The organism is Photobacterium sp. DNB22_13_2 (assembly GCF_052873915.1).
Genome location: NZ_JBNNXU010000006.1, coordinates 57,672 through 115,145, shown reverse-complemented (window position 1 = coordinate 115,145; position 57,474 = coordinate 57,672). Strand labels below are relative to the sequence as shown.

Here is a 57,474-nt window from a genome sequence, read left to right as displayed (position 1 = left end):
TCACAATCCAAAACTTAAAAGAGGGTGTTGAAGTCTCTTTTAAAGTCATGAACCGTCAAACAGAGGCAGTGTATGTTGAAAGCGGTGATTGTTGAGGACGAATATTTAGCTCAAGAAGAGCTGAAATATCTAATCTCTCAATACAGTGGTATCGAGGTCGTAGCGGTATTTGATGATGGTCTACAAGCCTTTAAATACCTTCAAAGTCATATTGTTGATGTGCTTTTTTTAGATATTAATGTGCCATCTATTGACGGCATGATGCTAGCTAAAAATCTACATAATACGAAGAAAGCACCCAAGATGGTGTTCACCACGGCGTATAAAGATCACGCGTTAGATGCCTTTGATATTGAAGCCGTTGATTATTTGTTGAAGCCACTCAATGTGAATCGTGTGCAGCGAGTATTGGAAAAGCTTGAGCGACATGTGTTGCCTCAGACTCCAGTGCAAAATGTACCATCAACGCTGTCAGCCGCCACGATTCCGCTTCAGCAGCAAAACTGTATTTGCATTGTTAATCTTGAGGATATTCACTATGCGGTAGCGAAAGATAAAATAACAGAAGTCTATACTAAAGAGAGCCAGTATATTGCTCCCTACACCATTAGCGAGTTGATGCAGCGACTCCCTGAAGATGTGTTTTTCCGATGCCACCGTTCTTATTGTTTAAATCTCAGTAAAGTTACTCAGATTACACCAGGTATGAACAGTACTTATATTGTTAATGTGCAGCATGGCTGTGCGGATATTCCTGTTAGTCGTAGTAATATCAAGTTATTTCGTACCAAGATGAAATTGTGAACCCATGCTTATAGTTGGTGCATTCCCCCCAACTTTATCAGCTCAAGGTAGCATTGAGTCTGTTTTTTCGTTGTACATGTCATTTTACGACAAATGAACATTGATTGTTAAAGTTGCTAGTTTGATAACAATAATTGGCCTTTTCAATAGACGGAATTTTAATTGAAGATAACATCCCCCCCCGTCGATAATTTCCCTTGTAATATTTAGTGGTATGACAATTAAAAATTTTAAACGATGTGTAGTTTTAGGTATTGCCTCTGTACTGTTAAGTGGGTGTGTGGGCAGTAATGTTGCGACTACTAAGTTAATGGAATATAACGTGAAAGCGGTAGATAACCGTTACGCTCGTGGTGGGTTGAATATGGCAATGTCTCCCTTGTATGCGGTAACGGTAGGGGCGGATTACTTGGTACTTAACTCTTTGGAGTTTTGGACTGGTGAAAATCCGATTAGTGGACAGGGACATATTTTTGATACTGAAACAGATACATGGCTAGACGTAAACAGCAGTATTGATGAATCGTTACATTCAGCTCCTATTAAAATAAGTGTATCAGAATAAGAATTATATCTAATTACTTGGGTTGCATTCATTCTGAAATAATAAAAGTAGTACTCTTAGGTATTTGCCCTTACTTATAAAGTAGGGGCTTTTTTTTACTTGTCCTCAACAAGCGTTAGACAGGCTTTTTAGGTATTGTGATGGTGTCAGGTTTAGGTGTTTCTTCATTGCGCGTGAAAAATTTGATGGGTCGGAATAATGCAGCGTCTCAGCGACGGACTGTACACTCGAGCCTTGGCGGAGTAACACCATAGATTTCTCTATCTTCTTTTGGTTCAGGTAGTCCCTGAAGGTGGTGTTATTCTGTATGAAGAGCCTTTGTAATGTTCGCTCTGACACACCGAATAACTGAGCAACAAAATCAATACTAAAGCTTTCGTCTTGCCAGAATGTATCGACAATTCCCTTCACTCTGGCCATCGAGCATCCTGGCCTTTCAGTAGGGTGGCGTTTTAAAGGTTCCATCCGATCAAGTTTGAAGTCCACGGGTATATAGTTACAGCTAGTACTATAAAACACTTGCTTATTGGTTGTTTGTCCCAAAATCTTGGCCTTTGGGGGGCTTTGATGGTGAAAGGCTAAATACTTCGGCTGCCAAGCAGTACCCAGCTGTGCTTTCAGTAGATTAATAATTAAAAAAGTGGTGAACTCATTGGCATGCTCATAGCTTTTATTCGAGGCTTTTAACGAACTCTGGTGGCATATCCGAAGTTCCTCTTTGCTGAATTCAAACCATAGCTTGAAGTGGGAGCCTTGCAAGTGCTGGAAAGATAGCATCGTATTTAGAAAGTTTGTCATCCCTTCGCTACTCACCAATTGCTGCTGGAACTCTGGATGGAGTGCCTGATTACCAATAGATTGGGCTGCATGATAGCCGATGTCGTTGTGACCGATAGCTCTGGAGGCTGAGTCAACAATCAGCCCGACAACATGCGAAGGTAGGTATAGTGTTGGTGTAGATAGGGTTTTCCTATCAAGACGAAAGCGCTTGAGTAGCAGTGACGGATCATGGCCATAGTCATCAAGAATTTGGATGAAGGGAGCGCTGAGCGCTGCGCGGCAAACGGGTAATGAACTCATGATCCAACAGCGTTGTGAATGATGCTGGCACTTTATTCGATCAGACCTTGAATATAGCTGAATGGTGCATGGATATTCATGATGAGTGTGCGTGTAGTCGTGATGGACTGAATGAGATCTTTTTCTATTTCGTCTTTTTCTGATAGAGGCCGTCTTACAGATATACAAACTTTCAAAGAGAATTCGAAATGCTTAAAGTCGTCAGCTATAAAATTTGCTCATTCGTCTAACGTGTAACCGCAGCCTTGGCCGCCCGTGACATCCCTTACGAGATTGAATACATCAACCTAAAGGATAAGCCTCAGTGGTTTTAGGATATTTCGCCAAACGGTCAAGTGCCATTGTTAATTACCGAATCAGGAACCGTGTTATTCGATTCTGATGCCATTATTGAATACATTGAAGATCAATACGGCGCTCTGGAGCAGGGGGTGAGCAACGAACAGCGTGGCAACAGGCAATTATGGCGTCTTGGTTGGTGGAAGCATCTGTCGTTGATGACTTTGAGCTGTACTTCTACAATTTTTACCTGTCTGATACGTACCTGAAATAGGTGTAGAGTTAGAAAGTAAGGCTGCGTGTGCCACAAGCAGTTGTTGCGGCTAATATTTAGTTATATCTTAAATTAAATTTCTAAAGGTTATGGTTCTTGCCATAACCTTTTTGCGTTGGAGAAAAGCTATGTCAGAGAATGCGTTGCCAGAGAGCGTACTTCGCATTGAAGATGTATGGCAGCAATATCAGGCAAGCCTGAAGCGTTTTTTACAGTCGAATGTTTCATGTCCTGATGATGTGGATGATTTGTTGCAGGAGATTCTTATCAAGACTTATCAGCAGATTAATACTGTTAAGGATAAGAACAAACTGAAATCTTGGTTGTTTCAATTAGCCAATAACACCATCATCGATTTCTATCGTAAGCGTGCCCGCAGCAAAGGCGTTACGGAGGATGAGCTTTGGTATGTTGAGGGGAGTGAAACAATTCATCATCAACTTTCCCACTGTATTATGCCGTTTATCCAAGCATTGCCTGAAGAAGACGCCCAGCTCCTCAGTGCGATTGAGCTCAATGGAACATCACAGAAAGAGTATGCTGAACAGCATGGGATGAAGTATTCAACCTTGAAATCTAGAGTCCAAAAAAGCCGCGAGAAACTAAATCGTTTATTCAATGAGTGTTGTGAAATGAAAGTCGATAGTCGTGGAAATATTATGGATTTCGAAAAAAAGGAAAAGTGTAAAAAGTGCTAGGAGAGGCCAGCAAGAACCTAGGGACTTGATTTATATTATGAATATTCCAGAAAATATTATTGAAATGATTGCTCAATCAAGTGGTGCCAACAATGTTGCAAAAGTTGAGCAAATACAAAGTTTATGGAGCGGCTATGGTGAATTGGTCAGATTGCACTTAGACGGTGGGGAGGTACCTTCAGTTATTGTTAAGTACATTCTTTTGCCACAATCGACAGCCTCTTCAGATGCTCATCCTCGGGGCTGGAATACGTCGAGGTCACACCAACGCAAGTTGGATTCCTATCAAGTTGAAGTGAATTGGTATCGTGACTATGCCAACAAATGTTTAGCTCCAGTGCCAAAGAGTTTGATGGTGGAGCAGCAAGATAATGAAATCCTGCTAGTACTGGAGGACTTAGCCGCGCTGGGATACAACGAGGTTCACAAGCATGTCGAGAGACCTGCTATTTTGGCCTGTTTGCGCTGGTTGGCCCAGTTTCATGCCCAGTATATGGTCCATGCTCAGTTTATGTCTTGCCGCCAAGCGGTAAAGCCGCAAGGGTTATGGCCAACAGGGACATATTGGCATTTAGCTACTCGGCCCGATGAACTGGCCGTGCTTGACGATTTGCGATTGAAAGCGGCTGCCGAGCAGATAGATGCCACCTTGGCGCAGTGTCAGTACCAAACCTTAGTGCATGGTGATGCCAAATTGGCTAACTTTTGCTTTACGAGTGAAGGTACTGCTGTGGCAGCTGTCGATTTCCAATATGTCGGTGGCGGTTGTGGCATGAAGGATCTCTGCTTGCTTCTTAGCAGTGTGTTGGACTTTAACGAAAGCGATAGCCAGATCCAAGCTTACCTTGATGAGTATTTTGCTACATTGAAGCAGTTCTTGTCTGAGTATCACCCCGATATTGATGGTGACAATGTCGAACAGCAATGGCGACCGTTATACAGCGTTGCTTGGGCGGACTTCCAGCGATTTGTGAAAGGTTGGTGTTCTGATCATTGGAAGATCAACCCCTATACCGAGCAACTTACTGACACAGCGTTACGATGGTTGGCAAAAGAAGGGCTGGCAAAACAAAGGTTGGCAAATTCAACTAAACCATAACGCTTTGGCCGGAAAGGGCGGTATTTGAATTATCTAGGTTAACAATTCTAGATTATTTCCTCACTATGAGCTTGGAAGCTTATGTTGTATACCCAAGTTACTTGGGTATACACGCATGAGATTGTTCCCCCCGCGTTTCTCCACAATAACTGCGCGAAATGGAGTTCTTAATGGTTACCCAAGCATCGACAAAGCGATTAAAGCATTTTTACGCCTCTGATCTTAGAGGACTCGGGCAACTAGCAACTCAAGCGACAGTGAGTGCAACACGGATCGCTGAAGGTGTGCATCAGTCAGTCTGGCGTACGCTGGGGATGCCAAGTGGATCTGCCCCCGACAAAACCCGCGGCCTCACAGGTTTTGTGTATAAGAATATTTATACGGTGACCGAACTAGTGGGGAGTGGGGTCGATAAAATATTAGAAAAACAGCAGCCTTGGCTTGAGTCACTCGACGAAGATAAAACCGAAACAGTGGCGCGCATTTCAGTCCTGTCAGCCCTAAATGGTGTGATGGGCGATCAGTTGGTGGAAAAGAACAATCAATTTGCGATCCCGATGACGTTTTATTATCAACAATCACCTTTAGCAATTGATGCGGATTTACCAGCTTTCACGATCCCACAGGCGAAAAACAAAGTGCTGCTGATGATCCATGGTTTATGCATGAATGATCGATTATGGCAGGGAGAACATGATGGGATCGAGGTCGATCATGGTCAGCAGTTAGCAGCCTCTCTGGGCTATACCCCAGTTTACCTTCGTTATAATACGGGTTTGCACACATCACAGAATGGCAGGCAGTTGTCTGAGCTAATCGAGCAATTTGTTAAACAGTGGCCAACGCCGATAGAAGAGCTGTCCATTGTCGCCCATAGCATGGGTGGCTTAGTGGCAAGAAGTGCGGTTCACTATGGCCAGAAGCAGACAATGCAGTGGCTCGATAAACTGAAAAAAATGGTGTTTCTGGGAACGCCTCATCAAGGGGCCCCTTTAGAGCGGATAGGCAATAAGTTCGGTGTGATCCTCAGTAAAACACCGTATACCGCTCCTTTTAACCTACTCAGTAATCTTCGCAGTGCAGGAATCACCGATCTTCGCTATGGCAATGTGATTGATGAAGATTGGCAAGGAGCCGATCGCTTTCATAACCTGCCCGATGAGCGGTGTGGAGTACCATTACCGCAAGGCATTGGCTGTTTTGCGATAGCTGCCACAACCGCAAGTGAGAGGAGCTTGTTAGCTGAACGATTAATCGGTGATGGTCTTGTACCATTAAACAGTGCGTTGGGATGCCATTCGGTCAATGAGCGTCATCTCATGTTTGCTGAGGCCGACCAGAAAGTGCTTTATGAGATGAAGCACAATGATTTGTTGAGTGATCCGCAGGTCACTCAACAGCTTGAACTCTGGTTGCGCTAATCTATTCTTATTGCCCGCCAGCAGGATGATGGGCAATCCAATGTTTGGCGATATCTGTGCGCGTTGTTACCCAGATATCGTCAAACTTGCTGATATAGTCGAGAAACTTCTTGAGTGCCTGAATGCGGCCCGGTTTACCAAGGATCCGACAATGCATACCAATCGACATCATTTTCGGTGATATTTCGCCTTCTTCGTACAAGCAGTCAAACGTATCTTTCAGGTATTGGAAAAACTCTTCGCCGTGGCTAAAGCCAAAGGGGGAGGAGAAACGCATATCATTGACATCCAAAGTATAAGGTACCACCAAGTGTGGTTTGCTGCCGGATGCAGTATCAAGCGAAGTCCAGAACGGCAGGTCATCGCCGTAGTAGTCTGAGTCGAATAAAATGGAAGGGTGTTCGGCCAGCAACTGACGAGTATGTTTCGAGTCGCGGCCGGTATACCACCCCACCACCGGTTTTCCCAGTAAGTCCTCAATACGGGTAAGTGCCTGTGCCATGTGTTCACGCTCTTCGTCAACCGGCATATGCTGGTGGTGGATCCACTTCAAACCGTGACATACCACATCATAGCCATTATCGATAATGGCTTGGGTAACAGCTGGGTTGCGCTCGAGGGCGGTGGTGATGGCAAATATGGTCAAGGGTAACTGGCGCTTTTCGAATTCGTTAAATATACGCCATACACCGCTACGAGAACCGTATTCATATAAGGATTCAATACTCATATGACGGTCAGAATAGGCTTCAGCACCGGCTATTTCTGAAAGGAAGGTTTCAGAATGGGTATCTCCATGGAGGATACAGTTCTCTCCTCCTTCCTCGAAGTTCAGTACAAATTGTACCGCCAGTTTGGCGTTATTGGGCCAATTGGCATGAGGTGGTTTTCCGGCGTATCCTGCCATATCTCGGGGTTTAAGGGTGGCATTACGCGACAATAGTGCATCATCATTGCTCATCGTTACTTCTCCTTGCCTGTTGTGGCAGACCAATGCTGGTAGCGTCCAGTGAAATGCTTGGCGGGTGGTGGAGCATAGGTTGCAATCTTTGATGTAGATAAGGATAGCCGATGAAGTGACTCCACTAAGCTGACAGCAGCTGTCACCCCATCAATGACAGGTACCCCGAGCTCGCTCTGCAGATCAGAGACCAGATCTGACATGCCTGCGCAACCGAGGACAATCGCTTCCGCGCCGTCATCACGAAGACTCTCCCGACATGCTGCGGCTAGTTGTTGGAAAGTGGCTTGATCGGTTTGCTCCAGTGCCAATACGGGCAATTCAATAGCGCGGATCGCACAGCAGCGATCGGCTAACCCATAGCGGTGCAACAGGTGTTCAGCGGTGGGAATGGTACGTGAAAGGGTTGTGACTACCGAGAAACGGTTAGCCAAAAGGCTGGCGGTGTGAAACGCTGCCTGGGCAATCCCAATCACCGGTGCCTCGGTAAGCTCTTTGGCGGCATCAAGGGCTGGGTCGCCAAAGCAGGCGACAATATAACCGTCGGGTTTGCTATCTTCTTGCTCACAATCACGGATCACTTCGAGTAAACCGCTTGAGGCGAAGACTTCGTCGCGGGCACATTCAATGGTCTCCGGACCGTGCAGGGGTGAACAGGCGGTAATACGTGTACTTGGTAGGGCAATATGTTCAGCGCAGAGGGCTATTTTGTCGGTCATGCCCTTGCAGGTGTTGGGGTTGATAAGCTGGATCCGCATCCTTGGGCTCCTAATAAAGGTGAATAAGTCGTGTATGTAATTAACGGGGTGTTTAATGAAAAAGTGATTCGAAATCAACGGCTTTATTATTGCCTTCGAAATCAAGGCTGTTCTGAATCACTCTGAGATGATGTGACATCCACGTCATCACTGCGTTTTCATTACCGCTATCGAGTAATGCGATGAATTCGGCATGGCTGCCACAATCACAGCCAACACTGTGTTTCGAACCAAATACGGCAATGATTAACGATGATCTAAATGCCAACTGTTCAACAAACTGGGTCAAGGTATGATTGTTGGCGATTTTCGCTAGTTCAATATGAAACAGCGCGGTGTATTTTATCGCTGCGGCAAAATCATTGTCGGCTTTGGCTTTATCTTCGAGCGCAATAATAGCGCTCAGGTTTTCTGCATCTGTGGCTTGCCAATTAGCGAGAATAGTGGGCAATAAATTCGTTTCAATCAGAATACGGCTTTCAAAGACTTCCTGTGCCTCTGTTGCCGACGGTGTTCTGACTTCCGCCCCTTTATTCGGCTGGATAGTAATAAAGCTTTCTATCGCCAGCTGCTGGAGGACTTTTCGAATTGCGGTTCGGCTTACGTTAAAACGTTCCGCCAGTTTATCTTCTGGTAACCGAACGCCTGGCTCTAATTGCTGAGCTACAATCGCATCACGAATTTTTAGGTAAATAGCATCATACTGAATCATGGTGGTATATCCATTCAACTCATTAAGTACAATATAACATTAGACTGTATACAATTAGCTTAATTGAATTTCCCCAATAAAAGCAATAAACAAATAATAAAATGCGACTTAACAAATATTACGCGCTAATAGGGAGCACTCATGCATCATAATGATGCATTAAAAACGTTATATAGCAGTCTGTTGAATCTAAAATCCCCATTCTTTGGCTTTCTAAACATTGGCACGATGATTGTATACATAAATTGTATACAGTTTTAGGAAGGAGATTTTTATGGATAAGGATATTATAGGCGTAACTGTTAGCCCCAGGTTAATCAATGATGATTTGGCTCCTGAAAAAAAGCAGACATGGGGTTGGTATAGCATTTTTGCTTTTTGGATGTCAGATGTTCACTCTGTTGGAGGATATGTCTTTGCAGCCAGCTTATTTGCATTAGGGTTAGCCAGTTGGCAAGTGTTTGTCTGCTTAATTCTGGGTATTACGATTGTTCTTTATTTCGCTAACTTAATGGGCAAGCCCGGGCAAAAAGCGGGCGTTCCTTTTCCTGTTGTTTGTCGTATGGCATTTGGTGTTTTAGGCGCTAATATTCCGGCTGTCATTCGAGGTCTTATTGCTGTTGTTTGGTATGGTATCCAAACCTTCTTGGCCTCGAGCGCATTTATTGTTTTGGTCCTATATTTTGCACCGGAATATGGACGATATACTGAAGGTTCATTTTTAGGCCTTTCCTCATTGGGTTGGTTTGGCTTTATATTCATGTGGGTCACCCAGGCTATGGTCTTTATGTTTGGTATGGGGGCCATCCGAAAGTTGATTGATTGGTCAGGCCCTGCTATCTACTTGGCAATGACGTTGCTTACGGGGTGGATGGTTTACAAGGCTGGTTGGCAGAATATCGACTTCAATCTAAGTGAGTCATCACTAACCGGTTGGGAGGCGTTTACCCAGATGGCTGTGGCCACAGCACTGGTCGCGGGCTATTTTGCTGGTCCTACACTGAACTTCAGTGACTTTTCCCGTTACTGCACGTCTTATAAAGCACTAAAATTAGGCAACTTCCTCGGTTTGCCATTAAATTTTGTTTTGTTCTCATTGTTTAGTGTCATTATTGTTGCTGCTTCGGTTCCGGTGTTTGGTGAAATAATCACTGACCCTATTGAAACGGTGAATCGCCTTGATAATGGTTTAGTCATTATTCTGGGGGCGTTTACCTTTATTCTTGCGACCATTGGTATCAACATTGTGGCTAACTTTGTTGCACCTGCATTTGATTTTTCAAATGTTTCACCGCAAAAAATTAGCTTCAAAACGGGTGGTTTTATTGCTGCGGTTGGTTCGGTTCTCATTACCCCTTGGAATTTATTCAATAACCCCGAAGTTATCCATTATACCGTTGATGTATTGGCTGCGGTTATTGGTCCACTTTACGGCATTATCATTATTGATTATTTCAAAATCAGAAAGCAGGAAATTGATATTTCAGCGCTGTATACCGAAGATAAAACTAGTCAGTATTGGTATCAGGGTGGCGTGAATAAAAAAGCGGTGTACGCATTAATCCCATCGACTTGTGCCGCGTTGTTTTCCTCATTTGTTGTCGTTGAATTAGCTCACTTCTCATTATTTATTGGCGGTATTCTGGGTGCGTTGAGTTATTGGTTTCTGATGAGTTATGAGTGGCAGTTGAATGTTAAGAAACGTACACGTACCAGCTTGAATGAAGCATAGAAATTAATAATTAAATCAAGATAAAACAAATCATCGCAAATGATGTTAGTTGGTATGTGAAAATTACAAGTATATATAAACGTAAAAAGGAAATTACGATGTTCAATAAAGTGTTAATCAGTTTTCTTAGCCTGATATTGTGTTTCAGCTCTTTTATTGTCAATGCGACACAGCTTGAAGATATAAAGAAAAGTGGGGTATTGAAAGTGGCGGTCCCTCAAGATTTCCCGCCGTTTGGCTTTGTCAGCACCGATATGAGTTTGCAGGGGTACGATATTGATATGGCGGAGTACATAGCCAAATCGATGGGGGTTCGTTTGGAGTTGGTGGCAGTAACCAGTGCCAATCGGGTTCCTTACTTGCAAACCCGCAAAGTGGATTTGATTATCTCTAGCCTTGGTAAAAATTCGGAGCGCCAGCGTGCGATTGATTTCAGTGAAGCCTATGCGCCGTTTTTCCTCGGTGTGTTTGGCAAGGAAGGTGTTGATGTCAGTTCGGTTGAAGAACTGTCTGGACAAGTCATTGGGGTAACCCGCGGCTCGGTTGAAGATATTGAATTAAGCAAAGTGGCGCAGAAGGATGTGACTATCCGCCGTTTTGAAGATAACAACACCACAATCTCCGCTTATGTCTCTGGCCAGGTTGACTTGATTGCCACTGGCAACGTTATTGCCAGTGAGATCGCGACCAAGTTTCCTAAGCGTCACCCCGAAACCAAGTTTGCCATTAAAAATTCGCCATGTTTCATCGGTGTCCGCAAGGGACAGGAAGCACTACTGAGCGAAGTGAACGGTCTGATCCAACAAGCCCACTTAGAAGGCAAGCTCAATGATATGTCGGTGAACTGGCTGAAATCACCACTGCCTGCTGATTTAGCATCTTAAGAGGTGGCAATGGATTACCAACTCGATTTTTCCGGTTTATCGCCATATTACGGTGACTTGATTCAGGGCATTTGGCTGACGGTCCAGTTGGCTGTTGCCACCACCGTATTGGGTGTCGGTGTCGGTATTCTCGGCGCGGCGGTACGTATCCGCCCCGCCGGGCTACTCAAAGGTGTGGTCGGTGCTTACGTGGAGGTGGTACGCAATACCCCTTTCATTGTTCAGCTGTTTTTTATTTTCTTTGGCTTGCCGGCTATTGGTTTGAAGTTGTCTGCATGGGAAGCAGGCGTGATCGCGATGGTGGTAAACCTTGGTGCTTACAGCACTGAAATAATCCGGGCTGGTATTGAAGCGATACCAAAAGGGCAATGGGAAGCGGCTAAAACGCTTGGCCTTAAGCCTGCTCAAGTGTTTGTTCGGGTGATATTGCCACAGGCGTTCCATCGCATTTCCCCCGCTTTGATCAGTCAGTGCATCATCGTGATGCTCGGCTCATCGGTATTGTCGCAAATCTCCGTGGAAGAGCTGACGTTTACCGCCAACTTTATTCAGTCACGTAATTTTTTGAGCTTTGAATCGTACTTGGTCTCGGCGGCCATCTATCTTGGCTTGGCTTTGGTGATGCGCTGGGTGCTGGTGCAGGTGAGCAATAAATTGTTCAAAACCCATGTAATGGGGAGGGTCGCCTAATGGTTGAATTCACGGATTGGGATATCTTCCGCAACCTTGCGCTTGCCGCTCGTTGGACTGTGCTGTTGTCTATCATCGCCTTTATTGGTGGGGGAGTGGTTGCAGGGATCTTGCTGCTGCTGAGGATGACCAAGAATGTCCTGCTGGTGGGATTGGTTCGGGTATATACCGAAGTCTTTCAGGGGACGCCGTTACTGATGCAGTTGTTCTTGGCTTTCTTCGGCTTGTCTTTGCTGGGTATTGATCTTGGCGCATGGACGGCAGCCAGCTTGGCATTGACTTTGTTCACCAGTGCATATCTGTGTGAAATCTGGCGCGGTTGCCTCGATTCACTGCCGAAAGGGCAATGGGAGGCAAGCCGAACTTTGGGGCTCAATTATTTTCAGACCATGCGTTATGTGATCGTGCCTCAATCGATTCGTGTGGCAACGGCACCGACCATTGGGTTTTCGGTACAGGTGGTAAAAAACACCGCTCTGGCTTCAATCATTGGTTTTGTTGAACTCACAAAGGCGGGAACCATGCTTAACAATGCCACTTTTGAGCCGTTCAAGGTGTTTGCTCTTGTTGCCCTGTTTTATTTCGCTATTTGTTACCCCCTCACTCGTTATAGCAAGTATTTAGAAAGGAAGTTTAATGTCGCTGGTTAGTATCGATCAAGTACATAAATTCTATGGTAAGAACCATGTCCTCAAGGGTGTGGATCTCAAGGTAAATGCCGGTGAAGTTGTGTCGATTATCGGCAAGTCTGGCTCGGGAAAGAGCACGTTACTGCGCTGCGTTAATGGGCTTGAGCAGTATGAGGAAGGGGCGATTGTGGTCGCCAATCAAGCCGTTACTGACGATGAGTATCAATTGCGTCAGCTGAGCCGAAAAGTGGGGATGATCTTTCAAGGATTTAATTTGTTTCCCCATATGACGGCAGGCGAAAACGTCATGTTGGCTCCCAAGTTGGTATTGGGTAAAGGTCCAGAAGAGTGTCGAGAGCTGGCTATGGCGATGCTGGAAAAAGTCGGGATGGCTGAGAAGTTCGATCAGTACCCAACCAGTATGTCTGGCGGCCAGCAGCAGCGGGTTGCGATAGCCCGATCATTGGCCATGACGCCAAGTGTATTGCTGTGTGATGAGATCACCTCGGCGCTCGATCCTGAGCTGGTCGGGGAGGTACTGAAAGTTCTCGAGGATTTGGCAAAAGATGGCATGACCTTGATTCTGGTTACCCACGAGATGAACTTTGCTCGCGATGTTGGCGACAGGGTGGTGTTTATGCACCAAGGCAAAGTATGGGAAACCGGCGCCAGCGAAGCGGTATTCGCCAATCCGAAAACCCCTGAGCTTCAGCAATTTTTATCGTCTGTTTTATAGGGGGCATGATGGATCAAAGTGTGTATTGCAGCCAAGGCCCCAGTGTACTGCCGTCGCTTTCTTCGCGTGGTGTATTACAAGGCTATGAGTTTGTCTTTAAAGATCTGTTTGATGTCGAGGGGTATATCACAGGCGCTGGTAACCCAGCGTGGCTGGCGACACATCAGCCTGCCAAGCAGACATCACCGTTGATTTTAAGCCTGTTGGCCAACGGTGCCAAGTGTGTCGGTAGGGTACAGACTGATGAACTGGCTTATAGCCTCAATGGGCAGAATGTTCACTATGGAACGCCTTTTAACCCGGTTGCGCCGCAGTGTTTGCCTGGTGGTTCATCGAGTGGCTCGGCGGTTGCGGTTGCCAGAGGCGATGCCCATTTTGCGATAGGTACAGATACCGGTGGCTCAATACGGGTACCAGCCAGTTATTGTGGTTTGTTTGGTTGGCGTCCGACTCACGGTGCTTTGTCACTGGATCATGCCTTCTCACTGGCTCCCTGCTTTGATACTGCAGGTGTGTTGGCGCGTGATATGGCCGTGCTGGAAAAAGTCGCCCACATACTGATCCCCGAAGAAGACTGCCGGGATCCTATGGATGAACAGACCGTTTTGGGTATGGCGGTAGACCGTGGGTTGTTCGATCTTGTTGATCAGACGGTGGCAGCAGAGATCCAACCGATTTTGAAGAAGCTAGAAGATGGTTTTCGCGATCAATGCTATGTCAGTGTCTTAGCCAAATGTGGTGTGACGACCAGTGAACTTGCTGAGTGCTTTCGGGTGATTCAGGGTCGCAGCATTATCGATGAGCATCGTGACTGGCTGTCGGCTCATAAAAATACATTGGGAAGCAGCATTGCCGAGCGGGTCGATATGGCATTCGCGATTACTGATGAGCAATACAGCAAGGCACTTGTGCAACAAGAACAATTCAAACAGCGACTGCTACCTGTAATGGCAAGTCTTGGTGGTTGGTTGTTGATCCCTACCACTCCCGGTCTGCCTCCGCTTCGCAATGCTTCGCCAGAAAGCTTGGTGATGTATCGTCAGATGTTATTGGGCTTTACCGCAATTGCCGGTCTGTGTGGATTGCCGCAGTTGCACCTACCTCTGAGTCGCCTTGATGGTAAACCGTTTGGTGTGTCATTGCTCGGTCTACCAGGTTCAGATTTGGCGCTCATAAATCAAGGGAAAAGAGTGATGTCTTGCCTGAGTCGTCAGCATAATAACAAGGAGTGGGTATGAACCAGCAATCTGTGAGTTTTACCGCTCCTCATTACAAGGCCGCTGAAGCGGGACAAGCCGTGTTGGAAGCTGGTGGTACAGCCTGTGAAGCCATGGTTGCAGCCGCAGCAGCAGTGGCTGTTTACTACCCACACATGAATGGGTTGGGCGGCGACAGTTTTTGGTTGATTGCAAAAGCTAACCAAGCGCCTATTGCCATTGATGGTTGTGGTCGCAGTGCAATGAACATTGATAACGAATACTGCCAACAGGTAGCACAAAACGGTTTGCCGACGTTCGGGGCGGGTTCGACCTTGACCATGGCTGGGACAGTTTCAGGCTGGCAAAAAGCATTGGAATATGACAGCTCCGGTAAGTCACTGCTAGATTTGTTCCAAGTGGCTATTGCCGGCGCAGAGGCTGGCGTTTTGGTTACTGAAAGCCTCGCAGCGGCTAGCCGAAAAACGTTTGAATCCCATAAAGATAATCCTGGTTTTGCCGCAACGTTCTTGCCTCAAGCTAAGCCACTGGAGCAAGGTGATAGCGTGACAAATCCGGCATTGGCCAATACCCTTCGCAGGTTGGCGGATGCTGGGCTTGATGATTTTTATCAGGGGCAATTAGCCGAGCTGATGGCTGTGGATCTCGCTCAAGCGGGAAGCGTGTTATCGCTGGACGACTTTCTTCAGCATCAAGCGGAGTATGTTCAACCCCTTTCGGTGAATATCTCCAAGGGGTGTCTCTACAACATGGACGCGCCGACCCAAGGTGTGGCTTCGTTGTTGATCCTAGCAATTTATGATCTGTTGTTTGAATCGGCAACATCGGAAGTCGATCACATGCACTTGCTGGTGGAAGCAACCAAGCAAGCGTTCCGAATCCGAAATCGTGAAGTGACAGACCCAAACTGGCAATCAGGACCGCTGGCTGACCATTTGAAAGCCGACCAAATAACCCAGCTCGCGTCAGACATTTCACTCGAGGTAGCAGCACCATGGCCAGAGCAAGCCGTACCCGGCGATACGGTTTGGATGGGAGCGGTTGATCAGTACGGCACTATGGTCAGCTTTATCCAAAGCGTATATTGGGAGTTTGGCTCCGGGGTGTTGTTACCGCAAACCGGTATTGTCTGGAATAACCGCGGGATCTCGTTCAATACTCAATCGAGCCATCATAATGCGTTGGCCCCGCGTAAAAAGCCATTCCATACTCTTAACCCTGCTTACGCCGAGCTCAAGGATGGCAGTCGTATGATTTACGGCACCATGGGGGGGGAAGGACAGCCCCAAACGCAAGCTTGCCTGTTCAGTCGCTATCACTATCAGGGTGAAAGCTTGGCCGAGTCTATTGCCAAACCTCGCTGGCTATTGGGCAGAACGTGGGGGGATGACAATCATCACCTTCGCCTAGAACAATCGCTGTTTCAAAATGTATCAACCGAGTTGGCTGCAAAGGGCCACCAACTTGCCTGTGTCGATAATCTCTCAGAGCTGATGGGCCATGCCGGCGCTATTGTGCGCCAGCCAGATGGCAAGATTGAAGCAGCCACCGACCCGCGCAGTGACGGACAGTTTTTTATAAGGAAGTAACCATGACAAACCCAATTTTCGAGACCTTGAACCCACCACAACGCTTATTAATGGGGCCGGGTCCAATCAATGCTTACCCTCGTGTACTGCAAGCCATGTCGAACCAGCTGATTGGTCAATATGATCCGGTCATGACGGGTTACATGCAGCAAGTCCAGCAACTTTACCGTGGGGTATTTAACACGACTAACGAAGCGACATTATTAATTGATGGCACTGCTCGTGCGGGAATTGAAGCGGTGTTGGTTTCAGCATTGCTGCCGGGAGACAAAGTGCTGATCCCTGTGATTGGCCGCTTTGGTCACTTGCTGTGTGAAATCGCCCATCGCGTCGGCGCAGAAATCCGCACAATCGAAGTAGAGTGGGGCGAGGTTTGCGATCCCGCTTTGATCGAAAAAGAGATCAAAGCTTTCCAACCAAAGCTGCTGGCAACGGTTCAGGGTGATACATCGACAACGATGAACCAGCCACTGGCAGAAATGGGGGAGATTTGTCGTCAGCATGGTGTGTTGTTTTATTGCGATGCTACTGCATCAGTGGGGGGGAACGCACTCAAGGTCGATGAGTGGTATTTGGATGCGGTGTCTGTGGGCTTACAGAAATGCTTGGGCGGACCATCTGGCAGTGCGCCGATCACCTTGAGTGATGGCTTTGTTAGTGAGATCAGTAAGCGTCGCCATATCGAGCTAGGTTTACGGACAGATCAACACCGCTCAGGGAGCGAGCCGATGATCCGCTCTAACTATTTTGATCTGCCGATGATCCTCGATTACTGGGGAGAAGAGCGGCTGAATCACCACACGGAAGCGACAACGATGCTTTATGCTGCCCGTGAGTGTGCTCGCCTGTTTTTGGAAGAAGGGGAAGAGGCTGTACTGGCTCGCCACGAAGTAGCTGGTCGGGCAATGGCGCAGGGATTGGAAGCAATGGGGCTGCGACTGTTTGGTAATCAAAAACACAAGATGAACAATGTGGTTGGTGTGTACATTCCCGATAATCTTGATGGAGAAGCGGCACGGAGCGAGTTACTCAACCTATTTGGCATTGAGATTGGGACTTCATTCGGCCCGCTTCACGGCAAAATTTGGCGGATCGGTACTATGGGCTATAACGCCCGGCAAGAAGCGGTACTGTCAACGTTGGCAGCATTGGAAGCCGTGTTGGTCAAACATAAATCGGCGATAATAACTGGCGTTGGCGTTCAGGCTGCAATGGCGTGCTATGCCGCACTTGAAAGGTAGGAGGAGCGCATGACAGTCATAAGCTTCCGCCAACAGGCCGAAAGAGTGCTGGCTCAAGCTGAGCACCTTGCCACGCTGAGCGAATCATCAATGGAATTAACCCGTTGTTACCTCACCGAACAACATCGACAAGCTAATCAGGCTGTTCATGACTGGATGCAGAATGCTGGGATGCAGACATGGACCGATGAGGTTGGCAACGCTTGGGGACGCTTGCCTGCATTTAGTGACGAATCCCGCTGTGACAGTTCACTGACACCTAGGGTCGTTATCGGCTCGCATATCGACACGGTTCGAAATGCCGGGAAATATGATGGCATGTTAGGGGTCTTGGCTGGGATTGCCGTTGCATCAAAAATTCGTACAGGCTCACTACCGTTTCACCTCGATGTTGTGGCATTTGGAGATGAGGAGGGCACACGATTTGGCCAAACCTTGATTGGTTCATCTGCTGTTGCGGGGGAGTGGGATCCTAATTGGCTCAAATTGGTTGACGATAAAGAGATCAGCCTTGAGCAGGCGATGATCGAGTTTGGGCTAGTGCCTGAGATGGCTAAACAAGCCAGTTGCGCAGCCGATCCGGTGAAAGCCTATTTAGAGCTTCATATTGAGCAAGGTCCGGTATTGGAAGCCAAAGGGTTGCCTGTGGGCGCGGTAACCGGTATTGCGGGGGCGAAACGCTATCAATTCGTGGTGACTGGCATGGCGGGTCACGCAGGGACTGTCCCCATGGGACAGCGCCAAGATGCGCTAGCTGGTGCTGCCGAGATGGTCTTGGCCATTGAGTCAGTAGCCAATAACTTAAATCAAGTGGTTGCTACTGTTGGGCAGTTTTCAGTTACGCCTGGTGCGGTTAATGTGATCGCAGGTAAAGCAGGCTTTAGTTTAGACATCCGAAGCCTTGATGAGTCTGCATTGGCGAAGGCTGAGCGTGCGATATTTCAGCAGGTGGATGCCATAGCTGCTCGTAGAGGGTTGCAAGCCTGCCATAAGGAAATCCATCACGCGTCGAGTGTTAATTGTTCTGCGATGTTGACTGAGGTAATCGCTTCAGCTTGTGAAAAAGTGACAAGACAAAGCCCGCTAAGCTTGCCCAGTGGTGCAGGCCATGATGCGATGGTAATGGCACGATGTTGTCCGGTTGGTATGGTGTTTGTGCGTTGCCATAAAGGGATTAGTCATCATCCTGATGAAGCCGTTGAGCTTGATGATGTTGCTGCCGGCATTGAGGTGCTATTTGAAACCGTTTGCTCCTTAATAAAGAGTGATCAGAGAGTATATAGAATGCTGGGAGAAAACGATGAGTGAACCAATCGATTTACTGCCAGATCTCTGTGATGCATATGGTGACGATGTCACGTTGATCCCGATCCCCTTTCAACATTATGGCGCTAAGGCTACCTTTTTCGGGCAGGCTGTTACCTTGCACTGCTTTCATGATAATCAGCTGCTCATTGATACCTTAGGGCAAGAAGGTTGTGGAAAAGTGCTGGTGGTCGATGGCGCTGGCTCATTAGCAAGAGCTTTGATCGGCGATCAGTTTGCCCAGCTGGCTATTGATAACCACTGGGAAGGGATTGTTATAAACGGTGCTGTTCGTGATGTTGCCCAATTGTCGCAGATGCCGATAGGGATTAAAGCGCTGGCGCCATGCCCTTTCCGGGCGGATAAAGAGGGGCAGGGAGCGGTGGGTGTTCAACTATTGCTGGCAGGGACAACTGTAAGTGATGGTGATTTTGTTTATGCTGATCTCAATGGCGTACTGGTCAGTGAGCAACAACTTCTATTGCTTTATTAGATGAATGCGCCCAATTATAAGAAAAACCAGCGGTAGAGAGTGCCGCTGGGTTTTCTTTGTTTTTATTGCGACCTATGTATCTTCTTGGCTTTCAAACAGAAGGTTAATTGCTATACCGACCAACACCAGACCGACAATAGGTAGTAGCACCGCTTGCGGAGCGCGCTCAATGTAAGGCAGGTTTTCGGCAATCAACAAGCCCCACTCCGGATGTGGTGGTTTAGCCCCAAGCCCTATGAAACTCAGAGCGGTAAGGCTTAGCGTAATAACAGGCAGTCGCATCACCGTGTGCCTTAGTAAAGGCGGTAAAATATACGGCAACAAGTAATGACGAAGCATCCGCCAGCGGCCAACACCCCATAGCGGTGCCAGACGGATATGCGGTTGGGCCTTGGCTTCAAGTAACAAGCTTGCACTGTGGGATGCGAGCGGTGCCCAAGAAACTAAAACCACGGCAATTAAAGCGCTGTTTGGGTGCATGCCTGAAAGTCCTGCAACCAGCAGACCAGCGACGATATACGGGGTTCCTTTAGTGACTTCAATCAGGCCTTGGCTGAGTTTGGTGTTGAATCCCATGATGAGCCCGCCCATTAAGCTGAGGACTGTCGCTAGTACACCCATGCCTGTGGTGGAGAGCATCCCTTGCCCTACACGGGCTAATAAGTCACGACCGACAGCATCAGATCCAAGCGGCGCAGCCAAACTTGGCGAGATCAAGCGACCAAACTGGCTGGTGTAGGGATCGCGCATTTCTGCCCACAAGGCAAATCCAATTAATAGGAGTAAGATTGTGGCGCTGACAAAACGTTTACCTCTACTTTTGGTAAAGCCAAGCGGTGGGTTACTGCTGATTAATTTGCCATTTTTCAAACCCTGGCCTAGCCATAACCGTTGTAGAACGATGGCAAGGCTACTGATCCCTATCGACAATACCAGTAGGAATAATAATCCGCCCTGTAAAGTGGGCAAGTCTTGGGCGATGGTAGCCCCTAGCGTGAGGCGGCCGATCCCCGGAATTGAAAATATGTGTTCTACTGTGACAGCACCGCCTGTCAGGCCAATCATGATCATTGCAATTTGAGGAAGCAGATTACTCAAAGCACGGCGTAGGGCATAGCGACCGATGTGGACAGCGCTAATATTGGCACTCAGCCAGGAGATCACCCAAGGTTCACCCAATACCCGCTGTAAACTGTCATTGAGTAGTCGGGTAAATAATCCGGTTGCAGGCAATGCTAAGGCCAAACTTGGCAACCAGACATTCTGCCACCCCTGCCAACCATAGGGAGGAAACCAGTTGAGCCAGATGGCAAACAGCAGAATCAGCAATACAGCGATGACATATTCCGGCAGGGTGATCAGTACAGTACTGAGGCTGCCGTTGAGCTTGCCAAGCCGATTAGTACGCCACCGCCACATCGTGTGTTGAACACTTAGACTACAAAAAAAGACGGTAAGGCCAAACGCACAGCCCATCAGCAATAATGAAGTATTCGCGGCGCTCCAAATTGACTGGCTGACAGAGCTGCCATCAATCCAAGATACACCCATATCGCCTTGGCACAAAGCAACCAGCCAGTCCCATAAACGTTCTAAGCTGCTGCGGTGGAGTTGTAAGTCCTGTCGTACGGCTTCAAGTGCTTCCGGCGTCATCAGGCGTTGTTGCCCAGAGCGCGCCCTTAAGATGGACTGAGCTGGGTCAATGCCGGCAATGTCTGGCATTAACCCGACCAATACGACCATAGCCGCCAGCGCACTCGCACGTGACAGCCATGGTAGTGAGCGATTTAGCATTGGAGAACCTGATAGGTTGGCAAATCGCATCTTACTTATTTCACGTCCGTAAATTGATTTACCAATGTACGCTCACGCGGATCACGGATTGCACCTTTGACACGCAAGCTCTCACCCTGAATGACTCGTTCATGCAATAGTGGAATAGCAGCATATTGGCCTAGAATCATTTGCTCGGCAGCAATTGTTGCCTTCTGGCGCGCTTCTCCAAGCGGCTGGAGGTCTGCATGAGTCAAGGCCGCATCAATCGTTTCTGAACAGAATTGACCAAGGTTGAATGATCCTTCACAACCAAAATCACTCATCATGTAGGCGATCGGATCCCCTGAGTCGAGCACGGTAGCACGGGATAGCATGAAGATATCAAACCTGCCTGCCAGGGCATCGTTTTCGATTTGTGCGTACTCACGGACATCCAGCTCAACGTCAAAACCAGCGCTTTCCAGCTGTTGCTTAACCAGTACCGCTACCTCAGGTAGTTCAGCACGGTCGGTAAATGTACCCAGTACAATTTTCTCACCGTTGGCCTTCAGGCTTTTATCTAGCGGTTTTGCTTCCGGACGCAGCGGAGCAGCCCAAGCTAGCGCAGGGCCCAGCAGGCCATGGGCTTTGTCGGCGCGGCTTTCATAAACTGTTTCTATGATTTGCTCTCGATCGATGGCTGCAGAGGCAATTTTTCGCATCTCAAGTTGGCTAAATACCTCAGACTGGTTGTTCAGGTACAGGGTATTGGTACGAGGCATGCTCACTTCATGCAGTAGTTCCGGTTCAATCAGGGCTAGCTGGGAGACTGGCACAGCTTCTACCACATCAGCTTTACCGGTACGCAGTGCGGCTGCACGGGCGAAGCCATCAGGTACATATTCTGCGGTGATACGCTCGATCTTCGCTTTCTCGCCCCAGTAGTCATCGAAGCGCTCTAGCTTGGCACTGGTCGTGCCGTTGATCTCAGTGAGGACAAATGGCCCACTGCCGGTACGAGTAGGGTTGACCTGGCCATTATCTTGGTAGGCACTAGCAGCAAGAATGGACAGCTGTGGGCTTGAAAGGCGGCTTGGTAGCAAGGGATCATTAAATTCTGTTTTGATTTCAACATGGTAGTCATCCAGTGCACGGACTTTCCACTCGATACCGTCAATGATGCGTGGCTTTGGCGCCGCAGCAAAGGCATTCTCAATCGAATTAACCACACTGTGAGCCGTTAGTTCACTGCCATCATGGAAGGTAACGCCTTGGCGGATAGTAAACTGCCAAGTGTGATCATCTACCTGGTTCCATTCAGTCGCTAACTTTGGCTCTGCTTCAGCTTGATCATTTAGTTCGACCAGAGTTTCCGCCGTGCTCCAGCGAGACAGCTTGAAGGCATCATCTGATAAAGGTGATAAACCTGTGCGCGGTGGCTGCATCATTGCAAGATGAATTTCAGACTGTTGTGATTCGGCCGAGTTTGCGCTGTTGGTGTTTTCGTTTGTTGAATCGAAGCATCCGCTCAGAGCAAGTACTAAGCCGGCAGCAATAGTTGTTTTGAAAAATGGTGAGGGCATGTTCATGTCCTTGATAATCACAGTTGGATCGCAATAGTTTGCGGTGGGAATTGCATATTGACCAACGCTTGGCTGGTTGGGTGAGAAGGGCGGCCAAAGACCTGGCTCGCTGTGCCGTACTCGACGGCTACCCCTTTATCGAGCACTAAAATTTCATCACACAGTGCTTTAGCTGCATTGAGGTCATGAGTAACTAATAACAGGCGCATATCACGCTGTTTTTGTAGGTGTTTTAGCAGGTCTAAAATGTGCTGACGGCTAACAGGGTCGAGGCTGCTGGTTGGTTCATCTGCAACCAATACGCAAGGTTCGACAACCAAGGCTCGGGCAATGGCGACTCGCTGCGCTTGGCCAAGGGATAATTGACTCGACTTATGGTTTAGCAAAGCCTCGCTGAGGTTTACATCCGCGAGGGCTTTTCGCAGGCGTGCTTCGCAACCATCAGACATACCAAGGCTATGTTGAGGTTCTGTCAGTATTTCTCGAACAGTGTAGTACGGATTCAAGCTGGTATGCGGCTCTTGCGGGATCAACTGGATATGCCGGCAGAGCTGCTTTCGTTGTTGGGGAGAAACCTTAGATAGTGACTGCTCACACAGGTATACTTCGCCTTCACTAATGTGGCGTAAGCCAAACAACAACTCGATAAGGGTTGATTTACCCGCTCCTGAAGGCCCAACAATAGCAAGGCTTTGCTGATCAATGTTCAAGCTCAGTTTATTCAGGGCGACAAAAGGCTTACCACCCAGCCAGCGTGGGCGGTTGTAATGATGCACACTGACATTGTCAAAGCGTAATTGTGCCGATCCCGGATGGTGAATATGAGGATTCATGCTTTCTCTTAGGCCATCAGCTGGCAAAGTTGTTGGCAAAATGGGTGGTTGCTTGAGAGAAGGGCTTCTTTTGGCGAGCCATAGGCGATCATTTGCCCTTTATCTATTACCAACAGCTTGTCGCAGCCCATTGCGCTGGACAGATCATGGGTGATCAACACGCCAGCGATCTCCTTTTGCTTAATGCTGTGTCGCAGTAAGGTCAAAATCTCTCTTTCGGTGACAGGGTCAAGCGCACTGGTCGGCTCATCGGCAATCAGTACCGGTGCATTACCCAGCAAAGCCATGGCAATACAGATGCGCTGGCGCTGGCCGCCTGATAACTGACCTGGGTAGTGCTTTAGCACCGCTTCGGGTTCAGAAAAGCCGAGTTGTAGCAAGAGCTCGCACAGAATACTCTTCTCTGATTGTGGCAGCTTTGTCTTCTGCGCCTCAAGTGCAAGGCGTAGTTGAGTGCCTACACGTGCTAAAGGGTTAAGAGCCTGAAGGGGATCTTGAAAAATGACAGCGGCACGTTGTTTGGCGTTGCGTTGTAGAAGAGGAATACGACTAACGTCGTTGCCAGCAATACAAATTGAACCTTTGGCGTTGATCCCCTTGGGTAAAAAGCCGGCAATGGCTTTGGACATCATAGATTTGCCAATGCCAGATGGCCCCATTACTGCCAACATTTCTCCAGCATTCACTTCTAACGCCAAATCTTGAAATAGCACCCCTTGGCTATGGGTAAGGCTTAACTGGTTGACGGAAAGTATTGGGTCAGACATTTGCTAGATAATGTTATGTTATAAAGTAACAATAATATCCATTTTAAATCGTAAGACAAGAGCAAAATTAAGTTCAGCTTGAAAAACAATGTACGAGCTCAGTTTGGCTTATATGCGTCTTTTTGCGTTATTTACCGACTTTTAAGTGGTATTTACTGTATTTTGCAATGCATAGAAATGATTAGGAAAGACTGTGCTTTTGTGGTAATAATTCTCATTTTCGAATTTGCACCATAAGACGTACTCTTTCATTTCTGCATATGAAGAGGGTGCCCACGACCTTTGTAAGGCATAAATTCCGTACCCAAAATACGTAATTGCCACCTTTATTACTTGATGTAAACAATTAGAAAATCATGGCGTTAACAAACAAAGATTATTACAAAATAGCGATCCCGTTTATTATTTCAACAGTGACTCAACCTCTACTCGGCGCTGTGGATACTGCCGTTATCGGGCGTCTGGGTATCGCTGAATTGATTGGCGGTGTTGCCATCGGCACCGTCATTATGAATACCCTATATTGGCTATTTGGCTTTTTCCGTGTCAGTACGACGGGACAAAGTGCCATCGCGATGGGTAAAAATTGCGATGAAGCCAAAGCGAGCAGCCTGCTTCGGCCTTTTATACTTTCGGGCTGTGTTGGGGTGTTGTTTATTTTCACCCAGTCGATTATATGGCAAGGGGCACTGTGGGTTATTGAGCCGACAGCGGATGTTGCTATCCATGCTAAGACCTACTTCGATATCTTGATTTTCGGTGCGCCGTTAGTATTGCTTAATTACACCGTTATTGGATGGTTAATGGGGCAGGCTAAGGTCAAGGAAGTCTTGTTCACCCAGGTCTTTGGTAATGTTTTGAATATCATTCTTGATGCAATCTTTGTGCTTTGGTTTGACTTTGGTGTTGCCGGTGTCGCATTTGCCAGTTTGATAGCCCAAGCCACAACCTTTGCTATTGGTATGGTGTTAGTCACAAGGTCGAGTAACTTTGCGTTGACGAAATACCTCGGTCAGGCCCGAATGACTAAAGCTGATTTGAGAACAATTATTTCTTCTAATTCCGATTTGATGCTTCGGACTATTTGTATTCTGATTTTCTTTAACATGATGGCAAGAACGGGTTCCCGCTTGGGCGCTGATGTGCTGGCAACCAATGCAATCTTGATGCAAGTGACGTTTATTGCCAGCTATATGTTTGATGGCGTTGCTAATGCATCAAGTGTCTTTTCTGGTAAAGCTGTCGGCGAAAAGAACCCTGATTTACTTAACGATGTACTCCGTCTTAACTTCCAGTGGACCACATTATTTGTCGTGCTCCTAACGGTGGCTATAGCATTGTTCAAGGATGACATCGTAATGCTGTTCACCCAGCTCCCCGTGATTATTGAATTGTTTGGCCAAATGTCGTCTTGGTTATTGGTATTCCCGCTGGTGGCTGGCTACGGTTTGACGATATACGGCATTTTCACTGGTACCGGTACAACCCGGCCGGTACGAAACTCTAGTATTGCGACCCTAATGGTATTTCTGGTGGTCTCGTTTATGTCAGTTGATGCTATGGGAAACCATGGCCTCTGGCTTGCGTTTACTGTGTTCTATGTCGGCCGCTTTTTATTCCTGTACCCGTTTATTTTTCAGGTCAAACAAAAATGCCAGTGATGCCGTTGAGGTAGCCATGTATCAGCAAGGCATGCTCAATAGCCTAATATAAAGCGAGCAAATATTGTCAGCAAAGAGAGTTGTATTGTGAATATAGTGAACGTTGAGCCAGCCAATATGCAGGTATACCTCAATTTAACCCAACCTTATGAAGCGGAGTTTTCGGTATATACCAAGAAGGTGCCGGATAAAAACGGTGTGTTCGCCATGGACACTCTGATTGGCAATAATGTGAAAGGCTTCTTGCTTTATATCGACAATGCGCCTGCCGGTTTAGCGGCCATTGCCGAAACCTCACCGGATCATTATGAAGTATGTGATTTCTATGTGGTGCCTATTTTTCGCAAGAATAAAATGGGGCAGCAGTTTGCACACCAACTCTTTACCATGATGCCGGGTGATTGGGAAAGTAAGCAAATTGATGGGGCAGTGCATGCTATCGCTTTCTGGCGCAGAGCGATTGGTGCATTTACCCAAGAGCAATATGTGGAAGATATCTACCAAGATCCCTACTGGGGGTCAGTGACAAGGCAGCGCTTCTCAACCCTCCCTATTTAAATTTATGTCCACTTCCTATCTGCTTGAATAGGGAGTGGATATCACATTTTCTGCTTAGTAACTCTTTATTCGCTAAACTCAGCTTGAATCAATGACAACATCATTTTACTTTGACTCCAATAATGTGCTTTGTTTCATATCGCCATGTCACGAAATACGTAAATATTCATGTCAGGCTAGTGACTATTCCCCTTATTGTATTACAATAGCATTAATTGATTTTTACGATTTCCCATACACTTTCATTGAATAAGAGAGTTAGCATGAGCAACCAAAAATCTCTTGATGCGATCAGGAAGATGAAGCTGGAGAATGATACTTCAGCTGGTAACCTTGTAGACCTACTCCCTATCGAAGTACAAAAGCGTGACTTCGATCTATCATTCCTAGACAACTTGAGCGAAGAGCGTCCTCGTCTTCTGGTTCAAGCTAAAGATCTAGCAGAATTTAAAGCGAAGGTGCAGGCTGATGAGTCACACTGCATGTTCGACGATTTCTTCAACAACTCTACGGCTAAGTTCCTTGAGACTGCACCGTATGAAGAACCACAGCCTTATCCAGAAGAGACCGTTGGTAAAGCATCTCTGTGGCGTCCTTACTGGCGTCAAATGTACGTTGATTGCCAAATGGCACTTAACGCAACTCGTAACCTAGCTATCGCGGGTATCGTAAAAGAAGACGAAGAGCTAATTGCTAAAGCAAAAGCTTGGACGCTAAAACTATCGACTTACGATCCTGAAGGCGTAACGTCTCGTGGTTACAACGATGAAGCGGCTTTCCGTGTAATCGCAGCAATGGCTTGGGGTTACGACTGGCTACACGCTTACTTCACTGATGAAGAGCGTAAGCAAGTTCAAGATGCATTGATTGAACGTCTAGACGAGATCATGCACCACCTGAAAGTAACGGTTGATCTGCTGAACAACCCACTGAACAGCCACGGTGTACGTTCAATCTCTTCTGCAATCATTCCAACGTGTATCGCGCTTTACCACGATCACCCGAAAGCAGGCGAGTACATTGCTTATGCGCTAGAGTACTACGCCGTTCATTACCCGCCATGGGGTGGTGAAGACGGTGGCTGGGCAGAAGGGCCTGACTACTGGAACACCCAGACGGCATTCCTAGGCGAAGCATTTGACCTATTGAAAGCATACTGTGGCGTAGATATGTTCAACAAGACATTCTACGAAAACACCGGTGATTTCCCACTATACTGCATGCCTGTTCACTCTAAGCGCGCAAGCTTCTGTGATCAGTCTTCAATTGGTGATTTCCCAGGTCTAAAACTGGCTTATAACATCAAGCACTACGCAGGTGTTAACCAGAAGCCAGAGTACGTTTGGTACTACAACCAACTTAAAGGTCGTGATACTGAAGCGCACACTAAATTCTACAACTTCGGTTGGTGGGACTTCGGCTACGACGATCTTCGCTTCAACATCCTTTGGGATGCACCAGAAGAGAAAGCACCGTCTAACGATCCACTGTTGAAAGTATTCCCAATCACTGGTTGGGCTGCATTCCACAACAAGATGACTGAACGTGATAATCACATTCACATGGTCTTCAAGTGTTCACCGTTTGGCTCTATTAGCCACTCTCATGGTGATCAGAACGCATTCACCCTGCACGCATTCGGTGAAACACTAGCGTCGATCACTGGCTACTACGGTGGTTTCGGTGTAGACATGCACACTAAGTGGCGTCGTCAAACGTTCTCTAAGAACCTGCCTCTATTCGGTGGCAAGGGCCAGTACGGCGAGAACAAGAACACTGGCTACGAAGGTCACCAAGATCGCTTCTGTATTGAAGCGGGCGGTACTATCTCAGACTACGATACTGAGTCTGATGTGAAGATGATTGAAGGCGACGCAACAGCATCTTATAAGTACTTTGTTCCTGAAATCGAGTCTTACAAGCGTAAGATCTGGTTCGTGGAAGGTAAGGTATTCGTAATGCAAGACAAGGCTACGCTTTCTGAAGAGAAAGACATGACTTGGCTGATGCACACGACGTTTGCTAACGAAGTGGCTGATAAGTCGTTCACTATCCGTGGTGAGAAAGCGCACCTAGACGTGAACTTCATTAATGAGTCAGCAGACAACATCCTTTCTGTGAAGAATGTTGAAGGCTTCGGTGAGGTTGACCCATACGAGTTCAAAGACCTAGAAATTCACCGCCACGTAGAAGTTGAATTCGGCGCGTCAAAAGAGCACAACATCCTAACGCTACTTGTTCCAAACAAGAACAGCGGCGAGCAGGTTGAAGTGTCTCACAAGCTTGAAGGCAACACGCTAATGCTGACTGTTGACGGTGAAACGGTAACTATCGAGCTGTAATTAGTCGATAACCGTTGAACCAGTCAAAGATAAAGGCTCCGGACGTCAGTTCGGAGCCTTTTTAATAAGTCCGAAAATAAATCATCCTGATATCTTCCTGCATGAATCCCTTTCAATCAGCATACTTGGAACAATGACACGCTGTAGGCTGTCGTGGCGACCCAAAATGGCTTCAATTGAAAGCTTTGCGGTCGCGGTACCGATTTGATAGGAATCCTGCCTGATCACAGAAACGGGTACTTTAAACAGCTCAACCATTGGGATTTCGTCAAACCCTAATATTGATACCTGCTGTGGTATTTGAATATCCGCCGCATTTAACGCTTTGAGTAAATCAGCCGTGATAGCTAAGTGTTGGGAAAAGATCGCGGTTGGGGCGTCTGACCCCTGTATAAGATCTACTGGGCTATTTTCAAATCCTGCTTCACGATCCCAGTATTGCAGATGATCTGGATAGGCTTTCAGCCCGTGTTTGCTCATCGCGGCCAGGTAACCTTGATAGCGTGCTTGGCGAGAGTTGCTTTCATTGAACGTTTGGCCCATAAAGCAGATACGTTTATGGCCAAGCTGGATCAAATGCTCTGTTGCTTGGAAGGCTGCATCCTGATAGTCCGACAACACAACATGGCTTTGGCAATCTGGGTATTCCAATTGGAATTGCACCACCGGCATACCGCCACGCATAAACTCATTGATGAGCTCGGAGTTAAGGCCAGATGAGGTGATGATAATACCGTCGACACACAGTTGTTTCAGTGAGAGCAGGGCACGCTTCTCTGCTTTTTCATCAAAATCACTGTTATAGATCAGTACGTTGTAATCATGCTTCTTGCAGTAATCATCTATTCCCCTCAGCACGCGGCTGCTGTTATAACCGGCAATATCTCGTACTACAACGCCAATAGTCTTAGTTTTCTCTACTTTCAGACTACGTGCAATCGGGTTTGGTACATAGTTCAGATCCTCGATCGAAGATTTGATCTTTTGTTTGGTATCGGCAGACATGTGGCCAAAGCGGCCATTTAGATATTGAGATACCGTGCTTTTTGATACGCCGGCATGTGTCGCAACATCAACAATTCTAACTTTTTTCATATTGGTTTTTTTAAACTGTTAACTACATCAAATCAGATCATTGACATTCTATCCATAGATCTAGAAGATAACAAGTAAACCGATTTACCAAACCGATTTACCAAATCGGTTTACTAGAGAATATTAAGTGAGAGCTGTCATGAAAATTGAAGACGTCAAAGTATTTGTAACTAACCCAGGCCGCAATTTTGTTACTGTTAAAGTTATTACCGATGAGGGGGTATACGGCCTTGGTGATGCAACGGTAAATGGCCGTGAAATGGCTGTGGCGGCTTATTTGGAAGAGCACGTAAAGCCATGTCTTATTGGGCGTGACGCGCACAATATTGAAGATATCTGGCAGTACCTCTACATGGGTGTTTATTGGCGTCGAGGCCCAATAACCATGGCAGCAATCGCAGCGATTGATATGGCACTATGGGATATAAAGGGTAAAGTTGCCGGCCTTCCTGTTTATCAATTGTTAGGTGGCAAATGCCGTGATGGTGTGAAGCTATATGCCCACGCTAATGGTGAAACCATCGAAGACACACTAGATAAAACGGAACAACTGATTGAGCAAGGCTTTAAAGCTGTCCGACTTCAATCTGCTATTCCCGGCCTAAAAGAAACGTATGGGGTGTTGGGTGATAAAAAAGACTATTTTGATCTGCAGGGCAACCGCCCGTTGCCACCTGAACAAGAATGGTCAACAAGCAAATATTTCAAACTGGTTCCTGAACTGTTTGCCAAAGCAAAAGAGCGTTTTGGTGATAAGGCGGAATTCTTACATGATACACACAGCCGCTTAACCCCAATCGAGTCCGCAAAACTGGGCAAGATGCTTGAACCTTATAACCTGTTGTTTTTGGAGGACGCATCAATTGCTGAAAACCAAGAAAACTATAAGCTGATCCGCCACCACACGACGACTCCTCTTGCTCTGGGCGAAACGTATAACACCATTTGGGATTGCAAGGATTTGCTGCAAAACCAGTTGATTGATTATATCCGCACTGCGGCTACACACGCAGGGGGCATCACGGGCATGAAGAAAATTGCTGACTTTGCTGCTGTTTATAACGTGCGTACTGCCCCTCACGGTGCTCCGGATTTATCGCCTATCTGTTTTGCTGCCCATATGCACCTTAATGTTTCTACCCATAACTTTGGTATTCAAGAGTTTGTTGGCTTTGGTAATGAGCAGAGCAAGACAATATTTAAACATGATATGAAGCTAGAAAACGGCATGATTTTAGTCAGTGATGCGCCGGGGTTGGGTGTGGAATTTGATGAACAAGAAGCGGAAAAATACGAATATAAGCGCTCATACCTACCTGTTAGTCGCCTTGAAGACGGCACCCTTTGGCACTGGTAAGCACAATTAATAATTAGACGGATTTTATTGGAGTAGAAGATGAAAAAAGTATTGGTATTTGGTACCGGCTTCGCTGGACAGGGACACGCTCAAGCATTCCGTGATGCTGGTGCAGAAGTTGTGGGTATCGTTGGTCGTACAGAGCATGTGGTAACAGAAGTTGCAGAAAAAATGGGTATTCCTTATTCAGGAACTAACTGGGCACTGGCTCTTGAAATTTGTAAGCCAGATATCGTTTCAATTGCCACTCCAGGTGGTGCGCATGTCGAGGCGATAAAAGAAGCAATTCAGTTTGGTTGCCATGTCTTTTGTGACAAGCCGCTGACCGAGAGTGGTGAAACAGCACTGGAAGTTTACCGCTTGGCGGAAGAAAAGGGAGTGAAAACGGCCTTTGCCTCGAGCTTCCGCTACATGCCTGAGATTATGCATGCTAAGCAATTGGTGGCAGCAGGTGCCATTGGCGAGCCAACCGAAGTCGAGTGTATTTCTCACTTCAATTTAGACCGCCATATTCCTTTTGGTTGGTCGCACCGCACTGAAGCTGGTGGTGGCCGTTTAAATAACAATTTCACCCACCTGCTTTCAATTGTGACAGATGTTGTGGGTGAGAACATTCTTTCAATTTGCGGTGAAGTGCGTAACGACATGGCAAAAGCTCCGGTTGTTGAGGGTGTACATAACTTTACCGAGCGTCGCAATTTTATTCCGGAGGATATCAGTGATCCTGAATTGGAGTGGCGAGATTGCGATGTCGAGTGGTCTTACACTGTGATGGCGCAAATAGAGAGCCGCATTCCTGCTGCACTACCGGTGTCCGTATTGTTCAAACACGGCGGCTTAACACCGCGCTTCAATGAGGACCATATTGTATTTCATGGCACGCAAGGCTCGATTTACATCAAAGGTCATTACGGCGATGGTCCGTTATACCTTTGGCAGGGCGGAGAATGGCAAGAAGTCACACTGCCAAGCGAGATAAGCGAGGAGTTACCTGCTATTAAGTGCGACACCCAGCGTAGCTGGACACACTTGGCGACCCAGTTAGTGAAAGATGTGAGTGGGGTTGAGGTTGAGCCTTACCAGACTTTCAAAGATGGCTGTCAGTATCAATTAATTATTGACTTGATTAGAAAGAATGATCGTTGGGTTGATGTAAGCGAACTCGTGTAATCTCGGTGAAGGAATCGGTGTATGATTTACGAATATTTAGTGATTTTCGGCTATTTTTCTCTGATAGTTGGAATTGGATTTGCTTTTAAAAAAATGGCTAACCGGTCTACCAGTGATTATTTTCGTGGGGGAGGCAAGATGCTGTGGTGGATGGTGGGATCAACCGCATTCATGACACAGTTTTCGGCATGGACGTTCACTGGTGCTGCGGGTAAAGCCTTTACTGATGGGTTTGCAGTTACCTTGGTCTTTATTGCTAACGCCGTTGCTTATTTTTGTGGTTACTTGTATTTCTCACACCGTTTCCGTCAGATGAGAGTTGATACGCCAACAGAAGGTATTCGTCGCCGCTTTGGCCACCAGAACGAACAGTTCTTCTCTTGGGCGTTGATTGTATTTAGCTTTATTAATGCCGGTGTGTGGCTGAATGCCCTTGGTGTTTTTGCCAGTGCAGTATTTAACACGGACTTGAATACCACCATTATTGCGACAGGCTTAGCTGTACTGATTGTCTCTGTTATCTCAGGGGCTTGGGGGGTCGTTGCATCTGACTTCATTCAGACTCTTGTCGTTGCAGTTGTCTCTGTCGCCTGTGCGATTGTCGCCCTAATCGCGGTTGGTGGACCAACAACGATCGTTACTGAGTTCCCGAGTGGTTTTGTGATGGGACCGGATATGAACTATCCGCTTCTGTTGGTCTGTGCGTTTGTCTTCTTTTTGGTCAAACAGCTCCAAAGCATCAACAATATGCAGGACTCTTATCGCTTCTTGAATGCCAAAGATACTGATAACGCGAGAAAGGCAGCCTTGCTTGCCATGGTATTAATGGGGGTGGGTAGTATTGTGTGGTTTATCCCGCCTTGGGCTTCCGCCATTCTTTATCCTGATGCTGCCGCTATGTATCCTCAACTTGGTGGTAAAGCCGCCGATGCGGTCTACCTAGTGTTCGCTAAGAACGCTATGCCAATTGGTACCGTTGGTTTGTTACTTGCTGGCCTATTTGCCGCGACGATGTCTTCTATGGATTCTGCACTTAACCGTAATTCAGGGATTTTTGTCCGCAGCATATTCCAACCAATGTTCGCTAAAAAAGGAACCAGCGATAAACAGTTACTGCAGCTTGGTAAAATCATCAGTCTTGTGAGTGGCGTATTCGTTATCTTTGTGGCGTTGTTCTTTAGTTCGCTAAAAGAGATGAGCCTATTTGAGTTGATGATGTCAGTATCAACCATGATTCAGGTCCCACTGCTAGTGCCGTTGTTCTTTGGCATGCTGTTCAAGCGCACGCCAAAATGGGCACCATGGGTAACAGTTATTGTCGGTATGTTTGTTTCATACTTGATGACCAATGTGATAACCGCTGATGTCATTGCAAGCTGGTTTGGCGTTGAAGAACTTACCCGTCGTGAAGCAAGTGAGCTCCGTATTGCAGCAACAATTGCAGCGCATTTGTTTATTACCGCAGGCTTCTTTATCAGTACCTCTTTGCTCTACCGTGAAGAGAAGGATACTCACAGAGAAGAAACGGATAAGTTCTTCAAAGATGTTGAAACACCGATTATTTCAGATGTCGAGTATGATGCTATCGATGCCGAGCAGCGCAATAAGCTAGGATCTATGGTTATGTATATGAGCTTTGGTCTACTTGCGATGATGGTGATACCTAATCCATTGTGGGGTAGGGTTATGTTCTTACTTTGTGCAATAACTATTTATGTTATAGGTTGGGCACTTAAGAGGAGTGCAGCTCCCATCAAAGCTAGGGCTGCTGCGACTGAAACTGCGTAGAGTGGTAGATAGTCGGTAACACGTAAAGAGAAGGCTTCGGGCATCAGTTCGGGGCCTTTTTATTTACTGGCAATACTATGTTTGAGCCACTGGCAAAAATATGTGATAGCCGGCGAGTTGCGTTGGCAAAACAGATAATAGCCAGCTTGAGCTTTAATGGCAGGGTAAGGAGCAACCAACCGGTTCTGTTCTATTTCATTGCCCAGTAATGCTTGTCGGGCAAGTGCAATGCCTAACCCCGCTTCAGCGGCGGCCATTGCCATGTCGGTACGGTTGAAGTAGTGTCCTTGAGTGCATTCGATGTTGGTGCCTGTCGCTTGAAACCAGTATTTCCATTCTTCATTTTTTTCTGCCCCCACCCAGGGCATTGCATCGTGTAGTAGGGTAACTTCCTGCCAAATATTGTCTGATTGCCAATTGAACCTGTGGTAATAGTCCGGGCTCATCACAGGGACTAGGTGCTCTTCAAGCAGAAGTTCTCCATCGGTTGGTGTGTTGACGTACTGGCAGTAATCAATCACCAAGTCCACATCGTCGCACTGGTGATCAACCAGTGCGCCATCAGCGAAAGTTTGTACTTTGAGTTCAGGATACTGGCGATTGAAGTCATGTAATTTGGGGACTAGCCATTTGAAGGCAAAAGATGGGGTTAGTTTAAGCCGGATCTCCGAACTTGTTTCAGGTGCCTTTAGCTCCGTTAATACTTGGTTGATTTGATGAATACTCAAATCAACGACTTCATATAATTGCCTGCCGCTGTCCGTTAATGTTAGCCCTCTTGAATGACGCAGGAACAAGGTGAGATCAAGACGCTGTTCTAACTGTTTGATCTGTTGGCTTAACGCCCCGGTTGTAAGGTGCAACGCCTGCGCCGCTTTAGTCATATTTTGGTGTTTGGCAACAACGGCAAAGGTTGCCAGACCGGCAAATGTACTCGCTCTCACGACATTCCTCAAAAAGGTTGATTAGGCTTGCTGAACATTGGCGTTTAAAATTTCTAAACGCTGTTCTTAAATAATATCGATTGTTAGCAGAATGTAAATCACCGATCCTTGCTCGCACAATAATGCGTTGTTAATCCAGAATAGCTGGATGAGTTTGATTGAGGGTTCAGATGGAAGTCATTGTATTGGGTAGTGGTGTGGTTGGTTTGACGTCGGCATGGTATCTGCGCCAAGCCGGCCATGATGTCACGGTTATTGATCGCCAGCCTCGCAGTGCTGAGGAAACCAGTTTTGCCAATGCAGGGCAGATCTCGTATGGCTATTCATCACCTTGGGCGGCACCGGGGATTCCAGTAAAAGCGATGAAGTGGCTAATGCAAGAACACGCGCCATTGAAAATCAAACCATCGGCTTCGCCTGAACTGTACCTCTGGGCCAGCAAGATGCTGGCTAACTGCAATACTTCCCGCTATCAGGTGAATAAGTCTCGGATGCTACGTATCGCCAATTACAGCCGTGAGTGCTTAAAGCAACTCCGAAATGATCTTGATTTGAGCTATGAAGGTCGTCAGCAGGGCACATTACAGGTATTTCGTACAGATAAGCAGTTGGAAGCGGTAGCCAAAGATATTGAATTATTGGCCGAAAGCGGTACGCGTTATCAGGAGTTAGATGTTGCCGGTTGTGTTGCCGCAGAACCGGCGTTGGCATCAGTACAAGAAAAGCTGGTGGGTGGTTTACGCCTACCAGATGACGAAACGGGAGATTGTTATCTTTTTTGCCAGCAGCTAACGACTTTTGCCAAGCAAGCTGGGGTTAAATTTCTGTTTGATACTGATGTGTCCCGTTTAGAGGTGGACGACAATCGAATTACCTCAGTACATACTAGCTGTGGGGAGCTAAAGGCAGATGCCTTCGTGGTGGCGATGGGGAGCTATTCGCCGCAGATCTTATCACAGGCTGGCATTGTCGTTCCCGTGTATCCGGTTAAGGGGTACTCGCTGACCATGCCGGTCAAAAATGGTGATGCAGCTCCGATATCAACCGTGATGGATGAGACCTATAAGGTGGCAATGACCCGGTTCAATGATCGGATCCGAGTCGCCGGTACAGCAGAACTGGCTGGGTTTGATTTAGGCTTGGCCGAAAAGCGCAAGGCAACCATTGCCATGGTGATTCAGGACTTGTTTCCACACGGAGGTGAGATAGAGAAAGCGGAATACTGGACGGGACTAAGGCCGATGACGCCAGACGGCACGCCAGTTATTGGTAAAACACCGATTAAGAACCTGTTCACTAATTCCGGTCATGGCACATTAGGTTGGACTATGGCCTGCGGCTCGGGCAAGTTGCTGGCTGATATTATCAGTAGTAAAGAGACCGATATCGATACGAGCGGGCTAGATGTGTACCGCTATATTAATTAAGCGCGATAGGTGAACGAAAGGAGCTATTGGTTACGACTCTTTGTTTTTATTACGCTTCATGATTTTTTCGATCAAACGGATCGCAATGAAGCAGATAGCCCCAGCGAGCAATAAGATCCAATATATCTGATTAGAGATATCCATAAGCTCCTCCATGAAGCAGCAGGTGATTCAATCAGTATAACCTAACGGGTTGCTATATAAAGTGTTCTGACCGATTGTTGCAAGTTTGAACCGTGAGCCGCATTGATGATGCGGCTCTAATCTGCTTGCTTATTAGCAATTGCCTTTCTTAGCTTGACCTGGAGGGCAGAAGTTACCGTTTCCATGGCTGTGGTGTTCATCTTTGGTTGATGCCTTGATGTTCACGCCGTCAACTTCCCCTTCGATATGGGTGAGCTGGCAGCCGGTTAAGGTCACAGATGCAAATAGGGCCAGAAGCAAAGTGATTTTTTTCATCGTTTAAACTGCAGTAGTAATGGACAAAAACAAGGTGCGGAATGTACGATTTTTGCGCTTGTGTTGTGTCAGGAAAGTGTCAGCAACCAGTCATTCAAAATATGTTCTTTTCTGCTAAATTGTACTAATTGTGTATACCTGCCTTATTAGTTGATGAATTATTTATAGACAAGAATGTCTTACCTATGAATCACATCGAGTGTAATTGGTTACGTAAATTTACGGTGTTAAACCCGACAAAAAAATAATAGGGGACACCAATGAAACACCAAATAACGTCAATTGATATTATCGATTTAGGGAAAAGGGTAGTAACGACTGGGGTGATGGCTGCTGGTTTATTTGCCATTACACCTTTAGCGCAAGCTAATTTTTTTCCACCTGCACCAAAGTTTGATGAGCCAAAGTTTGAGGTGCCAAAATCAATTGGCCATCATCATCAGCAACCCAATATCCTGCTAATCACCGTAGATGACTATGGCTATGATGCTTCAAGCCTCTATACCAAAGGAAAAGATGTACCACCGACGCCAACTTTAGAAGCACTGGCAGCAGATGGCATCACCTATAACAACTCTTGGTCGATGCCTTCTTGCACCACAACTCGCGGCACTATCATGACCGGTAAATATCCTAGCCGTACCAATATTATTTTCCCATTGGGCAATAATACCGATGATAGTAACGACCTTGATACCGATAACCCAGAAAAATTATTACCGTATTTGCTTCGCGAGCAGGGGTACCGGACTAAACATATCGGTAAGTGGCATTTGACTGATGGGCAAGGGCCATTTGATCCGCGAGCGATGCAAGCACCGCTAGATGCGGGTTATGATAATTGGACGGGGATAGTGCAAGGAGCACCTTTTCCGAGATATTTTAATTGGCCAAAAGTGGTTGATGGTAGTTCTGGCGGTTTTGAAAATACTTTCACTTCGATAGTAGAAGTTGATGAAACCATTGAGCTTTTTGATGAAGCTAAAAGCTATGGTGTACCAGCCTTTGCGTGGCTGTCTTTTACCGCGCCTCATTTTCCTTACCAACCAGCCCCTAAAGAATTGGTTGGCTCTTGGGTACAACAAGAAGTCGTTGATGCATACAATGAGTTTTGCCAATACGTTGAACCAAACTCAGGTTCGTGCCATGGCGTTAGCTTACCGATTTATGGTTATGATGATTTACCGGGTTCCTTAGTCGCATTTCCTGTTGGTGTCCCTTCTCCTATGACTCCACCAATAAACGGTGATGGAACAATATGGGCTAATACTAGGCTCGCGAGGGCAGTATTTAACTCACTAGTCTCTGCTTTTGATACCAGTTTGCAGAGGTTGTTTGGCTCGATTGATATGGACAACACTGTCGTGGTGTTTGTTGGTGATAATGGCACGCAAGGTGACGTGGTCGTTGCTCCATTTGATAGAACTCGGGCAAAAGGGAGCTTCTATGAGCTGGGAATAAAAGTCCCTTTGGTCGTCTCTGGACCGGGTGTTCGTAACCCTGGGCGAAGAAGTGACGCACTAGTTAATGTGGTCGATCTGTATAAAACTCTGCTCGATATTGCGGGTGTAAAAACGGGTCATAAGGTGGACTCGATCAGTTTTGCCGAATCTCTAACTACTACCAGCAAGTACTTTTCACCGCGTACTTTCAATATTGCAGAGCAAGGTTACCCTGACGCATTGATTGAGAACAATACACCGGTATTGGGTAATCCTTTATTGGGACCCACACCGCTTCGAGAGGGCAAAACCATCCGTGATAAGCAGTATAAATTGATTGTTCAAACTGGTTTGCAGCCGATGGGGGGAGCTGTGCAATTTCCTGATCGGAGTGTAACTGAAGTTGAGCTGTATGATCTGAAAAATGATCTGCATGAAGAGGACAACCTGCTGGAGCGACGCCGAGTCCCTAGCAGGGCGTTGTTTGCTTACTCGTTACTTTGCGATGAATTACAAAGAGAGTTTAAAACGTCAGTGTGTCCAAAATACTAATTTAGCGTATAGCCCAAGTTAATGGGGCGAATAAAAAGCGAAGCGAACCTGTAAATACAGGTTCGCTTTATTTTGAGAAAAATTAAATATAAATCAGATACAAGGAATCTGCTGGGTAATACAGTGAATATTACCGCCACCTAGCAAAATTTCCCGGGCATCGACTCCTGTAATTTTGTAGCCGGGGTAAAGATGGTTTAGTAAGTCCTCCACCTCAGAATCTAAATTGTCATCCAGTAGCGGGTAGACGATTTGATCATTGGTTACCAGATAGTTGGCATAAGAGCCAGCCAGACGTTCGCCCGGCGTGCGCTCCATACCCTCTGAAACATCAACGCCATTGGCTTCATTTTCAGATATGAACAAAGGTCCCGGCATAGGTAATTTGTGTACTTTAATCTTACGGCCCTTCGCGTCAGTTTGCGTCTCTAGTACATCTAAAGCATGGCGAGAGATTTCATACTGTGGATCAGTTTTATCATCACACCAAGTCAGTACAATCTCACCGGGACGAACAACGTGAATAAGGTTGTCGACATGACCATTGGTCTCGTCATTGTATAAACCACTCGGGATCCAGATGACCTTTTCTACCGAGAGGTAATCGTATAACACCTGCTCAATTTCTTCTTTGGACAAGTCTGGATTACGGCTAGGGTGGAGCAGGCATTCTTCCGTCGTATACAGGGTGCCTTCACCATCAACGTGGATAGAGCCACCTTCGAGAACAATCGGCGCACGGTAGCTGGCATCACCGTGGAACTCGCAAACCTTTTGTGCAACGGCATCATCTTTGTCCCATGGGAAGTACAAACCATCGACCAATCCGCCCCACGCATTGAAGTGCCAATCGACGCCGCGTCTATGTCCCTCACTATCAATGACATAGGAAGGGCCAATATCTCTCATCCATGAATCATCGGTGCTCATTTCGACTAATCGAACATTATCTGGCAGCATTTGACGCGCGTTTTCAAACTGCTGGGCACTGACCACCATATTGACTGGGGTCGATTGAGAAATGGCTTCAGCGACGTTGACGAATGTTGTTTGTGCGGGCTTTCCGCCAAAGCGCCAATTATCAGTACGCTCAGGCCATGCCATCCACACAGCAGCTTGGGGCTCGTGTTCGCCGGGCATTCTGAAACCATCTTGTCTTGGTGTTGAATCTATTCTTTTACTCATGGCTAAACATCCTATCTTAATGGCTATGAGAAGGTTGCTGGTTTAGTTGTTCTGTTTTTTGTGCATTCTTTTTATCGACGGCGAGCTTCAATAAGTATTCGCCGATGCCCACGGTCAGAATGACCCCGATAAGGACGGGTGCACTGTATGTCCAGTTAACAGCCATATCGATCAGTTCAGGGAAGATAAAGAGGATCACGGCTTGGGCGATGACGACAAAGCAGATGATGCTTAATGCCCACTGTACGCCTAGTCCACCCGGTACACGGAAAGGTCGCTCTGTGTCTGGGTCACTGATACGTAGCTTCAGGTATGAAGGGAACATAAAGAGATAAGGAAGAAGGAATATACAGCTAGAGAAAGCAAACACTGACCAGAACAAATCATCACTGGTTTGGGCAAACACGGCATATGCCAGAATCACCACCGTCGAAAGAATACCGGTAATGCTGTTGGCACCGACTGGGGTGCCGTGCTTTTCAGACATTTTGGCTACGGCCTCAGGCAGTTCCCCCTCATTTGCCGCTTCTGCAGCCGCTCGGCTGGCACCCATGGTCCAGGTCACCATGTTGCCGATAAAGGTTAGCAATGCCATGGTACCGATAAGGTACACCATGCCCGTACCGAATACACCCGTGCCAAAGAGTTTGCGAAGCGTATCGACAATACCAGCGACCAAGCCAATATCTTGTACAGGTAAAGCCATTAGGATCCCAACAGTGCCGAATACATATAAGAAAGCGGTGATTGCCGCGGCAAGGAAAATGGATTTCGGCATATCACGAACATCTTTCATCTCCTTAGTCATGGTGGCAACCAGCTCAAAGCCCATTAGGTTGAACACTAAAGCAGGGAGGAAAGCGACCCCAGTATCTAAGCTCGGCATCATGGCAGAAATAGAGAATTCATTTGCTACACCGTGTTTGGCGGCGTAGAAAAAACCGCCGAAGCCGAGGACGGAAATAACCGTGACTTTAAGAATTGCCCCGATGTTAGTTACCCATACACCAACATCCACAGACACATTGCAGATCCAGATAGTCAGCCAAGTTAGCGCTATACAGATCGCGATTTGCCACATAAGGGAAAGCCCAGGAAAAAAGAGCTCTGCAAACATACCGGCGAACATAATGTAAACTGCAGGCATCCATAGCCCTACGTTTATCCAGTAAAACCACGTGGTTCTAACCGCCCACTTGTAGCCAAACGCTTTTTTGACCCAGTCGTAAATACCGCCATCCCCGGGGTAAGTGGTGCCCAGCTCAGAAGTGATTAATCCGTAAGGGATGACAAAAACAATAAGGGTGACTAACCACCATCCAATCGCACTGGTACCGATGGAGGCGGAGGCTGTTAAAGTGTCAACAACGATAACAGCACATAGGCTAAAGAGGGCAAGACTGCCGACGCCCATCTTGCCGCCTGAGGTTTGTGTTTCCATAATTATATCTCCGTGATTGTTACACGTTATTTATGCTTGATGTCTAATTCTTTATCTCACGAAGTAAATCTTATGCTTAAGGGGCGTTGATATTCGTTATTAGAATCACTTATCGGACATCATTAATATATGGAGGGCAAAGTCGTGACTGTAACCATAATTAAAACATGTCAATACGGCTTGGTTGATAAAATTGATTCTAATCAAATATTGCTCTTTATCTATAGAGATAGATTAAGTAGCAGTTTCTTGACGATAGATAAGGTGGGCAGCAATATGAAACAGGAAAAGCCAATTATTGTGGTCGCTGTTGGTGGTAATGCATTATTACAACGTGGCGAATTAATGAGTTACGAAAACCAAGCGAGTAACATTGATATTGCTTCGAAAGCGTTAGCTAAATTAAGTGATGAATATAAAGTTGTTATCGTACACGGTAATGGTCCGCAGGTTGGACTGCTAGCATTACAAAATTTAGCGTATACCGATGCGCCACCCTATCCTTTAGATGTATTGGGTGCAGAAACTCAAGGCATGATTGGCTATATGATGGCTCAAAGCTTGAAAAAGTATATACCGGATGGGCAGGTAAGCACGGTCCTTACTCAGATCGCAGTTGATAAAAATGATGTTGCATTTGAGGAGCCTAATAAGTTCATCGGTCCAGTTTACGACAAAGAAACGGCGTTGGAGAAGTCGAAACAATATGGCTGGGATATTAAGCCGGACGGTGAGTACTGGCGCCGGGTGGTCCCCTCACCATTCCCACAGGGAATTGTTGAAATTGATAGTATACGCACATTACTCGACGCTGGTCATACAGTAATATGTTGTGGTGGTGGCGGATGCCCAGTGGTTGAGCATGAGGGTGTAATCCACGGGGTTGAAGCAGTAATCGATAAAGATTTCTCTGCTGCAACATTAGCCAAGCAGTTGAATGCAGAGCACTTTCTTATTTTGACTGATGGCGAAAATGTTTGCGTGGATTGGGGAAAACCAACAGAGCAGCCACTCTATGATGTAACGGTTGAGCAGTTGCAGCAATATACTTTTGCTGCGGGATCAATGGCGCCTAAGGTTGAGGCCTGTTGTGACTTTGCTATCCAAACGTCAGGTACTGGGCATATTGGTTCACTCCATAAAGCCTCAGATATCATGGCAAGCCGTTCTGGTACACATATACACGGATAGGTTATTTAATGCGAAAAGAGTCGACAGAGAAGAGACTTGAGAGGATCCATTCAGCGGCAATTCGTTTAGCATCACAGAGGGAGGTGAATTCAATATCCATTTATGATGTTGCCAAAGAAGCAGCTATTGCCGCATCAACGGTTTACCATCATTATCCGAATATCGAATCTTTGATTTGTGAGTTAATGACCAAGGTCTTCGATGACTTTGAGAGGGTGTTAGACGATGCTATCGTAACTGAAAATGTTCATCATTGGTCTGATATTAACAGAATGATAGAACAGAGCTTTGTCGATTATTATCGTTTGGCTCCTTTGGCGCAGCACACATTATTAGGGCAACATACCTACTCAACCGTCAGGCAGGCTGACGCGCAAAATGATCTTTTATTGGGAAAGAAAGTTGAAGACATTTATCGGCGGTTTTTTACCCTCCCTGAATTGCCGAGTGATGTCAATATATTTGCAATAGCATTACAGGTTGCAGATAAAGTTTACTCGATGAATTATCGAGAAAATGGTGATATTGCACCAGAAATGGCACGAGAAGCCATTGTGATTACAGAAGCTTATTTAGGCACTTATTTGCCTAAGCAATTACCTAGAGCCATAACGCTAAATTGATAATATTTAGCAGTTAAATCAATAAAACTGTAGTATTTAAAAACCCACTATAGCTGATGCTGTAGTGGGTTTTTATTGTCTTGGTAAAGATTAAAATAGAATATCGAAAAACACGATAACTTAAATATAATAGATGTGACATGTGTCAACCTAAGTATTCAAGTGTAAATAAGTGTACCGATTAGTGATTCTAATTTTAGAATCATTTTTTCTTTTTCTAGATACTGAATTCAACCAAGCAATACACCACACGGTGATTGCTGGATAAATAATTTAACTCTGGTAAAAGGAAACGAAAATGAGACTTCCATCTTCTAGTGCAACTGAACTAACTAAACCTAACCTGCGCCATTTTCTTAAAACACAGGATTTTACCAAACAAGAGCTTGAAGAAATTCTAGAGCTGATGGCGATGCTGAAACAAGCACGTCGAGACAACGCGGTTCCGCAGCTATTTAAAGGTAAATCCGTAGCGATGATTTTTGAGCAGCCTTCTACTCGAACGCGAGTATCTTTTGAAACTGCAGCAACAATTCTGGGTGGTCATGCATTGTTCCTATCTCCAAAGGATATCCACTTAGGCGCTAAAGAATCACTCGAAGACACAGGCCGTGTGCTATCACGCATGGTGGATGTGATTATGGCGCGTGTTGATGAGCACGACACTGTCGCAGGGCTTGCTAAGAACGCCAGCGTACCGGTTATCAATGGTCTGTGTGATTGGTTGCATCCAACTCAGATTATGGCTGATTTGTTCACCATGAAAGAACACCTGCCAGAAGGGAAAGCACTGAGTGATTTAACGGTGGCGTTTGTGGGCGATGCAACCAATGTGGCGTCTTCTTTGATGTTTGCTTGCACCAAATTTGGCATGACCTTCAAGCATATCTGCCCTGAGCGCTTCAAGGCACCACAGAAGTGGGTTGATATTGCGCTGGATAACTGTGAAACCTCGGGTGGTAAGTTGGTTATTACTGACAACACCGATGAAGTGGCGGGCTGCGATATTATCGTCGCAGATAGCTTTTACTGGTTCGGCCAGGAAGAAGAGAAAGAAATTCGTCTATCAACCTTCATTCCAGAGTATGTCGTGACAGAAGACATGATGACTAAAGCGGGGCCTAACTCAATGTTCATGCACTGCTTGCCAGCCAATGATCAGCGAGAGTGTACACGTGGCGTGATGGAAGCTGACAATTCATTGATCTTTGATGAGGCTGAAAATCGACTCACCGCACAAATGGCACTGTTGGTGTACTTCACACATAAAGATATGACCATTCCAACCCCAGAGGTTGAAGCGGCCCATAAAGATAAGATTGATAGCTTTCTTTCTTCGCTATAACTATAAGCACTGATAAAAGTAGCCCGATTAATCAATCGGGCTACTTTTTTATCACTCCGCTGCAGCTTAAGCATAACATCTTTCCCCATTAGCCATATGTCTGAATACTATCCTTAATAGCCATCCCATATTAGAAAGATGGTTTAAAATTTAATGACAACCCCGTCGAATTAAAACGTTAGGAGGCCACTATGGTGCGGGTCTTTTACATTAGCGACGACTTAGACGACCTTGAGCTGGTGGAATATGAGTTAGAGCTGAGTGGGCTTGGCCCGTCTCAAATTCATGTGCTCACCGACAATGATGCCGAAGTTGCCCGCCATCAACACCTTCATCCGGTCAAATCTTTCATGCGTAATGATGTTATCCACTCCACTGAAATTGGGGCAGTTATCGGGATTGTGGTGGCTGCTGTCGTTCTGTTTTTTGCTTATTTTACTGGCGTGGTGGATAGCGTAGGTTGGTTGCCTTTCATTATGTTGGCAATAATTATGCTGGGATTTATTACGTGGGAAGGGGGACTGTTTGGCTTCCAGGAGCTTCATTACCAGTTCCGTCGCTTTAAGCAGGTACTTCAATCTGGCCGCCATGTACTCATGGTAGATGTCGAACCTAAGCAAGAAATCATGCTGGCCAACGTAACACTGGCTCATGACAAACTCGAACCGGCGGGCACGGGGAAGTCACCGCCACGCTGGTTAATCGCTTTTCAGAATCGCTGGGAGCGCACGATGCACACCTTGCCGTAAGTTTCAAGGATACGTGTCGCGCCGACACAGCGCATTGCTTGCTGGAAGTATGGGCTGTCCCGGTTTGTTTCAACTAAGCGGTGAAGCGGTTACCTGAAGGTGCTTTGTTTTTTTTAGCTTTTTTAGCTTTTTTAGCTCACCGCTGCTCAGCCAGTAAGCCAATATTAATGTAAATTAAACAACTTTCACTATAACTTCTGTGCCTACAGCCGTATCTTTGCAGTTGATTTTGAACGATGTTTTTTATCTGTGAGGTACAAAATGAAAAAGCTAGGTTTAATTGTGACATCTGCAATCTTGTTGTCTGGTACTGCGTCTGCAGCTGAGTACGAGAGCTTTATTGGGCTTGGGGTCAGTGATGGTGTCATGAATAATGCAGGGCATCAATTTGAGCCTAACTTACGTGCGGGTGTAGTCATTAATGACAGCCATCGAGTAACTGGTACTTATGCATATGCAACAGACTCTGAGGCATCGAACCTTTTTGCTTCATATGACTATATGGTGGGTATTTCAGACAATCAAAAGTGGAATTGGTTTATTGGTGGTAGTGCGGGTTACACCGTATTCAAAGGCTCGGATAATGACTGGACTTTGGGCGCACAAACAGGTGTTCAGTATTCGCTTAATGACAGGTATAGCATGGAATTAGGGTATCGTGTTATCGACACATTGGATGACTGGAAAGATCGTAATATGTCGCAGCTCGATTCATTCTATTTAGCAGTCGATATCAAACTGTAATATACGGTTGTTGTAACGAACGAAAAGCATGAGGCCATTTCACAGCCTCATGCTTTTTAGTAGGAAAGACTAGCGTTTATCGTTATCGAACTGTTTGATGAGCACGGAGGTATCGGCACGATGGTAGCCGCGGGCTTGTAGTTCAGCATACTTTTGGTCAACTTGTTTGGCGATAGGGAGTTCAACCCCAAGTTTCTCCGCCGCTTCGAAACAGATACCTAGATCTTTACGCATCCAGTCAATGGCAAAGCCGAAGTCGAACTTATCTTCTGCCATGGTTTGGGCGCGATTTTCTAACTGCCAAGATCCTGCCGCGCCGTGCTTGAGCACTTCAGTCATTTGCTCGATATCAAGTCCTGCAGACTTCGCTAAAGTAATGGCTTCTGATAATCCTTGAAGTACACCAGCAATACACAGCTGGTTAGCCATTTTGGTTATTTGGCCATAGCCGACCCCACCCATCAAGGTGGTGGCTTTGGCAAAACAGTCCATAACCGGTTTGGCATGTTCAAATACTTTGCTATCTCCACCAACCATCACGGTAAGACAACCATTTACCGCGCCAGCCTCACCACCGGAAACAGGCGCATCAAGGAAGCTAAGTTGGCAATCCGCGGCTTTTTCGGCAATTTCTTTAGCAACTTCTGCAGAGGCGGTGGTGTTATCAATGAGTACAGCTCCCGGTTTTGCAGATGCCAGGATGCCATCTTCACCACAGTATACTTGGCGCAAATCATCATCATTACCGACGCAGGTAAATACAAAGTCAGCCCCTTCAGCCGCCTCAGCAGGCGTTAGGGCGTAGCTGCCAGCATAAGTCTCGACCCATTTTTCTGCTTTGGCAGTGGTACGGTTGTATACGGTCACATGGTGGCCAGCATTGGCGAGGTGGCCAGCCATCGGGAAGCCCATGGTGCCCAGTCCGATAAATGCAATTTTATGTGATGTCATGTGTTTGCTTCCCTTAACATAAGCGCTACTGAGTAACGGTGAAGACGGATAGTGAATATGTGGTTTTTCAGTATCTTAGAAATAGGCTAGAAATACCATTGAATTGCTTCGATATATAGCACATATGGACTTGTCAAAAAATAACTAAAAAAAAGTGGGTAAACGCATTCTTTTCTTGTGAATCACTGGCTCAGCCCCTATGATGCGGAAAGTTATTCTGTAATGGCTGTTTTATGCTGACTTCTGTGCTAAGAGTTTTGATGTTGATAGTGTGTTTGGGATTTGTATGGCCTAGCCATGCAGGCTCAATCATGCCTGTATCAAATGCTACTGCAGGACAACAGCATAGTGTTTATAGCAGTGTCGACAATGATGCTAATCGTTATATGCCGATGGCGTTTTCACAACAATTGGCACAATCCGCTTCTTTTGATCGATTCTTTGCTACCGGAAGCCAAAACTTACATCTTCAGGCTTCTCAAACAGAGCTCAATGCACTGTTTAAGTTGGATCAGACTGACTTAGTTGATGCGATAGACGTTCACAGCACTTCCCAATCGAATAACAACCAACACTCCAACCATGACCGCAGTCTTGACCTCGCTATTGTCACTTCTAGCCGTTTTGCCAGCTTGCTGCGCCATGATCCAGAAGAGGTTGAGCCTGCTTATCAATTGGCGATCGAGTTGCCTATCGAACCTGTCCCGAGCTTTGCCAAGGACTACCGAGTCGATATGCAGCCAGCGCTAGATTGGACCCTGAACACTTCCCCCCCTTCAGGCCGGATTTCCGGTTGGAAGGAATCTAACCTTATCTACACCGTTTACCACCACCGCCTCTCCTTGGCATAGCCTGTCATCAATCTATTCCTGCTTTGTAAAAGTAGGATTATGAAACCTTGCTTGTTATTACTTTGCCCTGAGTATTGTTTCGCTTTAGGTATTGCTACTTATGTATTGATACTGCGCGTCTTTAGCTCATGGCTGCAAAGAGACTAACGAGTAGGGGCGGCATTAAGACTGTTTTCAATTTGATTGAAAAAGCAGTGAGTTGTGCTTCCTTATACATGGGGTGCAACAAAAACAGTGGTAAAAAAATATGAGAAAAAAAGCCCCTCAGCGGTTATTGAACCATTATCCCGCTTGGAAATATGTTGTCCTTCTTGTCACCTTGGTGGTGATGACGCTCAGCGCAGTCCCGACGTGGTACGGTGAAGATGCTGCAGTGCAAGTTTCAGCCAAAGGCGTGTCCGTACCTGATGTTGTCCAATTGCAAAATACGCTAAAGCAGCATGATATCGCGGTTAAGCGTATTGACCAGCAATCCGATAGTACTTTGGTTGTGCTTGCCGACGAATCACAGCAGACCCAAGCCCGTACGGTTTTAGCGGAGAAAATGGGACCTAATAGCGATTCGCAATTAACATTGGCCATGACACCTGCAGCACCTGCATGGTTGCAGGGTATGGGCTTTGCGCCTATCAAGCTTGGCTTGGACCTTCGCGGCGGTGTTCAATTCTTGTTAGATGTGGATATGAATCAGGTCTATCAAGCACAGGGCGATTTGCTTCAAGATGAATTGCGTCAGGAGTTTCGCACGGAAGGCATTCGAAATACTCGAATTGAAGCAGTGGCTTCAGATACCTTGGTCGTGCGTCTACCTAATAGCGAAGCAAATGGTAAAGTTCGCCAGTTTATCCGCAAAAACTACCCTCAATGGCAAGTAACCAATGATGCTGGCCATGGTGTTAAGTTGGCTCTGAGAGCTGATGAGCAAACACAGCTTCGTAACCTAACTGTTCAACAAAACCTGCAAACCATGCGCAGCCGAATTGAAGAGCTCGGAATCACCGAAGCTTTGGTACAGCGCCAAGGTGAAAATCGCATTCGTATCGAATTACCTGGTGTTCAAGACCCTGCGGCAGCTAAGAGTGTTATCGGTGCAACAGCCAGCTTGGCTTTCTATCCGGTTCGTGAGCTGGGCAGTGGCAGCACAATGATCATCAATGATGAGCATGGGCAGCCTGTACGCGTAGCACGTCAGCCTATTTTGAGTGGTGATCATATCGTTGATGCCCGTGCCAGTTTTGGCGAGATGGGTATGGCTGAGGTGAATATTAACCTTGATAGTGCTGGTGGCAAGATCATGTCTGACTTCTCACGCCAGAACATCGGTAAGCCAATGGCTACAGCCTTTAGCGAGTACAGCCGTGACAGCGAAGGCAATGCGGTACAAGAGAACAAAATCATCAGTGTGGCAACGATCCAAAGCCAACTGGGTAACCGCTTCAGAATCACCGGTGCTGGCTCAATGCAAGATGCTCAAGAGTTGGCTCTGTTACTGCGTGCGGGTTCACTAACAGCACCTGTGACAATTGTTGAAGAGCGTACGATTGGTCCAACACTGGGTGCAGAAAATATTGAAAACGGTTTTGCAGCATTGGCATTGGGTTTGGGCCTGACATTGATTTTTATGGCTTTGTGGTACCGACGTCTTGGCTGGGTAGCGAATGTCGCACTGGTCTTCAATATGGTGATGCTGTTTGGCCTGCTTGCTATGATCCCAGGGGCGGTACTGACGCTGCCGGGTATTGCCGGTTTGGTGTTGACTGTCGGTATGGCGGTAGATACTAACGTACTTATTTTCGAACGTATTCGCGACAAGCTAAGAGAAGGTCGTAGTTTGTCTCAAGCAATCGACCGAGGCTTTAGTAGTGCCTTCAGTACGATTTTCGATGCTAACTTCACCACCATGATCACTGCGGTTGTTCTCTACGCGATTGGTAATGGCCCTATTCAGGGATTCGCCCTGACATTGGGGCTGGGACTGATGACCAGTATGTTTACCGGTATTTTTGCTTCCCGCGCCATTATCAATTTGGTGTGGGGTCGTGATGCTCGACGTGAGGTGCGAATTTAATATGTTTATCACTATGAAAAATGCAACAAAATGGCGTCACGTTACGAGTGTCATTTCCATTATTTTATTGATTTGCTCCATTGCGGCTATTTCGGTTAAAGGTTTGAACTGGGGGCTAGATTTTACGGGTGGTATTGTTACTGAGGTTCAAACCAACAGTGCGTTAACTAGCCACGAAATCGATCAACTGCTGGATAAAAAACTGGGGCAGGATGCTAGTGTGATTGCGGCCGGTGAGCCGGGGCGCTGGGTATTGCGTTATGCGATTCCAGAGCAAGGTGATGCACCAGATATTGCCGCTGCACTGCATACAATTGATTCACAAGTACAGGTGTTAAATACCAGTATTGTCGGCCCACAAGTGGGGCAGGAATTGGCAGAGCAGGGTGGATTAGCACTTTTGGTCGCTGTGCTGTGTATTCTAGGTTACCTAAGTTACCGATTTGAATGGCGCTTAGCGTCGGGTTCAGTCTTCGCCTTAGCGCATGATGTGATCTTTGTCCTAGGCTTCTTTGCGCTGACTCAGATGGAGTTCAATATGACGGTGCTGGCGGCTGTGATGGCTATTATGGGTTACTCGCTTAACGACTCCATCATCATTGCTGACCGTATTCGCGAATTGTTGATTTCGAAGCCAAAAAAAGCGATTGAAGATATCAACAATGAAGCGATAGCTGCGACGATTTCCCGTACTATGATCACATCCGGTACGACGTTGCTGACCGTAGGCTCTCTGTGGTTATTAGGTGGTGGCCCCCTAGAAGGATTTGCCATTGCGATGTTTATCGGTATTTTGACGGGGACTTGGTCTTCAGTATCGGTGGGCACTTCGCTACCAGAGTTATTTAAGCTGAATTCTTCACACTATCAGCTGCAGCCTGTTTCACAGGAGCCATAAGACGGTAGCTGTATTTTTAGTTAAAAGGGCCTTCTGGCCCTTTTTTGTTGTCTTTTTTTCATGGCTACCCATTTAGCGGCCAACTGTGATAACGTCAAATGAATGGAGACTAGCGCCGAGAATGAAAGGAAAGAGACGCAACATGGGAAAGAAATCATTAGAGACCAAAATCGTTACTGCAGGACGTTCTGCAAAGTGGACGCAGTCGCTGGTTAACCCGCCTGTTAGCCGAGCTTCGACCATAGTGTTTGAGTCGGTGAAAGAGATGAAGCAGGCAACGGCCAATAGAAAGAACCAAGCCCTGTTCTATGGCCGCCGTGGCACCAACACTCACTTTGCTTTTCAAGATGCCATGGTTGAGCTAGAAGGTGGTGTAGGTTGTGCTGTGTACCCTTGTGGAACGGCAGCGATTACCAGTGCTATTTTGGCCTTCGTCAAAGCGGGTGATCACATTTTGATGGTCGATGGTGTTTACGAACCGACCCGTGACTTCTGTGACAAGATCCTCGATAAGATGGGTGTGGAAACCACGTATTACGATCCTATGATTGGTGAAGGGATCCGCGACCTCATCAAGCCGAATACAACAGTATTGTTCCTTGAGTCTCCATGTTCAATCACCATGGAAGTTCAAGATGTTCCGACCTTGTCTCGTATTGCCCATGAACACGATCTAGTTGTGATGCTGGATAATACTTGGGCGTCACCCATCAACTTCCAGCCTTTTGAGCATGGCGTTGATATCTCGATTCAAGCTGCGACCAAATACATCGTGGGACATTCTGATGTCATGTTGGGAACCGCAGTGGCGAATGAGCGTTGCTGGGAACAGCTTCAAGAAAATAGTTACCTCTTAGGCCAGTGCACTTCTCCGGATGATGTTTACCTAGCTATGCGAGGGCTTCGTACTTTAGGTGTGCGCTTGAAGCAGCATGAGCAAAATAGCCTTAAAGTTGCGCAGTGGCTAACAGAGCGCGAAGAAGTTGATCATGTTCGCCACCCAGCTTTTGAAAGCTGTGAGGGCCACGAGTTCTACAAGCGTGACTTTAAAGGGTGTAATGGCCTGTTTTCTGTTGTGCTGAATCGCGGTAATACCGAGGCGCTGACGGCATTGCTTGATGGTATGGAGCACTTCAGCATGGGTTATTCTTGGGGCGGCTTTGAGAGCTTGATCCTCGCGAACGAGAATATCAACTCGCTGCGTACTGTTGCCAAGAAAGACTTTGCTGGCCCACTATTGCGATTACATATTGGTTTGGAATCAGCGGATGATCTCATTGCTGATTTGGAACGAGGCTTCGAAAGGTTGAATGCGGTACTGAACCAATAATTAGCTTTACTTTTCCGATGATAAGGCCAGCAATGCTGGCCTTTTTGTTGCTCTGACCTTTTGCGGCTTCACCAATATTGCGGCTATTATCTTTCTTGAGCACCGGTATGGGCAGGTATTAGCTACTATTTAGTAAACGCGATGCTAGAGGGGTAGTTATGAAAAAGACAGGGTATTGGGCTGCGATTGTCATACTCCCGATGACAATGCTGGGTTGTTCAAGCTCAGATCTGGAAAACTATCAGCTTTTTCCTGATGATTATGTGTACGATGTGCCATACGACAGTATCTACCATTATGGCTATAACCAAGGCTGTGACAGTGCGTTGGGCATTACAGGCAATTATGGCAAAGTCTTTGGTAAGGATGAAACTCTGGATGGTAGTGATACTAAATTCAATCAAGGTTGGGATGATGGCAACAAAGCCTGTCAGGAGACTGGGCAGCGAGTGTTGATGCAGACATCTTTTATTAACCCTTACCAGAGTTTTAGCTACAGTTACGAGTGATCGTAGAGCGCTCAGGGTGTATTAAAAACCATAAAAAAACAGACCAAGGCGGTCTGTTTTTGGTTAAGTCACTATCATTTTGTGTTTAAGATTGACCTAGCCAGGTATCGTTCTTAATCGTTAGTCACAAAATGTTATGGCTTTTTAGTTTGGTCGAGTCAGTGATTGTACTTGGCCGTCACGAAACGAAACAGGTACAACGGCATGCACTTCTGGCAGTAATAAAAATGCATCTTCATCAGACTCATTATTCATCTCTACCACAACTTGTAGGTATTTGTTCAACGCACGCTGAAGAGCTGGGGTTGAAATCTTGTTACCTTGCTTGCCGAACTGGCTATATTGACCTTTACTGGAGTACACCCAAATACTAAATGGGTCATCTTCTTTTTCTAGTTGCTCGATAAAATCGGCGATATGTCTCATAAAAGTCCTTTTCCCTAATCAATAGCAGTGTATTGATTTCCCCATTATGGAACTAAGTTGCTATTTTTCAATTCGAATTACATAGCTCATCTAGGTTTATGTGATACTGGTAACAGAAAATTGAAATTAGAATGAGTATCTGAAAATTAATTTAACCCCAGCTGTCACTTTACCCTAGATAATTGACTTGCTAATCAGTAAACGTTTACAGAGTAATTCCCTAAGAGAATATAATCAAGAGGGGGTACCATCGCAAACTAATCCTTAAGGGGTAGTTGGGTTGAATTTTATTTGTGTTCAAGAAGTTGGGGTGAGTATCATTGTTGTAACTAAGTTTTACGATGAAAAATTAAACAATATACAAGGAGTTGCAATGGAAGAAAGTGTTTGTGCATGGGCTATGAAACAGCCCATTGAGCGTGAATATCATGACCAAGAGTGGGGGCGGGTAAATAAATCAGATACATATTTATTCGAATTCCTTACTCTTGAAGGTGCGCAAGCTGGGCTTAGTTGGTACACCATTTTAAAACGCCGAGAAGCATACAGGGCTGCTTTTGATAATTATGACATCGAAAAGTTAGCTTCATACGAAGATGATCACATAGAAGCAATTATTACCAATTATGATGTCATAAAACATCGTGGAAAAATTAGCTCGGTATTTAATAACGCCCGAGCTGCACAACGGTTAATTAATGAGTATGGCAGTCTGGAAAATGCATTGTGGCAATTTGTCGATCACCAGCCGGTAATTAATCATTGGCAAACCATGGCCGATATTCCGGCTTTCACTGAGACCTCAAAGAAAATGAGTCGTTTTCTCAAAAAGAAGGGTTTTAAGTTTGTGGGTGAGACGATTTGTTATGCTTTCATGCAAGCCGTTGGCATGGTTAATGACCATTTAGTGAGTTGTCATTGCTATCAAAAAATACTAGAAGAAAAAAATAGATAACCTCCGTTTTGATAGTCCTTATCTATTAATGTGATAGCGGAGAGAAACTGGTTTGTCAGAGTGATGCAGAGTATTATATTTACTACACTTTCCTCTCGCACTTTGAAGTGACGAGGGTATTTTAACCTTGTAAGAAGTTGGGATAATGGCTGAAAATCCGGTAAAAGTAATCCATCGAGCAACCTGGGTTGGTTCCATCGCTAACGTTAGTTTGGCGGTATTAAAGATCACGGTAGGTAAAATTACTGGCAGTCAGGCGTTAGTTGCCGATGGTGTCCACAGTTTTTCGGATCTTATCACCGATACGGCTATTTTGATCGGCTCACGTTATTGGACAGCCCCTGCTGATAAAGGCCACCCATATGGCCATGGTCGCTTTGAAACTTTTACCAATATATTTATTGGTATTTTACTGCTGATTGTCGGCATCGGTATTGGCTGGGATTCACTGTCGGCATTAGGGCATGAAACAACCACTGTTCCTGGGATGATGGCTTTCTGGGCGGCATTGGCTTCGATTGTGGTGAAAGAGGTGCTTTACCGTTGGACCGTTATCCAAGCCAAGAAAATCAATAGCCGGTCTCTTCATGCCAATGCTTGGCACCACCGTAGTGATGCGTTGAGTTCTTTGCCCGTTGCTGTTGCGGTAGTGGCGAATTTTGTATTCCCTGATTTGCATTACCTCGATCAAGTGGCAGCATTGATCGTAACGGCGATGATTTTAAAAGCGGCGATTGAAATATTATGGCCTGCCATTATGGAATTGACCGAGGCACAGGTTGATGAAGATATTGAGGCAAAAATCCAAGGTTATGCCAGTGAGATGCCTCAAATAAAAGAAGTCCATGCTATTCGCAGTCGTCGTACTGGAAGTACTATTTTATTGGACTTTCATATGTTGGTAGACCCAGACATGCGTGTTGAAGATGCTCACACTGTTAGCGAAAAGTTCAAATCGTATATCTTGGCTCAAATTGATGAACTGGTTGATGTCGTGATACACATTGAGCCTTATACCTGTGCCGAGAGAGTGATTAACCCATGCTGTGAGGATAAGAGCTGCGATTAATTTTTTGTCGATAACGGTGACAAAAAAGTTAAAATTCTCAATATTGAGAAGGTGCAACAGTAGCGCGTTTAACTATCTTCTAAAAAGTGACCGAAACAGTTTACCTAGCAACAATGATGTTGCTAGGTAAGGTCATAAAGGAGAAGCACCATGCCGTTAATTAGAATCAAGTCTTTGCCTTTTGCTCAAGAAGTGAACATTCCAGCTACCTTGGGTGTGCTTTCAAAAGCCGTGTCAGAAACTAGCGATATCGATTTAAAACATGTCATGGTGACATGGGATTACCTTTCTCCTCATCATTATGCCCATAACGGTAAAGTGGTTGATTGCCAGCCAGATAAAACACACCCATTGCTAGTTCACCTCGTCGCCCCAAACTTCAATACTGAAGAGCAGATTGCGAGTATGTTGGAAGTCATTGCCAATACCTTGGCTGATGTCTTGCCGATTTCTAAGGAAAACATCTTTATTAATTTCTCCCCGGCTTACAGTGATGGCATTTACGATGCGGGACATGTGGTTGAGTGGGATGATTAAACCTTGGCTTTGCATAGTTTAATTTATGTCCGACGTCATGACTTATTCATCAAACTGGAATACGATAAGCGGTTTCCCCGTGTTATGAGTTTCTGATGTTTAAGTTAATTGCGTCTATGCCGCCTATGATGGCATTGTCTATTGCGATTGTTTGTGAAGTTGTTGCAACGTCAATGTTGCCGAAAACCCAGCAGTTTACCCAATTCGTGCCAACCCTGATCACGCTGTTAGGGTATGCCATTGCCTTTTTTATGTTATCTATTACGGTCAAGGCCGTACCTATAGGTATTGCTTATGCGATATGGTGTGGTGCGGGGATTGTATTGGTCGCGATGATTAGCTGGTTGTGGCATGGGCAGCAACTTGATTTAGCAGCCCTCGTCGGTATGTTGCTCATCTTGTCAGGCACGGTTGTCATTAACGTATTTTCTCATTCCGTAAGTCACTAACTCTAATATCAGGGTCATTACGATGCTGATCCAGCGCACATATCCGAAAAAAGCTTGTTTGTCTGAAGCCGGCTTTTTTTAATCAGCAAACGCGTAAATATGTGCAGCCACCCAATTCGATTACACATTAGCCCAGCAGTAGGAGCAACTGAGCTTCTTGTATCGCTTGGCTCCTGCATAGCCATGCCATCAGGCACCATTTCTATCTTGTTAGACTATTTAATTAAGAGGTTGTGCCAAGCTTGTTGTAAATGTAGCGCCTTTGTTATTGTTGGTCTTGGGTATAAAGGTGAATATAAAACATGGAATGTCTATGAAAGAGAACACACTTGAAGCAAACTTTGATGGTCTAGTTGGTCCAACTCACAATTATAGTGGACTCTCTTTTGGTAATGTCGCGTCGGCGAAGAGCCAAGCTACCCCTTCTCGCCCTAAACAGGCTGCTCTGCAAGGGTTGGCGAAGATGAAAGCTTTGTCTGATATGGGAATGGTGCAAGGTGTGCTCGCTCCACAGGAGAGGCCGGATATATCAACATTGCGTCGCTTGGGTTTTACCGGAAGCGATCAGTCGGTGTTGGCCGCAGCAGCGATTCAGGCGCCGAAAGTGTTGGCGGCTTGCTGCTCTGCGTCAAGCATGTGGACAGCCAATGCGGCAACAATCTCGCCTTCGGCTGATACCACGGATGGAAAAGTCCATTTTACCCCGGCGAATCTAATCAATAAGTTCCATCGCTCTATCGAACATGAAGTGACAGGACGAATTCTCAAAGCGACTTTCGCTAACGATAGCCATTTTGTTCACCATCCAGCCTTGCCGAGTGTCGAGCACTTCGGCGATGAAGGCGCAGCTAACCACACCCGTTTTTGCCTCGACTATGGCCAGCAAGGGGTAGAATTTTTTGTCTTTGGCCGCTATGCCTTTGACAACCGTTATCCTGAACCAAAGAAATTCCCTGCCCGGCATACATTTGAAGCGTGCGAAGCGGTGGTAAGGTTGCATCAGCTGGATACCGACAAGGTGGTGATTGCCCAGCAGAACCCTGATGTGATTGACCAAGGCGTGTTCCACAATGATGTCATCGCAGTCGGTAACCGTAATGTCCTTTTCTGCCATGAACAGGCATTTTTGAATCAGCAGGCGGTTTATGACGAGCTAAACCTGAAGCTGTCGGGTGAAATGCGCATTATCGAAGTACCAACAAAGAGCGTATCAATAGACGATGCTGTGACCAGTTATCTTTTTAACTCGCAGC

At 46.2% G+C, this 57,474-nt stretch carries 53 protein-coding genes and 2 pseudogenes (2 of these 55 running past the window's edge); 40 read left to right on the top strand and 15 right to left on the bottom strand.

The annotated features are described in order from the left end of the window. The 3 genes and pseudogenes from ACVA58_RS11250 to ACVA58_RS11240 form a co-directional block, all read left to right on the top strand. A protein-coding gene (locus ACVA58_RS11250) for a LytS/YhcK type 5TM receptor domain-containing protein (protein WP_446510533.1) crosses the window boundary here: on the top strand, positions 1-95 show its 3' portion. 1,642 nt of this gene lie to the left of the window's left edge; only the last 95 of its 1,737 coding nucleotides appear in the window; its start codon lies beyond the left edge, outside the window; it ends in the stop codon at positions 93-95. Continuing rightward, positions 73-804 carry a LytR/AlgR family response regulator transcription factor gene (locus tag ACVA58_RS11245; RefSeq protein WP_446510532.1) on the top strand — a complete coding sequence of 244 codons (732 nt, stop codon included), beginning with the start codon at positions 73-75 and terminating at the stop codon, positions 802-804. Before ACVA58_RS11250 ends, ACVA58_RS11245 begins: the two co-directional genes overlap by 23 nt. A gap of 214 nt (positions 805-1,018) precedes the next feature. Then, a pseudogene (locus ACVA58_RS11240) lies at positions 1,019-1,348 on the top strand (DUF3332 family protein); the annotation flags it as partial. Between the two features lie 126 nt (positions 1,349-1,474). On the opposite strand, the gene ACVA58_RS11235 reads toward ACVA58_RS11240, so the two are convergent. Beyond that, positions 1,475-2,449 (bottom strand): helix-turn-helix transcriptional regulator, encoded by a 975-nt coding sequence (locus ACVA58_RS11235; protein ID WP_446510531.1) that lies wholly within the window; start codon positions 2,447-2,449, stop codon positions 1,475-1,477. Positions 2,450-2,694: 245 nt separating this feature from the next. On the opposite strand from ACVA58_RS11235, the pseudogene ACVA58_RS11230 reads away from it, so the two are divergent. The 4 genes and pseudogenes from ACVA58_RS11230 to ACVA58_RS11215 form a co-directional block, all read left to right on the top strand. After that, positions 2,695-2,937: pseudogene (locus ACVA58_RS11230) on the top strand (glutathione S-transferase N-terminal domain-containing protein); the annotation flags it as partial. Positions 2,938-3,130: 193 nt separating this feature from the next. Then, positions 3,131-3,700: an RNA polymerase sigma factor SigZ gene (gene sigZ, locus ACVA58_RS11225; RefSeq protein ID WP_446510530.1), complete on the top strand. Its 570-nt coding sequence runs from the start codon at positions 3,131-3,133 to the stop codon at positions 3,698-3,700. 37 nt (positions 3,701-3,737) lie between these two features. Further along, entirely contained in the window at positions 3,738-4,799 is a 1,062-nt protein-coding gene (locus tag ACVA58_RS11220; RefSeq protein ID WP_446510529.1) for a phosphotransferase, read from the top strand. A gap of 170 nt (positions 4,800-4,969) precedes the next feature. After that, the gene (locus ACVA58_RS11215; protein ID WP_446510528.1) at positions 4,970-6,220 is read left to right on the top strand and encodes an alpha/beta hydrolase; all 1,251 of its coding nucleotides are present in this window, start codon (positions 4,970-4,972) and stop codon (positions 6,218-6,220) included. Between the two features lie 7 nt (positions 6,221-6,227). Here the strand turns inward: ACVA58_RS11215 and puuE are convergent, their stop codons facing one another. Genes puuE through ACVA58_RS11200 form a run of 3 tightly spaced genes read right to left on the bottom strand, consistent with a single transcriptional unit; the run spans position 6,228 to position 8,651 of the window. Beyond that, on the bottom strand, positions 6,228-7,181 hold the full coding sequence (puuE, locus tag ACVA58_RS11210) for an allantoinase PuuE (RefSeq protein WP_446510527.1): 954 nt from the start codon (positions 7,179-7,181) through the stop codon (positions 6,228-6,230). Positions 7,182-7,183: 2 nt separating this feature from the next. Next, a complete protein-coding gene (locus ACVA58_RS11205) occupies positions 7,184-7,939 on the bottom strand; it encodes an aspartate/glutamate racemase family protein (protein WP_446510526.1) in 756 nt (251 codons plus the stop codon). Between the two features lie 52 nt (positions 7,940-7,991). Further along, complete coding sequence (locus tag ACVA58_RS11200; protein WP_446510525.1) at positions 7,992-8,651, bottom strand: GntR family transcriptional regulator; 660 nt, start codon at positions 8,649-8,651, stop codon at positions 7,992-7,994. A gap of 274 nt (positions 8,652-8,925) precedes the next feature. Between ACVA58_RS11200 and ACVA58_RS11195 the strand changes: the two genes are divergently transcribed. The 10 genes from ACVA58_RS11195 to ACVA58_RS11150 all read left to right on the top strand — a co-directional run bounded on the left by ACVA58_RS11195 (position 8,926) and on the right by ACVA58_RS11150 (position 19,167). Beyond that, positions 8,926-10,383 (top strand): NCS1 family nucleobase:cation symporter-1, encoded by a 1,458-nt coding sequence (locus ACVA58_RS11195; RefSeq protein WP_446510524.1) that lies wholly within the window; start codon positions 8,926-8,928, stop codon positions 10,381-10,383. Between the two features lie 98 nt (positions 10,384-10,481). Further along, complete coding sequence (locus ACVA58_RS11190; RefSeq protein WP_446510523.1) at positions 10,482-11,267, top strand: transporter substrate-binding domain-containing protein; 786 nt, start codon at positions 10,482-10,484, stop codon at positions 11,265-11,267. A gap of 9 nt (positions 11,268-11,276) precedes the next feature. After that, positions 11,277-11,957 (top strand): amino acid ABC transporter permease, encoded by a 681-nt coding sequence (locus ACVA58_RS11185; RefSeq protein ID WP_446510522.1) that lies wholly within the window; start codon positions 11,277-11,279, stop codon positions 11,955-11,957. After that, positions 11,957-12,607, top strand: coding sequence for an amino acid ABC transporter permease (locus tag ACVA58_RS11180; RefSeq protein WP_446510521.1), 651 nt, complete (start codon positions 11,957-11,959; stop codon positions 12,605-12,607). The genes ACVA58_RS11185 and ACVA58_RS11180 overlap by 1 nt, the downstream gene beginning before the upstream one ends. Then, positions 12,594-13,322 carry an amino acid ABC transporter ATP-binding protein gene (locus ACVA58_RS11175; RefSeq protein ID WP_446510520.1) on the top strand — a complete coding sequence of 243 codons (729 nt, stop codon included), beginning with the start codon at positions 12,594-12,596 and terminating at the stop codon, positions 13,320-13,322. The genes ACVA58_RS11180 and ACVA58_RS11175 overlap by 14 nt, the downstream gene beginning before the upstream one ends. A 5-nt stretch (positions 13,323-13,327) precedes the next feature. After that, entirely contained in the window at positions 13,328-14,560 is a 1,233-nt protein-coding gene (locus tag ACVA58_RS11170; protein WP_446510519.1) for an amidase, read from the top strand. Beyond that, the gene (locus tag ACVA58_RS11165; RefSeq protein WP_446510518.1) at positions 14,557-16,128 is read left to right on the top strand and encodes a gamma-glutamyltransferase family protein; all 1,572 of its coding nucleotides are present in this window, start codon (positions 14,557-14,559) and stop codon (positions 16,126-16,128) included. Before ACVA58_RS11170 ends, ACVA58_RS11165 begins: the two co-directional genes overlap by 4 nt. 2 nt (positions 16,129-16,130) lie before the next feature. Further along, positions 16,131-17,369 carry a pyridoxal-phosphate-dependent aminotransferase family protein gene (locus ACVA58_RS11160; RefSeq protein WP_446510517.1) on the top strand — a complete coding sequence of 413 codons (1,239 nt, stop codon included), beginning with the start codon at positions 16,131-16,133 and terminating at the stop codon, positions 17,367-17,369. 9 nt (positions 17,370-17,378) lie between these two features. Beyond that, entirely contained in the window at positions 17,379-18,677 is a 1,299-nt protein-coding gene (locus ACVA58_RS11155) for an allantoate amidohydrolase (RefSeq protein ID WP_446510516.1), read from the top strand. Continuing rightward, positions 18,670-19,167: a putative 4-hydroxy-4-methyl-2-oxoglutarate aldolase gene (locus ACVA58_RS11150; protein ID WP_446510515.1), complete on the top strand. Its 498-nt coding sequence runs from the start codon at positions 18,670-18,672 to the stop codon at positions 19,165-19,167. The genes ACVA58_RS11155 and ACVA58_RS11150 overlap by 8 nt, the downstream gene beginning before the upstream one ends. A 72-nt stretch (positions 19,168-19,239) precedes the next feature. Here the strand turns inward: ACVA58_RS11150 and ACVA58_RS11145 are convergent, their stop codons facing one another. The 4 genes from ACVA58_RS11145 to ACVA58_RS11130 are packed head-to-tail and all read right to left on the bottom strand — an operon-like array spanning position 19,240 to position 24,105. Further along, on the bottom strand, positions 19,240-20,961 hold the full coding sequence (locus tag ACVA58_RS11145) for an ABC transporter permease subunit (RefSeq protein ID WP_446510514.1): 1,722 nt from the start codon (positions 20,959-20,961) through the stop codon (positions 19,240-19,242). A gap of 35 nt (positions 20,962-20,996) precedes the next feature. Then, entirely contained in the window at positions 20,997-22,505 is a 1,509-nt protein-coding gene (locus ACVA58_RS11140; protein WP_446510513.1) for an ABC transporter substrate-binding protein, read from the bottom strand. Positions 22,506-22,522: 17 nt separating this feature from the next. Further along, on the bottom strand, positions 22,523-23,338 hold the full coding sequence (locus ACVA58_RS11135; protein WP_446510512.1) for an ABC transporter ATP-binding protein: 816 nt from the start codon (positions 23,336-23,338) through the stop codon (positions 22,523-22,525). Positions 23,339-23,346: 8 nt separating this feature from the next. Beyond that, a complete protein-coding gene (locus ACVA58_RS11130) occupies positions 23,347-24,105 on the bottom strand; it encodes an ATP-binding cassette domain-containing protein (RefSeq protein ID WP_446510511.1) in 759 nt (252 codons plus the stop codon). Positions 24,106-24,461: 356 nt separating this feature from the next. Between ACVA58_RS11130 and ACVA58_RS11125 the strand changes: the two genes are divergently transcribed. From ACVA58_RS11125 to ACVA58_RS11115, 3 genes are all read left to right on the top strand, one after another. After that, complete coding sequence (locus ACVA58_RS11125; RefSeq protein ID WP_446510510.1) at positions 24,462-25,766, top strand: MATE family efflux transporter; 1,305 nt, start codon at positions 24,462-24,464, stop codon at positions 25,764-25,766. 87 nt (positions 25,767-25,853) lie between these two features. Beyond that, positions 25,854-26,324, top strand: a complete 471-nt coding sequence (locus ACVA58_RS11120) for a GNAT family N-acetyltransferase (RefSeq protein ID WP_446510509.1) — start codon at positions 25,854-25,856, stop codon at positions 26,322-26,324. A gap of 263 nt (positions 26,325-26,587) precedes the next feature. After that, positions 26,588-28,666: a DUF4962 domain-containing protein gene (locus ACVA58_RS11115; RefSeq protein ID WP_446510508.1), complete on the top strand. Its 2,079-nt coding sequence runs from the start codon at positions 26,588-26,590 to the stop codon at positions 28,664-28,666. A gap of 81 nt (positions 28,667-28,747) precedes the next feature. On the opposite strand, the gene ACVA58_RS11110 is transcribed toward ACVA58_RS11115, so the two are convergent. After that, on the bottom strand, positions 28,748-29,761 hold the full coding sequence (locus ACVA58_RS11110; RefSeq protein WP_446510507.1) for a LacI family DNA-binding transcriptional regulator: 1,014 nt from the start codon (positions 29,759-29,761) through the stop codon (positions 28,748-28,750). Positions 29,762-29,900: 139 nt separating this feature from the next. Between ACVA58_RS11110 and manD the strand changes: the two genes are divergently transcribed. The 3 genes from manD to ACVA58_RS11095 are packed head-to-tail and all read left to right on the top strand — an operon-like array spanning position 29,901 to position 34,076. Then, entirely contained in the window at positions 29,901-31,118 is a 1,218-nt protein-coding gene (gene manD / locus ACVA58_RS11105; RefSeq protein WP_446510506.1) for a D-mannonate dehydratase ManD, read from the top strand. Between the two features lie 39 nt (positions 31,119-31,157). Then, positions 31,158-32,288 carry a Gfo/Idh/MocA family protein gene (locus ACVA58_RS11100; RefSeq protein ID WP_446510505.1) on the top strand — a complete coding sequence of 377 codons (1,131 nt, stop codon included), beginning with the start codon at positions 31,158-31,160 and terminating at the stop codon, positions 32,286-32,288. A gap of 21 nt (positions 32,289-32,309) precedes the next feature. After that, positions 32,310-34,076, top strand: a complete 1,767-nt coding sequence (locus ACVA58_RS11095) for a sodium:solute symporter family transporter (protein WP_446510504.1) — start codon at positions 32,310-32,312, stop codon at positions 34,074-34,076. Positions 34,077-34,135: 59 nt separating this feature from the next. Here the strand turns inward: ACVA58_RS11095 and ACVA58_RS11090 are convergent, their stop codons facing one another. Then, positions 34,136-35,020, bottom strand: a complete 885-nt coding sequence (locus tag ACVA58_RS11090) for a LysR substrate-binding domain-containing protein (RefSeq protein WP_446510503.1) — start codon at positions 35,018-35,020, stop codon at positions 34,136-34,138. A 170-nt stretch (positions 35,021-35,190) separates the two neighbouring features. Here ACVA58_RS11090 and ACVA58_RS11085 point away from each other — a divergent pair, with 170 nt between their 5' ends. Next, a complete protein-coding gene (locus ACVA58_RS11085) occupies positions 35,191-36,447 on the top strand; it encodes a D-amino acid dehydrogenase (RefSeq protein ID WP_446510502.1) in 1,257 nt (418 codons plus the stop codon). Between the two features lie 276 nt (positions 36,448-36,723). On the opposite strand, the gene ACVA58_RS11080 is transcribed toward ACVA58_RS11085, so the two are convergent. Further along, positions 36,724-36,906 carry a hypothetical protein gene (locus ACVA58_RS11080; protein ID WP_107348920.1) on the bottom strand — a complete coding sequence of 61 codons (183 nt, stop codon included), beginning with the start codon at positions 36,904-36,906 and terminating at the stop codon, positions 36,724-36,726. Between the two features lie 260 nt (positions 36,907-37,166). Here ACVA58_RS11080 and ACVA58_RS11075 point away from each other — a divergent pair, with 260 nt between their 5' ends. Continuing rightward, on the top strand, positions 37,167-38,900 hold the full coding sequence (locus tag ACVA58_RS11075; protein WP_446510501.1) for a sulfatase-like hydrolase/transferase: 1,734 nt from the start codon (positions 37,167-37,169) through the stop codon (positions 38,898-38,900). A gap of 93 nt (positions 38,901-38,993) precedes the next feature. On the opposite strand, the gene aguA is transcribed toward ACVA58_RS11075, so the two are convergent. Together aguA and ACVA58_RS11065 are read right to left on the bottom strand one after the other, a co-directional pair. Then, on the bottom strand, positions 38,994-40,085 hold the full coding sequence (gene aguA, locus ACVA58_RS11070; protein ID WP_446510500.1) for an agmatine deiminase: 1,092 nt from the start codon (positions 40,083-40,085) through the stop codon (positions 38,994-38,996). 16 nt (positions 40,086-40,101) lie between these two features. Continuing rightward, entirely contained in the window at positions 40,102-41,526 is a 1,425-nt protein-coding gene (locus tag ACVA58_RS11065) for an APC family permease (RefSeq protein ID WP_446510499.1), read from the bottom strand. A gap of 276 nt (positions 41,527-41,802) precedes the next feature. Here ACVA58_RS11065 and arcC point away from each other — a divergent pair, with 276 nt between their 5' ends. The 5 genes from arcC (at position 41,803) to ACVA58_RS11040 (ending at position 46,178) form a co-directional block, all read left to right on the top strand. Then, positions 41,803-42,717, top strand: a complete 915-nt coding sequence (gene arcC, locus ACVA58_RS11060) for a carbamate kinase (protein WP_446510705.1) — start codon at positions 41,803-41,805, stop codon at positions 42,715-42,717. A gap of 8 nt (positions 42,718-42,725) precedes the next feature. Beyond that, positions 42,726-43,340: a TetR/AcrR family transcriptional regulator gene (locus ACVA58_RS11055; RefSeq protein WP_446510498.1), complete on the top strand. Its 615-nt coding sequence runs from the start codon at positions 42,726-42,728 to the stop codon at positions 43,338-43,340. Positions 43,341-43,638: 298 nt separating this feature from the next. Further along, positions 43,639-44,685, top strand: coding sequence for a putrescine carbamoyltransferase (gene ptcA, locus ACVA58_RS11050; RefSeq protein ID WP_446510497.1), 1,047 nt, complete (start codon positions 43,639-43,641; stop codon positions 44,683-44,685). A gap of 191 nt (positions 44,686-44,876) precedes the next feature. Next, positions 44,877-45,434 (top strand): NAD/FAD-utilizing enzyme, encoded by a 558-nt coding sequence (locus ACVA58_RS11045; protein ID WP_446510496.1) that lies wholly within the window; start codon positions 44,877-44,879, stop codon positions 45,432-45,434. Between the two features lie 261 nt (positions 45,435-45,695). Beyond that, positions 45,696-46,178: a hypothetical protein gene (locus tag ACVA58_RS11040; RefSeq protein WP_446510495.1), complete on the top strand. Its 483-nt coding sequence runs from the start codon at positions 45,696-45,698 to the stop codon at positions 46,176-46,178. Between the two features lie 69 nt (positions 46,179-46,247). On the opposite strand, the gene ACVA58_RS11035 is transcribed toward ACVA58_RS11040, so the two are convergent. Beyond that, complete coding sequence (locus ACVA58_RS11035; RefSeq protein ID WP_446510494.1) at positions 46,248-47,129, bottom strand: NAD(P)-dependent oxidoreductase; 882 nt, start codon at positions 47,127-47,129, stop codon at positions 46,248-46,250. A 311-nt stretch (positions 47,130-47,440) separates the two neighbouring features. Here ACVA58_RS11035 and ACVA58_RS11030 point away from each other — a divergent pair, with 311 nt between their 5' ends. The 5 genes from ACVA58_RS11030 to ACVA58_RS11010 all read left to right on the top strand — a co-directional run bounded on the left by ACVA58_RS11030 (position 47,441) and on the right by ACVA58_RS11010 (position 52,785). After that, on the top strand, positions 47,441-47,980 hold the full coding sequence (locus ACVA58_RS11030; protein WP_446510493.1) for a hypothetical protein: 540 nt from the start codon (positions 47,441-47,443) through the stop codon (positions 47,978-47,980). A gap of 247 nt (positions 47,981-48,227) precedes the next feature. Next, positions 48,228-50,048 (top strand): protein translocase subunit SecD, encoded by a 1,821-nt coding sequence (gene secD / locus ACVA58_RS11025; protein ID WP_446510492.1) that lies wholly within the window; start codon positions 48,228-48,230, stop codon positions 50,046-50,048. 1 nt (position 50,049) lies between these two features. Continuing rightward, on the top strand, positions 50,050-50,946 hold the full coding sequence (gene secF / locus ACVA58_RS11020; RefSeq protein WP_446510491.1) for a protein translocase subunit SecF: 897 nt from the start codon (positions 50,050-50,052) through the stop codon (positions 50,944-50,946). Positions 50,947-51,088: 142 nt separating this feature from the next. Continuing rightward, positions 51,089-52,276 carry a cystathionine beta-lyase gene (locus tag ACVA58_RS11015; protein WP_446510490.1) on the top strand — a complete coding sequence of 396 codons (1,188 nt, stop codon included), beginning with the start codon at positions 51,089-51,091 and terminating at the stop codon, positions 52,274-52,276. Between the two features lie 158 nt (positions 52,277-52,434). Beyond that, positions 52,435-52,785, top strand: a complete 351-nt coding sequence (locus ACVA58_RS11010; protein WP_446510489.1) for a hypothetical protein — start codon at positions 52,435-52,437, stop codon at positions 52,783-52,785. Between the two features lie 144 nt (positions 52,786-52,929). Here ACVA58_RS11010 and ACVA58_RS11005 read toward each other — a convergent pair whose 3' ends face one another. Next, positions 52,930-53,211, bottom strand: coding sequence for a hypothetical protein (locus tag ACVA58_RS11005; RefSeq protein ID WP_446510488.1), 282 nt, complete (start codon positions 53,209-53,211; stop codon positions 52,930-52,932). Positions 53,212-53,584: 373 nt separating this feature from the next. Between ACVA58_RS11005 and ACVA58_RS11000 the strand changes: the two genes are divergently transcribed. The 5 genes from ACVA58_RS11000 to astB form a co-directional block, all read left to right on the top strand. After that, positions 53,585-54,166 carry a DNA-3-methyladenine glycosylase I gene (locus ACVA58_RS11000; RefSeq protein WP_446510704.1) on the top strand — a complete coding sequence of 194 codons (582 nt, stop codon included), beginning with the start codon at positions 53,585-53,587 and terminating at the stop codon, positions 54,164-54,166. Between the two features lie 145 nt (positions 54,167-54,311). Further along, positions 54,312-55,235 carry a cation diffusion facilitator family transporter gene (locus tag ACVA58_RS10995; RefSeq protein ID WP_446510487.1) on the top strand — a complete coding sequence of 308 codons (924 nt, stop codon included), beginning with the start codon at positions 54,312-54,314 and terminating at the stop codon, positions 55,233-55,235. A gap of 150 nt (positions 55,236-55,385) precedes the next feature. After that, positions 55,386-55,772 carry a hypothetical protein gene (locus ACVA58_RS10990; RefSeq protein ID WP_446510486.1) on the top strand — a complete coding sequence of 129 codons (387 nt, stop codon included), beginning with the start codon at positions 55,386-55,388 and terminating at the stop codon, positions 55,770-55,772. A gap of 116 nt (positions 55,773-55,888) precedes the next feature. Further along, a complete protein-coding gene (locus tag ACVA58_RS10985; RefSeq protein ID WP_446510703.1) occupies positions 55,889-56,221 on the top strand; it encodes a DMT family transporter in 333 nt (110 codons plus the stop codon). A 307-nt stretch (positions 56,222-56,528) separates the two neighbouring features. After that, positions 56,529-57,474, top strand: partial view of an N-succinylarginine dihydrolase gene (gene astB, locus ACVA58_RS10980; RefSeq protein ID WP_446510485.1) — the 5' portion only. 401 nt of this gene lie beyond the right edge of the window; only the first 946 of its 1,347 coding nucleotides appear in the window; its start codon is at positions 56,529-56,531; its stop codon lies beyond the right edge, outside the window.

What these genes read in the sequence shown, in the direction of transcription:
- ACVA58_RS11095 (WP_446510504.1), top strand. Translation starts at nt 32,310, where the DNA reads ATGATTTACGAATATTTAGTGATTTTCGGCTATTTTTCTCTGATAGTT.
- ACVA58_RS11100 (WP_446510505.1), top strand. Translation starts at nt 31,158, where the DNA reads ATGAAAAAAGTATTGGTATTTGGTACCGGCTTCGCTGGACAGGGACAC.
- ACVA58_RS11155 (WP_446510516.1), top strand. Translation starts at nt 17,379, where the DNA reads ATGACAGTCATAAGCTTCCGCCAACAGGCCGAAAGAGTGCTGGCTCAA.
- ACVA58_RS11175 (WP_446510520.1), top strand. Translation starts at nt 12,594, where the DNA reads ATGTCGCTGGTTAGTATCGATCAAGTACATAAATTCTATGGTAAGAAC.
- aguA (WP_446510500.1), bottom strand. Translation starts at nt 40,085, where the DNA reads ATGAGTAAAAGAATAGATTCAACACCAAGACAAGATGGTTTCAGAATG.
- ACVA58_RS10990 (WP_446510486.1), top strand. Translation starts at nt 55,386, where the DNA reads ATGCCGTTAATTAGAATCAAGTCTTTGCCTTTTGCTCAAGAAGTGAAC.
- ACVA58_RS11180 (WP_446510521.1), top strand. Translation starts at nt 11,957, where the DNA reads ATGGTTGAATTCACGGATTGGGATATCTTCCGCAACCTTGCGCTTGCC.
- ACVA58_RS11125 (WP_446510510.1), top strand. Translation starts at nt 24,462, where the DNA reads ATGGCGTTAACAAACAAAGATTATTACAAAATAGCGATCCCGTTTATT.
- ACVA58_RS11065 (WP_446510499.1), bottom strand. Translation starts at nt 41,526, where the DNA reads ATGGAAACACAAACCTCAGGCGGCAAGATGGGCGTCGGCAGTCTTGCC.
- ACVA58_RS11160 (WP_446510517.1), top strand. Translation starts at nt 16,131, where the DNA reads ATGACAAACCCAATTTTCGAGACCTTGAACCCACCACAACGCTTATTA.
- ACVA58_RS11080 (WP_107348920.1), bottom strand. Translation starts at nt 36,906, where the DNA reads ATGAAAAAAATCACTTTGCTTCTGGCCCTATTTGCATCTGTGACCTTA.
- ACVA58_RS11190 (WP_446510523.1), top strand. Translation starts at nt 10,482, where the DNA reads ATGTTCAATAAAGTGTTAATCAGTTTTCTTAGCCTGATATTGTGTTTC.
- ACVA58_RS10985 (WP_446510703.1), top strand. Translation starts at nt 55,889, where the DNA reads ATGCCGCCTATGATGGCATTGTCTATTGCGATTGTTTGTGAAGTTGTT.
- ACVA58_RS11005 (WP_446510488.1), bottom strand. Translation starts at nt 53,211, where the DNA reads ATGAGACATATCGCCGATTTTATCGAGCAACTAGAAAAAGAAGATGAC.
- ACVA58_RS11245 (WP_446510532.1), top strand. Translation starts at nt 73, where the DNA reads ATGTTGAAAGCGGTGATTGTTGAGGACGAATATTTAGCTCAAGAAGAG.
- ACVA58_RS11235 (WP_446510531.1), bottom strand. Translation starts at nt 2,449, where the DNA reads ATGAGTTCATTACCCGTTTGCCGCGCAGCGCTCAGCGCTCCCTTCATC.
- ACVA58_RS11110 (WP_446510507.1), bottom strand. Translation starts at nt 29,761, where the DNA reads ATGAAAAAAGTTAGAATTGTTGATGTTGCGACACATGCCGGCGTATCA.
- ACVA58_RS11215 (WP_446510528.1), top strand. Translation starts at nt 4,970, where the DNA reads ATGGTTACCCAAGCATCGACAAAGCGATTAAAGCATTTTTACGCCTCT.
- ACVA58_RS11220 (WP_446510529.1), top strand. Translation starts at nt 3,738, where the DNA reads ATGAATATTCCAGAAAATATTATTGAAATGATTGCTCAATCAAGTGGT.
- ACVA58_RS11145 (WP_446510514.1), bottom strand. Translation starts at nt 20,961, where the DNA reads ATGCTAAATCGCTCACTACCATGGCTGTCACGTGCGAGTGCGCTGGCG.
- arcC (WP_446510705.1), top strand. Translation starts at nt 41,803, where the DNA reads ATGAAACAGGAAAAGCCAATTATTGTGGTCGCTGTTGGTGGTAATGCA.
- secD (WP_446510492.1), top strand. Translation starts at nt 48,228, where the DNA reads ATGAGAAAAAAAGCCCCTCAGCGGTTATTGAACCATTATCCCGCTTGG.
- sigZ (WP_446510530.1), top strand. Translation starts at nt 3,131, where the DNA reads ATGTCAGAGAATGCGTTGCCAGAGAGCGTACTTCGCATTGAAGATGTA.
- ACVA58_RS11205 (WP_446510526.1), bottom strand. Translation starts at nt 7,939, where the DNA reads ATGCGGATCCAGCTTATCAACCCCAACACCTGCAAGGGCATGACCGAC.
- ACVA58_RS11140 (WP_446510513.1), bottom strand. Translation starts at nt 22,505, where the DNA reads ATGCCCTCACCATTTTTCAAAACAACTATTGCTGCCGGCTTAGTACTT.
- ACVA58_RS11130 (WP_446510511.1), bottom strand. Translation starts at nt 24,105, where the DNA reads ATGTCTGACCCAATACTTTCCGTCAACCAGTTAAGCCTTACCCATAGC.
- ACVA58_RS11200 (WP_446510525.1), bottom strand. Translation starts at nt 8,651, where the DNA reads ATGATTCAGTATGATGCTATTTACCTAAAAATTCGTGATGCGATTGTA.
- secF (WP_446510491.1), top strand. Translation starts at nt 50,050, where the DNA reads ATGTTTATCACTATGAAAAATGCAACAAAATGGCGTCACGTTACGAGT.
- ACVA58_RS11195 (WP_446510524.1), top strand. Translation starts at nt 8,926, where the DNA reads ATGGATAAGGATATTATAGGCGTAACTGTTAGCCCCAGGTTAATCAAT.
- ACVA58_RS11010 (WP_446510489.1), top strand. Translation starts at nt 52,435, where the DNA reads ATGAAAAAGACAGGGTATTGGGCTGCGATTGTCATACTCCCGATGACA.
- ACVA58_RS11135 (WP_446510512.1), bottom strand. Translation starts at nt 23,338, where the DNA reads ATGAATCCTCATATTCACCATCCGGGATCGGCACAATTACGCTTTGAC.
- ptcA (WP_446510497.1), top strand. Translation starts at nt 43,639, where the DNA reads ATGAGACTTCCATCTTCTAGTGCAACTGAACTAACTAAACCTAACCTG.
- ACVA58_RS11170 (WP_446510519.1), top strand. Translation starts at nt 13,328, where the DNA reads ATGATGGATCAAAGTGTGTATTGCAGCCAAGGCCCCAGTGTACTGCCG.
- ACVA58_RS11075 (WP_446510501.1), top strand. Translation starts at nt 37,167, where the DNA reads ATGAAACACCAAATAACGTCAATTGATATTATCGATTTAGGGAAAAGG.
- ACVA58_RS11185 (WP_446510522.1), top strand. Translation starts at nt 11,277, where the DNA reads ATGGATTACCAACTCGATTTTTCCGGTTTATCGCCATATTACGGTGAC.
- ACVA58_RS11030 (WP_446510493.1), top strand. Translation starts at nt 47,441, where the DNA reads ATGCCTGTATCAAATGCTACTGCAGGACAACAGCATAGTGTTTATAGC.
- ACVA58_RS11150 (WP_446510515.1), top strand. Translation starts at nt 18,670, where the DNA reads ATGAGTGAACCAATCGATTTACTGCCAGATCTCTGTGATGCATATGGT.
- ACVA58_RS11035 (WP_446510494.1), bottom strand. Translation starts at nt 47,129, where the DNA reads ATGACATCACATAAAATTGCATTTATCGGACTGGGCACCATGGGCTTC.
- ACVA58_RS11000 (WP_446510704.1), top strand. Translation starts at nt 53,585, where the DNA reads ATGGAAGAAAGTGTTTGTGCATGGGCTATGAAACAGCCCATTGAGCGT.
- ACVA58_RS11015 (WP_446510490.1), top strand. Translation starts at nt 51,089, where the DNA reads ATGGGAAAGAAATCATTAGAGACCAAAATCGTTACTGCAGGACGTTCT.
- ACVA58_RS11040 (WP_446510495.1), top strand. Translation starts at nt 45,696, where the DNA reads ATGAAAAAGCTAGGTTTAATTGTGACATCTGCAATCTTGTTGTCTGGT.
- ACVA58_RS11085 (WP_446510502.1), top strand. Translation starts at nt 35,191, where the DNA reads ATGGAAGTCATTGTATTGGGTAGTGGTGTGGTTGGTTTGACGTCGGCA.
- ACVA58_RS10995 (WP_446510487.1), top strand. Translation starts at nt 54,312, where the DNA reads ATGGCTGAAAATCCGGTAAAAGTAATCCATCGAGCAACCTGGGTTGGT.
- manD (WP_446510506.1), top strand. Translation starts at nt 29,901, where the DNA reads ATGAAAATTGAAGACGTCAAAGTATTTGTAACTAACCCAGGCCGCAAT.
- ACVA58_RS11115 (WP_446510508.1), top strand. Translation starts at nt 26,588, where the DNA reads ATGAGCAACCAAAAATCTCTTGATGCGATCAGGAAGATGAAGCTGGAG.
- ACVA58_RS11165 (WP_446510518.1), top strand. Translation starts at nt 14,557, where the DNA reads ATGAACCAGCAATCTGTGAGTTTTACCGCTCCTCATTACAAGGCCGCT.
- ACVA58_RS11055 (WP_446510498.1), top strand. Translation starts at nt 42,726, where the DNA reads ATGCGAAAAGAGTCGACAGAGAAGAGACTTGAGAGGATCCATTCAGCG.
- ACVA58_RS11045 (WP_446510496.1), top strand. Translation starts at nt 44,877, where the DNA reads ATGGTGCGGGTCTTTTACATTAGCGACGACTTAGACGACCTTGAGCTG.
- puuE (WP_446510527.1), bottom strand. Translation starts at nt 7,181, where the DNA reads ATGAGCAATGATGATGCACTATTGTCGCGTAATGCCACCCTTAAACCC.